Raw genomic sequence first — 57,671 nt, forward strand, 5'->3', positions numbered from 1 at the left:
GCGCCTGTTGTGACAGATGCCAGAAAAGCATCTCAGGCACTCAAAAAGGTAGTAAGTGAGATGGAACGCAGATATGATCTGTTTTCACACACAGGCACGAGAAACATTGAAGGATATAATGAATATGTAAGAAAGCATAATGAAAAAAATGAAGAAAAACAGCCACAGCTTCCGTTTATTGTCGTGATTGTAGATGAGCTGGCTGATTTAATGATGGTCGCTTCAAATGATGTTGAAGACTCTATTACACGGCTTGCACAAATGGCACGCGCTGCCGGAATCCATTTAATTATCGCAACTCAGAGACCTTCGGTTGACGTTATTACCGGAGTAATTAAAGCAAATATTCCATCAAGGATTGCTTTTGCCGTTTCTTCACAAATTGATTCCCGCACAATACTTGATACGGGTGGAGCTGAAAAACTGCTTGGACGCGGTGATATGCTGTTTATGCCTGTAGGTGCAAATAAGCCGGTCAGGGTACAGGGGGCGTTTCTTAGTGATGAAGAGGTCGAAACTGTTGTAAATGCAGTAATTGAACAGCAGAAAGCTCAGTATCAGGAAGAAATGATTCCGGATGAAGTGGATGAGTCTAAACCTGAAGAATCTGACGATGAGCTGTATTCCGACGCAGTCGATCTGGTAGCAGATATGCAGACTGCATCTGTTTCGATGCTTCAAAGAAGGTTTCGAATCGGCTATACACGTGCAGCAAGATTAATTGATGCAATGGAGCAGCAGGGAGTAGTCGGTCCATATGAGGGCAGCAAGCCAAGAACCGTTCTTATTTCTAAAGGCGTACAGGAAGAGTAACTTTTTTTAAGCTGGAATGCACTGCATTTCAGCTTTTTTTAAGAATATTATTCTTTCGAAAAAAAATCAGACATTTGATGTCTGACCTATATACAAAAATATCTCGAATAAGATATACTATTGTTACCGCTTTCAAAAATACTATAACGTTACAAAGAATTGATTTTATAACATTTTTTTCTATAAAAAAGGGTTTTTATGCAGATTATTTATAATTCCTGTAACAAATGTAATTGTTGTGTAACATAATCGAAAGAATTTTTGTGAAAACTACACAATTGTATTCCTTTTCAAAACGAAAAGTGTTATAGTATTTTCGATTAGTAGGAATGAAATACATCAGATGTCTGATGTCAAAAGAGTTGGTGGTGTCTTTATATGACTATTAAATCAGATAATCGGCATCTGTATCTTCAGGTGATTGACCGACTGAAGAAAGATATCGACAAAGGCGTTTACAAAGAAAAAGAACGCCTCCCTTCGGAGTTTGAATTATCCAGGCAATTAGGGATCAGCAGGGCTACACTCAGGGAAGCGCTCAGAATTCTGGAAGAAGAAAACAGAATAGTCAGGCGCCATGGTGTAGGTACATTTGTTAATGCAAAGCCTTTATTTTCATCTGGTATTGAACAACTGTACAGCGTGACAGATATGATACGTATGGCAGGGATGGAACCTGGAACTGTTTTCTTAAGTTCTACTATTCATCACCCTACAGATGAAGATATGAACCGATTTAAATGTTCGCCTGACGATGAAATGACAGTCATCGAAAGGGTCAGAACTGCAAACGGGGACCCGGTGGTTTATTGCATTGATAAAATTCCGGCAGATCTTATGCCGACTTCATTCACACATCAGGACAGGTCTATTTTTTCATTGCTTGAGGAAAATGGGGGGATGTACATATCTTATGCGATTACCCACATTGAGCCCGCAGGCTACCATGAAAAAGTATCTCCTATTCTCGGTTGTGAACCGGAAACTGCTTTGTTGGTTTTAAAGCAGCTGCACTTTGATGAAAATGATCAGCCGGTTTTATATTCTCTTAATTACTTTAAAGCTGACCGGTTCAGTTTTCATGTTGTACGTAAGCGTGTTTAATGCATTTATGCATTCCTACTAATACACGAAAAATTTTTAGGGGGTACCAAAATGAAAAAGCGTAAGTACGGAGTAGCACTATCTATGATTCTTGCAGCAGGTACAGTTCTTGCAGCTTGTGGAAGCGATGAAGAAGCGGATACAGGTTCAGACGAGGGTTCTACTGGCGGAGGCGAAGGCACAGAAGAAACAAGTGACTTCAAAGTAGCAATGGTAACAGACACTGGCGGCGTTGATGACAAATCATTTAACCAGTCTGCCTGGGAAGGTCTTCAGCAGTTCGGTGCTGATAATGGTCTTGAAGAAGGTACAGACGGTTACACTTACTTCCAGTCAAATAACGACGCTGACTATGTAACAAACATGAACACAGCTGTACGTAATGATTTCGACCTCGTATTTGGTATCGGTTTCCTGCTTAATCAAGCAATCACTGATGTAGCGAGTCAGAATCCTGACACAAACTTTGCACTTGTAGATGATGTATCTGAAGGTGACAATGTTGCTTCAATTACATTTAAAGAGCATGAAGGTTCATTCCTTGTCGGTGTTGCAGCCGGTATGGCAACTGAATCAGATCAGATCGGTTTTGTTGGCGGAGTTGAGTCTGACCTGATTAACAAATTCGCAGCAGGCTTCCAGGCTGGTGTTGAAGCAGTTAATCCAGATGCAGATGTACAGATTGAATTCGCTGGTGACTTTAATGACGCAGCAGGTGGTCAGCAGATCGCTGCTTCAATGTATGGTTCAGGCATTGATGTAATTTATCACGCAGCAGGTGGAACAGGTAACGGCGTATTCACTGAAGCGAAAAACCTTAAGCAACAGGATCCGGATCGTCAGGTTTGGGTAATCGGGGTTGACCGTGACCAGTGGGAAGAAGGTCAGGTTGGAGACGACAACGTAACACTGACTTCAATGGTTAAGCGTGTTGACGTAGCTGTTCAGGATATCTCAACTCGTGCAATGGAAGGCGACTTCCCGGGTGGAGAAGTAATTGAGTACGGAATTCAGGAAGAAGGTATCGCAATCGCTGAAAGCCAGGACAACCTTTCACAGGAAATCCTTGACGAGATTGCTAACTACAAGCAGCAAATCGTTGATGGTGAAATCGAAGTACCTTCAACACTTGAGTAATAACAAATGCATAGGGAATGGAGGGGCTGATTCAGTCCCGAAATTCCCTTTTTTTTTGCAAGAATGCTAACTGAATAAGGGAACAAAGTCCCTTCTTCATTTAGCATTTTTCAAGAGGGTCTGGAAAAAGAAGTCAGACCTCATTCAACCTACCACTGCACGATAAATAAAGGAGTGATAACGGATGGACTACGTAATAGAAATGCTCGACATCCGAAAAGAGTTTCCGGGGATAGTAGCAAATGATAATATTACGCTTCAATTGAAAAAAGGCGAAATACATGCCCTTTTAGGTGAAAATGGAGCAGGGAAATCAACATTGATGAATGTTCTGTTTGGCCTGTACCAGCCGGAAAAGGGAGAGATTAAAGTTCGTGGTGAAAAGGTGAAAATCACAAGCCCGAATGTAGCGAATGATCTCGGGATCGGGATGGTGCACCAGCACTTTATGCTTGTTGATACATTCACAGTTACTGAAAATATTGTCCTTGGGATGGAACCGAAAAAAGGAATAAATATTGATCTGAAAAGAGCTGAACGTGAGGTACAGGAGATCTCTGACCGATACGGTTTAAAAGTAGATCCTAAAGCCAGAATTGCAGATATTTCAGTCGGCATGCAACAGCGTGTAGAGATCCTTAAAACGTTGTATCGCGGAGCAGAAATCCTGATTTTTGATGAGCCGACAGCAGTACTGACACCACAGGAAATTAAAGAACTGATTCAAATTTTCAGAACTTTAATTGCTGAAGGAAAATCTATTATCCTTATTACCCATAAGCTGAAAGAAATCATAGAGGTATGTGATCGCGTAACGGTGATCAGAAAAGGTGTGGGAATTGATACGCTGGATGTAGAAGGAACAACACCTACACAGCTTGCGAGTCTGATGGTAGGAAGAGAAGTCACTTTTAAAACAGATAAAACGGATTCTAATCCAAAGCACAGCGTTCTAGAGATAACCAAGCTGAATGTAAAAGATTCACGTGGAGTTAACGCAGTTAAGGATCTTGATCTTAGCGTGCGTGCCGGTGAAATTGTAGGTATTGCCGGGGTAGATGGGAATGGTCAGTCGGAACTGATCGAAGCGATTACAGGTCTGAGAAAAGTGACTTCCGGAAAAATCGAGCTGAACGGGAAGGATTTATCTTCATATAAAACAAGAAAAATCACAGAAGCCGGCGTGGGTCATATCCCGCAGGACAGACACAAGCATGGTCTGGTGCTGGACTTTCCAATCGGCGATAATATGGTGCTTCAGACGTATTATCATAAGCCGTATTCTAAATACAGTCTGCTGAACAATAAAGAAATTAATAAGCAGGCTAAAAAACTGATTCAGGAATTTGATGTCCGTACGCCATCTGAACAGACTCCTGCACGTGCACTATCAGGCGGGAACCAGCAAAAAGCAATTATTGGTCGCGAAGTTGACAGGGATCCTGATCTTTTGATTGCAGCACAGCCGACACGCGGACTCGATGTAGGAGCAATTGAATTTATTCATAAGCGCCTGATTGAACAGCGCGATAACGGAAAGGCTGTTTTACTCGTATCATTTGAGCTTGAAGAAATTATTAATGTGAGCGACAGGATTGCCGTTATTTATGACGGGAATATTATTGAAATTGTTGACCCGAAAACGACAACTGAGCAGGAGCTCGGATTACTGATGGCGGGTTCAAAGAATAAGGCAGGTGAAACAGAGAATGTTTAATCAATTTAGCAGATGGCAAAAAATTCTGATCCCGGTTATCTCAGTTATCCTTGGTTTAATTGTAGGAGCAATTGTCATGCTGGTATCAGGTTATAATCCGATTGAAGGATATACAGCCCTGCTGAGTGGTTCACTTGGAGAAGGGTTTTATATTGGGGAAACAGTCAGACAGATTACACCTTATATTTTCGCGGGTCTTGCAGTAGCTTTTGCTTTCCGAACAGGACTCTTTAATATCGGGGTGGAAGGACAGCTTTTAGTTGGCTGGGTAGCATCTGTCTGGGTAGGTCTTGCATTTGATCTGCCAAAAGTGATTCACCTTCCTATGGCGATTCTTGCGGGTGCGGTAGCGGGTGCACTTTGGGCATTTATACCGGGTCTGTTAAAAGCGAAGCTTCGCGTTCACGAAGTTATTGTGACAATTATGATGAACTATATTGCACTTCATCTCTGTAACTACCTTGTTCGTTATGTCATTTCTGATGAGCAGAATACGACAGATCGCGTACCTGAATCTGCATCACTTAAGTCACCATTTTTTGAAACACTTACTGAATTTTCCACGATGCACTATGGAATATTCCTTGCGCTTGCAGCAGCTATTATTTATTTCGTTGTACTTGAAAAAACAACAACTGGTTTTGAACTGCGCTCAGTAGGTTTTAACCAGCATGCTTCTGAATATGCAGGAATGAATGTAAACCGCAATATTATCCTTTCGATGGTCATCTCGGGCGCTTTTGCAGGTCTTGGAGGCGCTATGGAAGGCCTTGGAACATTCGGTTATGGATTCATTCACGGTGCGTTCTCCGGAGTAGGATTTGACGGGATCGCAGTAGCACTGCTCGGTGGTAACGTAGCTTCGGGTATTATATTGGCAGCCGCACTGTTTGGTATTTTAAAACAGGGTGCATTAATTATGCCTCTGCAGTCAGGTGTTCCAACTGAACTTGTTGAGATCGTTATTGCCATTATTATTTTCTTTGTTGCATCAAGCTACATCATTGCGTATCTGTTGCAGCGTCTTAGAAAGGGGGCAAAATAAATGGATGTATTAACAGCGTTTGAGATATTAGTGAAATCCATGCTATTTGCATCAGCCCCGCTAATTTTCACAGCACTCGGCGGTGTATTTTCAGAGCGGTCTGGTGTGGTAAACATTGGACTTGAGGGTCTAATGGTCATTGGTGCCTTTGCAGCAGTTGTATTTAATATTACGTTTGCATCGGCTCTTGGAGGAGCAACGCCGTGGGTCGCGCTCCTGATTGCAATGATTATCGGCGGGTTATTTTCATTACTTCACGCAGTTGCGTCTGTCTCATTCCGTGCAGACCAGGTTGTCAGCGGGGTAGCGATTAACTTTCTGGCGCTTGGACTCGGAGTTTATTTAATAAAGGACTGGTATGGAGCAGGGCAGACACCAAAAATTCCTGTGCCGTTTTATTATGAGAGAATACCATTACTTTATGATATTCCAATAATCGGACCTATTCTTTTTAACAATTATCTTACATCATACCTTGCAATCTTTGTTGCAATCATTGCCTGGTTTGTTCTATTCAAAACGCCATTCGGGTTGCGCCTGCGTTCAGTAGGTGAGCACCCGATGGCTGCAGATACAATGGGGATCAACGTATTTAAAATGCGCTATATCGCAGTCGTGCTTTCAGGTGTATTTGGTGGTCTTGGCGGTGGTGTGTACGCACAGACAATTACCCAGGATTTCAGTGCAGGTACAATCACCGGGCAGGGATTCATTGCCCTTGCAGCTGTGATTTTTGGTAAATGGCATCCGCTTGGTGCCATGGGAGCAGCATTGTTCTTCGGACTTGCTCAGTCTCTGGCGATCATCGGATCAAGTTTTCCGTTACTTGCAGATGTGCCAAACTGGATCCTGCTGTCAGCACCATATATCCTTACAATCCTTGCACTTGCAGGATTTATCGGCCGTGCTGACGCGCCTAAAGCTAATGGCCAGCCTTACATTAAAGGAAGCCGATAAACACAATGAACCGTCTGATTATGATCAGACGGTTTTTTCTTGGAATGATAAATGCTTGTTGTAGTGGCATTAAGAAATGTATAGTGAATATAGAGTATATAAATACTAATAAAGCGATTTCACAACCGGGAGGAACATATATGCAATTAGACGAAACGAAAATCAGGCAGGATGGACTGAACATCAGAATCATTCAAACAAAAAAATTTAAAACAAACCAGTTTGTTTTAAAATTCAAGTCGCTATTATCAGAAGACAAGGTAACTGCGAGAGCACTATTGCCGTATGTGCTGCAAAGCAGTACAGAAAAGTGGCCGACGACTGCCTTGTTCAGAAGTCATCTTGACGATTTATACGGTGCCAGCGCATCAGTGGATGTGAATAAAAAAGGGGAGTATCATATCCTGACTTTTGCTGTTGATATTGCCAATGAAAAATATCTTCAGGATAATACGCCTTTAACAGAACAGGCACTGAACGTATTAAATGAAATGGTATTTCATCCCTTATTAGAGGATGGGGCGTTCAGTCAAAAAGTTGTGGAATCGGAAAAGAGAACACTTAATCAAAAATTAAAAGCAGTAAAAGATGATAAAATGCGCTATGCATCTCAGCGTCTTGTTGAGGAAATGTGCAGTGGAGAGGCATACGCTCTGCATCCAAACGGAATAGAATCTGAACTTGAAAACATCACACCTGAAAAACTGATGGAAGCTTATCAGCAGATGATCTCAAGTGATGAAGTAGACTTGTATATCGTAGGGGATATCGACAGCGGACAAATGGAGAAGCTCTGTAAAGAGAAGTTTTCCATTGCTTCTAGAGAAAATGTAAAAGCCATTCAAAAACATATCACAATTGAAGACTCAAAAAAAATAGTTGAAAAACAGCAGATCAAACAGGGGAAGCTGAATATCGGCTACAGGTCAAATACTTTTTATGGAGATCATGATTATCTTCCGATGGCAGTGATGAATGGGATCCTTGGCGGCTTCCCGCATTCGAAACTTTTTATGAATGTGCGGGAAAAAGAAAGCCTGGCATATTATGCAGCAAGCCGGCTTGAGAGTCATAAAGGCCTGATTGTCATTATGTCAGGTGTTGAACCGGCGAAAATTGAGCGAGCTGAAACAATTATTGAAGAACAGCTTGAAGCCATTAAAAATGGCGATATCAGTGATCAGGAATTAAGCCAGACTAAGGCAGTTATGACAAATCAGATGCTTGAAACACTTGACTCACCAAGAGGCATTATTGAAGTGCTGTATCAGGGAGAAACTGCAGGCATTCCTGTAAACATTCAGGGCTGGTTTGATGGCATTGAACGTGTAACCAAAGAAGACGTGACAGAAGCGGCTAATAAGCTGCTTAAAGATACAACATATATCCTTACGGCAAAGGAGGTGGCTGAAAGTGCATAAAAAAGTGTTCGCTCAGCTTGACGAAGAACTATATATTGAAAAAATGAGTAACGGGCTGCAGGTATGTATCCTGCCTAAAAAAGATTTTAATAAAACTTTCGCTACCTTTACAACAAAATACGGTTCCATTGATAATCAGTTTATCCCGCTCGGTGAAGAAGACTATATCCGCGTGCCGGACGGTGTTGCGCATTTTCTCGAACATAAAATGTTTGAAAAGGAAGAAGGGGATGTGTTTCAGAAGTTCAGTATAAACGGAGCTTCTGCTAATGCGTTCACTTCGTTTACAAGAACTGCATACCTGTTTTCAAGCACATCCAATTTCGAAAAAAACCTTGATGTGCTGATCGATTTTGTTCAGGCTCCTTACTTTACTGAAGAAACGGTTGAAAAAGAAAAAGGTATTATCGGTCAGGAAATTACGATGTATGATGACAATGCTGACTGGCGGTTATATTTTGGAGCGATTGAAAATATGTTCAAACATCACCCTGTGAAAGTGGATATTGCAGGAACTGTTGAATCCATTTCAGCGATTACAAAAGACCATCTTTACCAATGTTATAACACGTTTTACCATCCTTCTAATATGATGCTCTTTATTGTTGGTGCAGTGGACCCTGAGGAGGTCATGAACCACGTGAGAGATAATCAGTCTGCGAAGAGCTTTGAGCCAGAAGAAACAATTGATAGAAAGTTTGCTGATGAACCTGATGCTGTAAACAGGGAACACCATGAGTTGAAAATGGATGTGCAGGTATCAAAATGTATGGTTGGTATTAAGTCTGATGCAAAAGAGATCAGTGGAAAAGAATTGCTGAAAAAAGAACTGTCAGTGAATACAGCGCTTGATATCCTGTTTGGAAAAACCTCTGAACATTACACATCGCTTTACGATGAAGGATTAATCGACGATCATTTTTCATATGATTTTACACAGGAAAATAACTTCGGTTTTGCATTAGTAGGCAGTAACACACCTGATCCTGAAAAATTATCTGCACAAATAAAAGAAATATTATTAAATGAAGTCCAGTCACCTTCTATTACAGAAGATCAGCTGCAATCAGTTAAGAAAAAGAATATTGGCGGATTCTTAAGATCCCTTAATTCACCTGAATTTATCGCCAATCAATTCACGAGATATGCATTCAATGATATGGATCTGTTTGAAGCGGTACCTGTTTTAGAAACACTGACACTTGAAGATGTGCACGAAGCATTCTCTTCACTTGTGCAGGAAGACAGAATAACAAGCTTCTATATTCTGCCAAAAGAGAATGCCTAAAACTGTTCTGGTTCTTGGAAGCAGTGGGGGTATCGGCTTTGAATTAAGTAAGAAGCTTTTATTATCGGGTCATACTGTCATTGGACAATATTATCGCAACGCTGAAAACATGGAACGTTTAAAAGATTTTGCTGCAGAAGCTGATCAGCTGATTCCACTGAGATTAAACCTGAATAACCGGAAAGAAGTCGATGAGGCAATTACCCTTTCATTGCAGCCTGATGCAGTAGTACATGCAGGAGGGCTGCATTATGAGGGATTGTTTGAAGATACACCGGATGAAATGATAGAGATGCTTTGGAACGTACACCTTTATCAGCCGGCAAGAATCCTTAAAAAGGTGATTCCGAACATGCGCCATAAAAAAGGCGCTTCAATTGTTTTTGTCAGTTCGGTATGGGGTGAAACCGGGGCCTCATATGAAGTCATGTATTCTGCAATTAAAGGGGCGCAGATCGCTTTTGTTAAAGCGCTCGGTAAAGAGCTTGCACCAAACGGAATCAGGGTGAATGCGGTAACTCCCGGTGCCGTCAGAACTGATATGACTGTACATTATCCACAGGAAGTGATAAGTGAAATTGAGCAGGAGATTCCTGCCGGCAGGTTTGCCGAACCGGAAGAAATAGCAGATGCGATTCTATTCCTGATGAGTGACAGCGCTTCTTACATTCATTCTCACATCTTATCAGTCAACGGCGGCTGGTACAGTTGAGAGGCATATTTACTCCTGAAACAGTACATACTACTGATGAGCCCGGATGGTGCATCAGTAAAGGAGGAGTAAATATGTCAATTCTTGATAACTGGCAACAGTGGAAAGACTTCCTTGGGGAAAAAGTGATTACTGCTCAAAAGACCGGTATGGAAAAGGAAAAAATGTCAGAGGTAGCATTTCAGATCGGGGATTATTTAGCTAAAAACGTGGATCCCAAAAATGAGCAGGAAAGAGTGCTTGCTGATCTTTGGAAAGCTGCAGATGAAAATGAACAGCATGTTCTTGCTAATCTGATGATCCGTTTAGCCGGCGGTTCTGTCAGTCATTAACCTTTAAAATTGCCTTCCTGTCGACAAGGGAAGGCAATTTTCTGCTTATTTCGAAGCATTTTTTGTTTTTCCTTTTCTATTCCATGCAAATGCTTTATTATTAACGATATAGATAGGAAAGTTTTTATATTAAGGAGCTGGCACCATGGAGAAAAAGGAATGGTATCTCGAGTATGAAATTCAAAAAAACCGTCCCGGTCTGCTTGGTGATATTTCTTCCCTTTTAGGGATGCTTTCAATCAATATCGTCACGATTAATGGTGTCGATGAGGGTCGCAGAGGTATGCTGCTTCTTGCCCGGAGTGATGAACAGATTGTCAGACTTGAACTGATCCTCAGAACAATGGATACGATCCAGATGACTAAGTTAAGAGAACCGAAACTGCGTGACCGGATGGCAGTCCGTCACGGGAGATATATACAAAGAGATGCGGATGACAAAAAAACGTTCAGGTTTATCCGTGATGAACTCGGCCTGCTGGTTGATTTTATGGCGGAGTTATACAAACAGGATGGCCATAAATTAATTGGGATCCGCGGTCTGCCAAGAGTTGGAAAAACAGAATCCATTGTAGCAGCAAGTGTATGTGCAAATAAAAAATGGCTGTTTGTTTCCTCTACATTATTAAAACAGACTGTGCGTGATAAATTAATTGAAGATGAATACAATGAAAATAATTTGTTTATTATCGATGGGGTTGTATCGACCAGACGTGCATCAGAAAAACACTGGCAATTAGTCCGGGAAATTATGCGGATGCCATCAATAAAAGTAATTGAACACCCTGATATATTTGTTGAGAACAGTGAATATACAATTGAGGACTTCGATTACATTATAGAGCTGAGACATGATCCGGATGAAGAAATTACATATGAATTAATGCACAAGAATACGATGTTCAGCGGATCTGATTTTGGTGATTTTGGGGAATTTGAATTTTAAGTATTGGCAGGTGTAAACATTGACAGAACTAGGAAGCCGTCTCAAAGAAGCGAGAGAGTCAAAAGAGTACTCTTTAGAAGAGCTTCAAGGCTTAACAAAAATACAAAAAAGATATCTCCAGGGAATCGAAGAAGGAGATTATTCAATGATGCCTGGAGCATTTTATGTCAGGGCTTTTATTAAGCAGTATGCTGAAGCTGTCGGTCTTAATGCAGAAGAACTATTTGAGACCTATTCAAAAGACATTCCATCTAACCATGATGACAATGTTCCATCACAGCTTTCGAGAGTCAAAACGAGAGGTCCCAGCAAAAAATCTTCAGCTGCTTTCAGGTTTATACCAACAGCAGTCATGACGATCTTTGTAATCGGAATATTTGTGCTGGCATATTATCTTGTTCAGACATTTATGGCATCAGATGCACAGGAGCCTGCTGAAAACGAAGAAGTACAGCAGGAAGAACCGGTTACTCTCGATCAGCCTGAAGACACTACTGAAGACAGTACTGGCTATGAGGAAAACAGTCCTGAAAGTGATAGTGAAGACCCGGCAGAAGAATCTGATGAAGCTGAACAGCCTCCGGAAGAGCCTGAAACGCCTTCCCTGACAATTGAAAACACAGGTACAGAAGGTGAGACGACTAATTATCAGGTCACTGCTTCTGAAGAATTAACAGTGACAATTAATACGAATACAACCTGGTTAGGTATTACAGATCAGTCAGGCGCACAGCTTGTAGGAGAAGAAATTTCCGGTACGTACACATTTGATGCAGCTGAACTTGACTGGTTCAGAGTGAGAATCGGCAGTGTCCCGGGTACAACTGTGGAAATTAACGGTGAACAAGTTGAGTTCGGTTTAACTGATGTGACGCCTCAGAATATGATATTTCAGGTCCAAAACCCTTCATAATTAAAAAATAGTCATCCTGTGCGATGACTATTTTTTTGATCAGGGTTTGTTTACATAATGAATAAGGAAATGACTAAGTAACAAGAGATTACAGGATATAAGAGGAGAGGTTATATGAATACACCGAATAAAATTACAATATCGAGAATTTTTCTTATTCCGTTATTTATGATTATTATGCTGGTTGATTTTAATTGGGGAGATATTACCCTGCTTGGCGCTGACATGCCAGTTAACCACCTGATTGGAGCACTAATATTTATTTTTGCAGCATCTACTGACTGGGTTGACGGTTATTATGCGAGAAAGTATAACCAGGTGACAAACCTTGGGAAATTTCTTGATCCACTTGCAGATAAACTGCTCGTTTCTGCTGCACTCATTATTCTTGTTGAACTGCAAATGGCCCCATCATGGATTGTAATCCTGATTATCTCACGGGAGTTTGCCATTACAGGACTCAGACTTGTCCTTGCAGGCTCCGGAGAAGTGCATGCTGCTGCCATGCTTGGTAAAATTAAAATGTGGATGCAGATTGTTGCGATTTCTGCTTTGCTGCTTCACAACATATTCTTTACGATGTTTAATATCCCGTTTGACATTATCACGCTCTATATCGCAGCGATCTTTACAGTCTGGTCAGGCGTGGATTACTTTGTTAAAAACTGGGGAGCTTTCCGCGACTCCAAATAAGGAGATGGTTTGATGAATGCAGAAATTATTGCAGTAGGGTCAGAGCTGCTTTTAGGGCAGATTGCTAATACGAATGCTCAGTATATCTCTGCAAGATTTGCAGAGTCAGGTATCAATGTTTATTATCATACGGTTATTGGTGACAACAAAGACCGGCTTTTAAAAACACTTGAAACTGCAGAAAGCCGCTCTGATTTAATTGTGATTACAGGTGGACTCGGTCCCACAAAAGACGATCTGACAAAAGAAACTGCAGCCGCTCATATTGGCTGCAGTCTTTCATATGACGAAAAATCTCTTGAAGCAATAGAACAGTATTATATACAGGTTGGTAAGCCGATGACTGATAACAATAAAAAACAGGCACTTGTATTAGAAGGCAGTCATGTTCTGTTTAACTTTTATGGCATGGCTCCCGGAATGGTTACCAAAAAACAGGGGATCACTTATGTTCTTCTACCGGGTCCTCCGAGAGAAATGAAGCCGATGGTTGCGAATCAGCTGCTTCCATACTTAAATACCAGTAACAGCAACCGTTTAATTTATTCGAAAGTAATGAGGTTTTTCGGAATAGGTGAAGCAGAGCTCGAGTCGCGTATTGAAGATATTCTGGATCAACAGACTAATCCAACGGTAGCGCCTTTAGCTGAAGATGGGGAAGTAACACTCAGAATCACTTCTTCAAGTGCTGATGAAGAAACCGGGCAAAAACTAGTAAATGACATGATTCATAAGCTTGAACAAAGAGTAGGGGAATTCTGCTACGGTTACGACGGTCATAACCTGCTGTATAAAACCTCTGAATTGCTTGACGAAAAAAGTCTGACGATCGCTTCAGCAGAGAGCCTGACAGCAGGCTTATTTTCATCTGAACTCGCAGCAATTCCAGGCGCCAGTCGTTATCTCCTGGGAAGCCTGACAGTCTATAATAATGATATGAAAGAACAAGTTCTTGGGGTGTCCGGATCGCTTCTTGCTCAGTATGGTGCAGTCAGCAGAGCGTGTGCTGAGAGTATGGCAATCAAAGCTCAGGAACGGTTCTCAAGTGATATAGGTATCAGTTTTACCGGTGTCGCCGGCCCTGGTGATAATAATGGTATTGCTGAAGGGACCGTCTGGATCGGTGTCTCATATAAAGAGTCAGTATCCTCCTTTATGGTTACACTGAAAGGTGATCGTAATTTCAAAAGAATCAGAGCTGTGAAACACGGTATGTATGCACTTATTCAGCTTCTGGAGAAAGACGCAGGACCGTTTGTAAGTGAAAATAAATAAGTTTCACGCAGCGGACATGCATGTGTATGCTGTTATAAAAAAATGCGAATAAATGTTCGCTTTTTGCTTGTTATCTGTTCGCAAAAGGAGTATAGTAGAGTTAGGTTATGAGACGTCATCAAAGGCGTCTATATTAAAGGAGGAATTAATGTGAGTGATCGTCAGGCAGCGCTTGATATGGCGCTTAAGCAAATAGAAAAACAGTTCGGAAAAGGTTCTATTATGAAGCTTGGAGAACAGACTGACAGAAGAGTTAACACTGTATCAAGTGGTTCTGTATCTTTAGATGCAGCGCTTGGTGTTGGCGGTTATCCACGTGGCCGTGTCATTGAGATTTACGGTCCTGAAAGTTCAGGGAAAACAACAGTAGCACTGCACGCAATTGCTGAAGTTCAGGCAAATGGCGGCCAGGCTGCTTTTATTGACGCAGAACATGCGCTTGACCCGGTTTATGCACAAAAGCTGGGTGTAAATATAGATGAGCTTCTGTTATCCCAGCCGGATACCGGAGAACAGGCACTTGAGATCGCTGAAGCACTAGTACGAAGCGGAGCAGTCGAAATCGTTATTGTCGATTCAGTGGCTGCACTTGTTCCTAAAGCAGAAATTGAAGGTGAAATGGGTGACTCACATGTTGGGCTTCAGGCGAGACTGATGTCTCAGGCACTCAGAAAACTTTCAGGTGCAATCAGCAAATCGAATACGATTGCAATCTTTATTAACCAGATCCGTGAAAAAGTCGGCGTGATGTTCGGCAGTCCTGAAACAACACCTGGTGGACGTGCGCTCAAATTCTATTCATCTGTACGTCTTGATGTACGCCGTGCTGAAACACTGAAGCAGGGTAATGATATGGTGGGTAACAAAACGCGTATTAAAGTTGTTAAAAATAAAGTTGCACCGCCATTTCGTATTGCAGAAGTTGATATTATGTATGGGGAAGGGATTTCAAAAGAAGGAGAAATCATTGACCTTGGTGCTGAAGCGGATATCGTTCAAAAGAGCGGTTCATGGTATTCGTATGAAGGAGAACGTCTTGGACAGGGAAGAGAAAATGCGAAGCAGTTCCTGAAGGAAAATACAGAACTGCGTCAGCAGATCCTTCTTAAAATCCGTGAGCATCACGGTATGGATCAGGCTCATAAAGTACCTGAGAATGAAGCGGATGAAGCTGTGGCTGATGAATTCAATCTGCTTGATGAAGAGTAAATAGTATGAAAAAAGAGGCAGGAAATCGATTCCTGTCTCTTTTCTTATGAAATCTTATGAGGTAGATTATTCTAGGTTACTTGACAATGAAAATTTGCAGACTTAAAATTAAGATTGTATATTTTTCAATTTTTCTAATTGATTAGTAAATGTCATGAAGTCTTCTGAAGACATTCAGAAGATCCTGAAAAGACAAAGTGTGAAAAGAAAATAGCAAGAGGAGGTGAATACGATGGGAGTACTCGAAATCACCTTCATTTTAGCTGGCATTATCGTAGGTGTGTTTGTTGGTTATTTGATTCACAAATTCATGATGGATGCTAAAGTCGGCGGTGCGAAAGGTACTGTTGAACAAATCCTGTCTAACGGGAAACGCGAAGCAGAAGCACTGAAGAAAGAAGCACTGCTTGAAGCGAAAGATGAAAATCATAAGCTTCGTTCAGAAATTGAAGCAGAACTTCGTGAACGCAGAAATGAGTTGCAAAAGCAGGAAAACCGCCTGATGCAGCGGGAAGAAAATCTGGATCGTAAAGATGACTCGCTAAATAAGCGGGAATCTATGCAGGAACGCAAAGATCAGTCTTTGCATGAAAGACAACAACATATTGAAGAGATGGAAAGCAAAGTGGAGGAGATGGTTCAAAAGCAAGAGCTCGAACTTGAACGTGTATCCGGTCTGACGCGCGAAGAAGCGAAGGCCATTATTCTGGATCAGGTTGAGAAAGAACTGTCACAGGACATTGCAATTATGGTGAAGGAACAGGAAAACCGTGCAAAAGAAGAGTCAGAAAAGAAAGCAAGAGAACTACTTTCACTGGCAATTCAGAGATGTGCGGCAGACCATGTAGCCGAAACCACTGTTTCCGTCGTAAATCTGCCGAATGATGAAATGAAAGGACGCATCATCGGAAGAGAAGGACGAAACATTAGAACGCTCGAAACACTGACAGGAATCGATCTGATTATTGATGATACGCCGGAAGCGGTCATCTTATCAGGATTTGATCCGATCAGAAGAGAAACAGCAAGGATTGCTCTTGAAAAACTTGTTCAGGACGGACGTATTCATCCTGCAAGAATTGAGGAAATGGTTGATAAGGCCAGACGTGAAGTGGATGAGCATATTCGTGAGATTGGTGAACAGACGACATTTGATATCGGTGTTCACGGCCTTCATCCGGATCTGATTAAGATTCTTGGAAGGTTGAAATATCGTACGAGTTACGGTCAGAACGTTCTGAAGCATTCAACCGAGGTTGCATATCTTTCGGGTCTGCTCGCAGCAGAGCTGGGTGAAGACGTAGCACTGGCAAGAAGAGCAGGACTGCTCCATGATATCGGTAAAGCAATCGATCATGAAGTAGAAGGAAGCCACGTTGAAATTGGCGTAGAGCTTGCTACGAAATATAAAGAACATCCTGTTGTCATTAACAGTATTGCTTCACATCACGGCGACTATGAAGCAACATCAGTTATTGCAGTGCTTGTTGCTGCTGCAGATGCTCTATCAGCAGCGCGCCCGGGTGCCAGAAGTGAAACACTTGAGAACTATATCAGACGCCTTGAGCGCCTTGAGGAGATCTCAGAAGGATATGATGGTGTAGAGAAGTCATTTGCGATTCAGGCAGGTAGAGAAATCCGCATCATGGTGCGACCTGAACAGATCGATGACTTAACGGCTCATCGCCTTGCAAGAGATATCCGCAAGCAGATTGAAGAAGAACTTAATTATCCAGGTCACATCAAAGTAACTGTGATCAGGGAAACAAGAGCAGTAGAATACGCAAAATAATAAGTAGCACTGTACCTTTTGGGTACAGTGCTATTTTTTTGAGCGCGTTTATAAATTCCGGTGAAGTTGAAACGCATCTTTAATCGTGCTAAAGTTTAGCTGAATAAAGTAAAAGAAGAAAGAGGCATAACATGAAAATACTTTTTATTGGAGATGTAGTAGGTTCACCCGGAAGAGAAATGGTAGAAGAGTATCTTCCCCAGCTAAAGGAAAGGCATCATCCTGATGTGACGATTGTAAATGGCGAAAATGCTGCTTCAGGCAGAGGCATTACGCAAAAAATTTATGAACAGCTTCTTAGTGCAGGAGCGGATATGATTACATTGGGAAATCATACGTGGGATAATAAGGACCTTTTTAATTTTATAGATAAAGCAGACCAGCTTGTAAGACCTCTAAATTATCCTAAAGGCACGCCCGGCAAAGGAATCCGGACCTTTCAGGCAGGAAGTGCAGAAATTGCTGTTGTGAATGCATTGGGCAGAACATTTATGAACCCGGTGGATGACCCGTTCCCTGTTGTGAGGCAGGCAGTTACAGAAGCGAAAAAACAGACTCCTTTTGTGTTTGTAGATTTTCATGCTGAAGCTACGAGTGAGAAGCAGGCGATGGGGTGGTATCTCGATGGTAAAGCATCTGCAGTCGTTGGAACACATACACATGTGCAGACCGCTGATAACCGTATTCTTCCGGAGGGGACGGCATACTTATCGGATGTAGGAATGACAGGACCATATGATGCAATTCTGGGTATGGAGAGAGAGGCTGTATTAAAAAGATTTGTTACAGGTCTTCCATCACGCTTTGAGGTGCCAAAGACAGGACGCGCGATCTTAAGCGGCTGTCTGATTAGTCTGAACCGAAAAACAGGTCAGGCAGAATCAATTGAACGGATATTAATCAATGAGGACCATCCATTTTAATTGAGTTTCCCGCAATCCGGCATAACTTCCGCTAATACGGAATATAGTGAATGGACACTAGCATACGTTAGCGGTTGAGGAAGGGAGAACTGCAGTTGAATGTATTAAAAGTATCGTCCAAATCGAATCCAAATTCAGTGGCAGGGGCATTAGCAGGAGTGTTAAGAGAAAAAGGATTCGTCGAAGTGCAGGCAATTGGGGCCGGAGCGCTGAATCAGGCAGTAAAAGCAGTAGCGATCTCGCGGGGCTTTGTAGCTCCGTCCGGCATTGATCTGATCTGTATACCTGCTTTTACGGATATTCAGATCGAAGGTGAAGAAAGAACAGCCATTAAATTAATTATTGAACCGCGTTAGATGTAAAGAAGCTGTGGCAGCACTGCCGCAGCTTCTTTTATATACAGTATATATATTATGTAAACTAATGTTCGTTCTTAGGACTGAATTTATCTTCAAGCCTGATTAAAAGGTGTCTCTGTTCATTAAACATGATAGAATGGTCAATGATGAATTTATACATAATGCGTAAGTTTAAGGAGAGATAAAATATGAAGCAGCAGCTTTCCTGGAAAGTAGGCGGACAGCAGGGGGAAGGTATCGAGAGTACCGGAGAAATTTTCTCGATGGCTATGAACCGTCTTGGTTACTTTCTATACGGATACCGTCACTTTTCTTCAAGAATCAAAGGCGGTCATACAAATAATAAAATCAGAGTTAGTACAAAACGTGTAAGAGCGGTAGAAGACCGTCTTGATATATTAGTAGCTTTTGATCAGGAAACAATCGATGTTAATTATCATGAGATGGGAACAGGCGGAATGATTATTGCTGATGCAAAATTTAAGCCTGTTAATCCTGAAGATAGTCAGGCTGAGCTGATTATCGTTCCATTTACTGAAATTGCGTCCGGTCTTGGTACTTCACTGATGAAAAACATGGTTGCAATCGGATCAACATGCGCGATTATGGATCTTCCGGTAGCAGTATTCACAGGCGTATTGCAGGAGACATTCAAAAGAAAAGGGGAAGTCGTCGTTCAGAAAAACATGGAGGCGATTGAAGCGGGCTATGAGACGGCTTCTGAACTGCTTGGTGATAAGAGAGGCTCTCACAAGCTCGATGAAGCTGACGGCATCCAGCGAATGTATATGATCGGCAACGATGCAATTGCACTTGGTGCGATAGCAGCAGGCGCAAGGTTTATGGCAGCATATCCGATTACACCGGCTTCAGAAATTATGGAGTATCTGATTAAAAAACTCCCTGCACTAGGCGGAGCAGTAATTCAGACCGAAGATGAAATCGCTGCTGCAACAATGGCAATCGGTTCTAATTATGCAGGAGTCAGAGCGTTAACGGCTTCAGCAGGTCCCGGTCTTTCACTGATGATGGAGTCAATTGGTCTGTCAGGTATGACAGAGCAGCCGCTAGTGATTATTGATACACAGCGTGGCGGCCCATCTACTGGCCTGCCTACAAAGCAGGAACAATCTGACCTCATGCAGATGATCTATGGCTCACATGGTGATATTCCGAAAATTGTACTTGCCCCAAGTACTGCTGAAGAGGCATTCTATGACACGATTGACGCATTCAATCTTGCAGAAACGTATCAGTGTCCTGTTATTGTGTTATCTGATCTGCAGCTTTCATTAGGAAAACAGTCTGTAGATCCGCTGAATTACGCTAAAGTTCAAATCGGCCGCGGTAAACTCGTTTCAGATGAAAGTGAACTTGATGAACTTGAACCAAAACAATATTTCAAGCGCTATGAGTTGACTGAAGATGGTGTCTCAAAGCGTGTCCTGCCAGGGATGAAAAACGGTATTCATCACGTTACAGGTGTAGAGCACGATGAGACAGGTAAACCGTCTGAATCCTCTTTAAACCGTCAGATGCAAATGGACAAACGGATGAGAAAACTTGAGCATGTGGAACTTCATAAAGCGGTGGATATTGATAACGCACATCACGGTGAAGCAGATGTGCTGTTAATCGGTTTCAATTCTACGAGAGGTGCTCTAGAAGAGGCACAGCAAAGACTTGAAGCAGACGGTCTCAAGGTTAATCATGCTCATATCAGGCTGATGCACCCGTTCCCGGCTGATAAGTTACTGCCTTTAATGGAGAATGCGAAAAAAGTCGTGGTAGCTGAACATAACGCCACAGGACAGCTTGCATCACTGATTAAAATGAATGTTGGAATGGCTGCAAAAATTCACAGCTTAAAAAAATATGACGGCACACCATTTCTGCCATCTGAGATTGAGCTGTTAACGAAGGAGCTGATATAAATGGTTACATTTAAAGATTTCAGAAATAATGTAAAACCAAATTGGTGCCCGGGCTGCGGCGATTTCTCAGTGCAGGCAGCGATACAGCGCGCTTCAGCGAATGTAGGGCTGACACCTGAAAATCTTGCAGTCATATCCGGAATCGGTTGCTCGGGGCGTATCTCAGGATATATTAACTCTTATGGTTTCCACAGTATCCACGGCCGCGCGCTGCCGCTGGCGCAGGGAGTGAAAATGGGTAACAGAGATCTGACAGTTATTGCTTCAGGCGGTGATGGTGATGGTTTTGCTATTGGATTAGGCCATACAATTCACGCAATCAGAAGAAACATTGATATGACTTACATTGTGATGGATAATCAGATTTACGGGTTAACTAAAGGACAGACCTCCCCAAGGTCTTCTGCAGGCTTTAAAACAAAGTCAACCCCTAAAGGCGCAATTGAGCCATCCATAAACCCGATGGAAATGGCATTGACATCCGGTGCAACTTTTGTAGCCCAGGGTTTTTCATCTGATCTGAAAGAGCTGACAAGTCTGATCGAACAGGGGCTCAACCATAAAGGGTTCTCACTGATCAACGTATTCAGCCCTTGTGTTACTTATAATAAGGTAAATACGTATGACTGGTTTAAAGAGAATCTGGTGAAACTTTCAAGTGTTGAAGGTTATGATCACAGTAATAAGGAATCAGCTATGCAGATGCTAATGCAACATGATGGCCTTGTAACCGGCCTGATCTATCAGGATGCTGAACAGCCGTCTTATCAGGAGCTGATTGACGGGTATGATGAAAAACCGTTAAGTAAGCAGAATCTGAATTTAGAAGAGGATTATTTCAATCATCTGGTGAAGGAATTTATGTAAACTTTTAAGCGCACGCACATGCAGCGTGCGCTTTTTATCACGTTAATTCACTTAATTGAGTCAATTTGGCGACAACAGTAAGGAGAATGTTGTCAGCCGGTGACTTACCATTTATACTTAGATAACATGGGTTTTTTACATGAATATTAAGGTCCTGATACCCACATCGGGTTTTAAAAGTATTCAGGGTCATTCAGATAGAAAGGGGACATTTCAGATGAATGAAGAGCAGCGACTTGCCAGTCAAGAGGCTACTCAGACATCTCATGGACAGAAAAAGGAAAAAGACTACAGTCAATACTTCCAGACTGTCTACAGCCCGCCATCATTAAAAGATGCCAAAAGACGCGGTAAAGAAGATGTGAACTATCATGAAGATTTTAAAATAGATGAAAAACTTCAGGGGATGGGTAATGGCAGGAAATTCTATATACGCACATACGGCTGTCAGATGAATGAGCATGATACTGAGGTTATGGCAGGAATCTTCCTCCAGCTTGGTTATGAAGCAACAGATACAACAGAAGATGCAGACGTCATTTTACTGAATACGTGCGCGATTCGTGAAAACGCTGAAAATAAAGTATTTGGTGAAATAGGTCATCTGAAACCGCTGAAACTTGAAAAGCCTGATTTACTGATCGGTGTTTGCGGATGTATGTCCCAGGAAGAATCAGTTGTTAATAAAATACTTAAAACCCACCCGCATATTGATATGATTTTCGGTACTCATAATATTCACAGACTCCCTAACATTCTGAATGAAGCATATATGAGTAAAGAAATGGTCATTGAAGTATGGTCCAAGGAAGGAGACGTCATTGAAAACCTTCCTAAAGTAAGAAAAGGTACCATCAAGGGATGGGTTAATATCATGTACGGTTGTGATAAGTTCTGTACCTATTGTATTGTTCCATATACGAGAGGAAAAGAGCGCAGCAGGCGACCTGAAGATATTATTCAGGAAGTCAGACACCTCGCTGCACAGGGATACCAGGAGATTACACTGCTTGGCCAGAACGTAAATGCGTATGGAAAAGATTTAAAGGATATGGATTACGGGCTTGGTCAGCTGATGGATGAACTCCGTAAAATTGATATTCCAAGAATCAGATTTACAACAAGTCACCCAAGAGACTTTGACGATTATCTGATTGAAGTACTTGCAAAAGGCGGGAATCTGGTTGAGCATATCCATTTACCGGTGCAGCACGGGTCTTCAGAAGTTCTGAAATTAATGGCAAGAAAATATACACGGGAACAATTCCTGACGCTTGTAGCTAAAATCAGGAACGCGATTCCCGGTGCTGTATTAACGACTGACATTATTGTCGGCTTCCCGAATGAAACAGAAGCGCAATTTGAAGAAACATTATCACTTTATAAAGAAGTGGGTTTTGAAACGGCCTTTACTTATATTTATTCACCGCGTGAAGGTACACCTGCAGCGCGCATGAAAGATAATGTACCAATGGAAGTTAAAAAAGAGCGTTTGCAGCGATTGAATAATTTAGTAAATGAAATGTCTTTAAAAGCGATGAAAAATCTTGAAGGACAAACAATGGAAGTACTTGTAGAAGGGGAAAGCAGAAAAAACCCTGAAGTACTTTCCGGCTACACAAGAACGAGTAAACTTGTCAACTTCAAGGGTCCAAAGCGTATTGTCGGAAACAGAGTCATGGTGAAAATAACAGATGCTAAAACCTGGAGCCTAAACGGTGAATTGGTCACAGCAGAAGAACCAGCAGGGGTGAATGTATAATGGAAAAGAAATATACAAAAAAAGAAATTATCGCAAAAGCGAAAGATCTTGCACAAATGATTACAGAGACTGAAGAAGTGGATTTCTTTAAGCGTGCGGAAGCTCAGATTCAGGAAAACCAGAAAATCAGAGAGAAAATTGCAAGCTTAAGAAGTCTTCAGAAACAGGCAGTCAACTTTCAGCACTATGGTAAGCATGAAGCACTTAAGATGATCGAAGCAAAGATTGAAAAAGTTGAAAAAGAAATTGATGAGATTCCAATTGTTCAGGAATTTAAACAGTCACAGACTGAAGTGAATGATCTTCTGCAGATGGTCGCTAACACGGTATCTAATACTGTAACCGATGAGATTATCCGACAGACTGGTGGAGATGTACTAAAAGGTGAAACAGGTGCCCAGGTTCAAAATGGTGCAGGCGGCAGCTGTTCATAATAGTAAATAGCGGCAGGGACATCAATTCTCTGCTGCTTTTTTTGATTATTTGTTCAGAAAATTGACAATGATCATAATATTTGATAAAAATGAGATATGGCTTAAAGAAAGCCATTATTTTAACTGTAAAAATGTAAGCGATTACAAAAAAGGAGGGCAGCGGTTTTTCATTAGTGAAGAAAGCTGAAAAAACAGGGGGAATAATCATGACATATGCAAATCCGAATACTGATGGTTCATTAGTAAACTTTAAAGATAAATATGAGAATTACATAGGAGGGGAGTGGGTTGCTCCGGTTAAGGGGCAGTATTTTGAAAATCCATCTCCTGTAGACGGGAAAGTTTTCTGTCAGGTGGCAAGGTCAACTGAAGAAGATATTGAAAAAGCGCTGGATGCTGCACATTCTGCTAAAGATGCATGGGGTAAAACTTCAGTTACTGAAAGATCAGTCATCTTAAATAAAATTGCTGATCGTATGGAAGAAAACCTTGAGATGCTTGCAGTAGCTGAAACGTGGGAAAATGGTAAAGCCGTTCGGGAAACGCTTAATGCCGATCTACCTCTCGCGATTGATCACTTCAGATATTTTGCAGGTGTCATTCGTGCGCAGGAGGGTACGCTTGGTGAGATTGATCATGATACTGTGGCATATCACTTTCATGAGCCGCTTGGGGTAGTAGGTCAGATTATTCCATGGAACTTCCCGCTTCTAATGGCAGTATGGAAACTTGCTCCAGCACTTGCTGCAGGTAACTGTGTAGTGTTAAAACCAGCTGAACAAACGCCATCATCTATTCTGGTATTGATGGAACTTGTAGGAGATCTTCTTCCTAAGGGTGTTGTAAATATCGTAAATGGATTTGGGCTTGAAGCAGGTAAACCGCTGGCTTCAAGTAAACGTATTGCAAAGATTGCATTTACAGGTGAAACGACTACCGGCAGAATGATTATGGAATATGCTTCACAGAACCTGATTCCTGTAACGCTTGAACTTGGCGGTAAATCACCAAACATTTTCTTTAAGGATATTATGGATCAGGATGATGAATTCGTTGACAAGGCAGTTGAAGGATTACTCATGTTTGCTTTGAACCAGGGTGAAGTTTGTACATGTCCTTCGAGGGCGCTGGTTCATGAAGATATTTATGATGCATTTATGGAAAGAGTAGTAAAGAGAGTTAAAGAAATTAATACCGGTAACCCACTCGACCCTAATACAATGATGGGCGCACAGGCTTCAACAGAACAGATGGAAAAAATTCAGTCATATCTTCAAATCGGTAAAGATGAAGGGGCTGAACTGGTCACTGGAGGAGATATTAATAAAAAAGAAGGAGAATTTGCTGAAGGGTATTATATTCAGCCGACAATCTTCAAAGGGACAAATGATATGAGAATCTTCCAGGAAGAAATTTTTGGACCTGTTCTATCTGTAACAACATTTAAAGACGATGAAGAAGCGATGAGAATTGCGAATGATACGCTTTACGGTCTGGGTGCAGGCATCTGGACGCGTAATGTAAATACAGCCTACAGATTCGGCAGAGGCATCCAGGCAGGACGTGTGTGGACAAACTGTTACCACCAATATCCTGCGCACGCTGCATTTGGCGGTTATAAAATGTCAGGTATCGGCCGTGAAAATCATAAAATGATGCTTGATCATTATCAGCAGACAAAAAATATGCTTGTCAGCTACAGCCCGAAAAAACTAGGATTCTTTTAAAATTGGTAGCCGGGATCACTCAAAAGTGGTCCCGGCTTTTATAATGATATTTAATTTAACAACCCTTAAGCGGCTTACGATAGTTTAAAGAAACACCAGCAGGGTAATAATGGGTAAATCGAATATTAGGAGGATTCATATGGAACATCACTTACAGGCATATTTTAAAACAGAAAGCGATGCGGAATCAGCTCTGGCATCCCTGCAAAGGTGTCCAATCAGAGATCCAAGAATTGATGCTATACCTGATACAGATCGCAACCCATTCCTTTTACCAGCTCTAAGCTTCAGCTCAAGCTCAGCACCTCAAACTGGAGTAATAACTGATCGTGACGTAATTAGCGAAGCGGACTCCTCTGAGACTTTTCATTACTTAATCGAGTTTTATGTAAATGAAAGTGACAGAGAAGAAGTGTTATCAGTTTTAAGCAAAACAGAAGCTCACTTAGACAAAGAAGCATATGAAAAAATTATAAATAATTAAGTAAAGCTCCAATAACAACGTTGTTATTGGAGCTTTACTGTGTAATTGAGCATGAATCCGGGAGACAGGTTTACATAATTATTTTCCTGTTGATTTAGAAAGTTGTACACTTCATTTGCTGTTCTCTCAGCCAGTTTATGAATATGCAAACCGAAAAGTGAAACAGGGGAGGTGGAATTCATCAGCTCATCATACCCCACAATAGACAAATCTTCAGGTACTTTAAGTCCGAGTGCGTTTGTAACTAGAAGATTTAGTTCAGCAATTTTTCCTGACGTGCATACAACCGCATCCGGCATCATATGATCGAGTATAGATCTCATAGATGAGAAGAACTCATCTGTGTTGTAGCTGATGCGCTGATGATGTATAGAAAGCGTCTGATTGCCGGATTTTGATGCGACGTTTTTTAATTCACGGTATAGCCAGTCTGAATCAGAATACTCACTTACAACCAGTACAGTCTGATGTCCGGTTTTGAATAAGAGGTTAGCTGCTTTTGCAGCTGCTTCTTTTTTTAATGAGTGATGGTTTGACTCCCCATTATATTTGAAAGCATGGATATTACATTCAATTCCACTGAAATGCATTTCATGTTGATCGATAGTAATGACCGCTGCTGCTTTTAACCGGGTGAACAACTCTTTAGCATCATCAAAACCTGATGCTGAAATACACGGAAGAAATCCTCTGTTTTTCAGCTGACGACTGATTTCCTGACTATATTCAGCATATTCCGGTCTGCTGATATCCGGACAATAGATCCCTACTGAATTAGATTTACCGGTAGCAAGAATCTTAGCAGCCGTATTAACTTCGTAGCCCATTTCCCTGGCGATGCTAATGATCATCTGTTTTGTTGGTTCTTTGACAAGCGGACTATCATTCAAAGCTTTAGAAACAGTTGAGAAACTGACGTTAGCCGCTTTTGCAATATCTTTTATAGTGACTGTCACTATAACACCACCCCTAAAATAATAACGTTATTATTAATTTCATTATACAAGTAAAAGGGGTGAACAACAATCAGCATAAAATTAAAGTATAAATAACAACGTTGTTATTTATATGAATCCGGGTGATTGACACATGTTTTTAGGTGTGTGCATAAGATAAGTGAGAAACGAAAGGAGGCCGCTTTTGTGACTGAATATCGTGAAATTATTACGAAGTCTGTAGTGGCAAAGGGAAGAAAGTATGTGAAAGCAAAGCATATCGTACAGCCGCCTCATAAGCCTTCGAGTATTCTTGGGTGCTGGATTATCAACCATAAATATGCGGCTAAAAAATCCGGGGATAAAGTAGAGGTGAAAGGGTCATATGAGTTAAACGTCTGGTATTCACATCATCACAATACGAAAACTTCAGTCATTATTGAAAGTGTGACCTATCAGGATGATATCAGTCTCAGGTATCGCGATAAGGACATAAGAGATGACCATGAAGTAATTGCGAGAGTACTTCAGCAGCCTAATTGTCTTGAAGCTGAGATTGATGAGCACGGGCAGCATATTATCGTCCATGCTGAACGTGAGATTGCAGCTGAATGTGTGGGAGAGACAAAAGTATGCGTTGCTTTCAGCAGAGATCAGCTCGATGATGATTGGGATGACTATGAAATCGATGAAGGGCTCGAACATATTAATACGAAAGTTTACGGTAATGAATAGGACACTGTCTCCGGGCAGTGTTTTTTTAATTTTCCAGCTGGTTTTCTCTGACTGTAATTGAAGTGAAAAGAATGGATTTGTGCTATACTTTCTCCTATAAAAAGTTATGAACGGAGAGAACAGTTTTGACGAAGTATACACCTATGATGCAACAGTATTTAAGAATTAAAGCAGAGGTGCCTGATGCTTTTTTGTTCTTCAGGCTTGGTGATTTTTATGAAATGTTCTTCGAGGATGCCTTAAAAGCATCTAAAGAGCTTGAAATTACTCTGACAGCAAGAGGCGGGGGACCGGAGGAAAAAATTCCGATGTGCGGTGTGCCTTACCATTCAGCCGCTGCATACATAGAAAAGCTTGTTGAAAGGGGTTATAAAGTTGCTTTATGTGAGCAGACTGAAGATCCCAAACAGGCTAAGGGCGTTGTGAAACGGGAAATTGTTCAAATGATTACACCCGGCACAGCGGTCAATGCAATAGAGGAAAAAGAGAATCATTTTCTCGGAGCAGCGGTTGAATGTCCGGACGGGCGTTACAGTATTGCTTATCTTGACTTGTCTACAGGAGAGTCTAAAGCGGCAGTAGTAGCGGGTGAAGACCTGTTGATTCAGGAGATGGCATTGATCAAGGCGAAAGAATTAATTTTCCCTTCGACAGTCAGCGATTCATTCATCAAAACGTTCAAAGATCGTGGACATACAGCAATTTCTAAAGTGAGTGCAGAGGCTCTGAACTTTGACGAATCCCTTCTTGAGAATCTGCAGGGTCAGGATATAAAAGAAGGGATCAGTCTGCTTCTTCATTACACGACAGATACACAAAAAAGGTCATTAGATCACCTGCAGCTGACGGAACCGTATGAAGTCAGTTCTTACCTTCAAATTGATCCAAATTCCAAGCGTAATCTCGAGTTGACTGAGAACAGCAGAAGCGGTGCAAAAAAAGGGTCTCTGGTCTGGCTGCTTGATGAAACTGTAACAGCAATGGGCAGCAGGCAGCTGAAATCATGGGTTGAGCGGCCTCTTATTAACCGGAGTGAAATTTATGAAAGACTGTCGCTGGTTGAAAGTCTGAAACATCATTTCTTTGAAAGAGAATCACTCAGGGAACAGCTGCAACATGTGTATGATCTTGAGAGACTTGCCGGCAGGGTTTCATTCGGCTCAGTCAGTCCAAGAGATCTTCTGCAGCTGAAAAGATCGCTTCAACAGGTGCCATTTATAAAAGATAAGCTGCGGGAAATACCAGACGCGGGATTAAATAAGCGGGGAGAAGCAATGGATGCCTGCGTTGATATTGCAGATCTGCTGCATGCGTCCATTGATGAGCAGGCACCGATTACAATTAAAGACGGAAATTTTATTAAAGACGGTTATTCTGCTGAACTTGATGAATATAAAGATGCAAGTAGAAACGGGAAAAAGTGGATTGCTGAACTGGAGCAGAAAGAAAAAGCGCTGACAGGCATCAAATCGCTTAAAATCGGTTATAACAGGATATTTGGCTATTATATCGAAGTGACAAAAGCGAACCTTACTGCTTTAGATGATGATCGCTATGAGAGACGGCAGACACTCGCGAACGCGGAACGCTTTATAACACCTGAGCTGAAAGAAAAAGAGACGCTTATTTTACAGGCGGAGGAAAAGTCAGTTGAACTTGAGCATCGTATTTTTCAAACAGTCAGGGATCTGGTGAAAAAAGAAATTCCGCGTATCCAGAAGCTTGCAAAAGATATTAGTGAAATTGATGTGCTGCAGGCGTTTGCTTATGTGAGTGAAAAGAGACATTATACAAAACCTGTATTTTCAGACCATCAATTACTCAATATTCATGAAGGAAGGCATCCGGTTATTGAAAAAGTAATGGATATCAATGAATATGTGCCTAATTCATGTGTGATGGATGAATCGCGTTCCATGCTGCTGATTACGGGGCCGAATATGTCCGGGAAAAGCACCTATATGCGTCAGGTGGCACTGATTGCCGTGATGGCGCAGATCGGCTGTTTCGTACCGGCTGATCGTGCGGAGCTTCCTGTTTTTGATAGAATCTTTACGAGAATAGGGGCTGCGGATGATCTTGTAAGCGGACAAAGTACGTTTATGGTCGAAATGCTTGAAGCGAAACATGCGCTTGATCATGCAACCAAAAACAGTCTGATCTTATTTGATGAGATTGGACGGGGAACCTCGACTTACGACGGGATGTCACTTGCGCAGGCAATTATTGAATATGTACATGATTCAATTGGAGCTAAAACGCTTTTCTCCACGCATTATCATGAGCTGGTTGAACTGTCATCAAAGCTTGATAAATTAAAAAATGTTCATGTTGCAGCTGCTGAACAGGATGGAAAAGTGATTTTTCTTCATAAAGTGAAAGAAGGACCCGCTGATAAAAGTTACGGTATTCATGTAGCTGAACTGGCTGAACTTCCACATACATTGATTCAGCGTGCGAATGAACTGCTATCAGAATTCGAAGCTGAAAAGCACCATGCAGATGAAGGGCAGCTAACACTGTTTGAACTGCCCGAAAAGTCCAATCAGGATGACAGAAAAATACTGAAAGACATTCAGAAAATTAATGTACTTGAAATGACACCTATGGAAGCAATGAATGAACTTTATAAGCTTCAGAAAAAAGCGGGAAAACTGTTAGCAAAATCATAAAAGGAGGGGCAGACCATGGGAAATATTCAGCAGCTTGATGAATTTCTGGCCAATAAAATTGCTGCCGGAGAAGTGGTGGAGCGTCCTGCTTCAGTTGTAAAAGAGCTCATGGAAAACGCCATTGATGCCCATTCAACCATCATTGATATTGACCTTACAGAAGCAGGCCTCTCTAAAATCAGAATGAAAGATAATGGAGATGGAATATTAGAAGAAGATCTTCTTAAAGCTTTTTCAAGGCATGCCACGAGTAAAATTAAAAACGAACATGACCTTTTCAGAATTAAAACGCTTGGCTTTAGAGGTGAGGCGCTTCCGAGTATCGCCTCAGTTGCTAAAGTGGAAATCACTTCTTCAACAGGCGATCGTGGCACAAAAGCAGTCATACACGGCGGTAAGTGTATCAGTCAGGAAGCATCCGCTGCCAGAAAAGGTACGGATATTAAAGTAGAGGAATTATTCTACAATACACCTGCACGCCTGAAATATATGAAAACCATTAATACTGAGCTCGGCAATATTACTGATATTGTTAACCGGCTAGCGCTTTCTCACCCTGAGATTTCGATCAGGCTTATTCATAACGGCAAGACGCTTCTTCACACAAATGGCCAGGGTGACGTGAGGCAAGTGTTATCTGCCATCTATGGGTTACAGACTGTAAAGAAGATGATTCCTTTTGAAGGGGAGTCACTCGACTTTAAGATATCGGGATGGGCGGCATATCCTGAAGTGACACGTGCTTCAAAGAGTTATATCTCTCTTCTCGTGAACGGCAGGTATATAAAAAATTACGGGCTAACGCAGGCTGTGCTTGAGGGGTACAGAACGCTTCTTCCGATCGGAAGGTTTCCTGTCATTCTGTTGTCAGTGGAAATGGACCCTCTTTTAGTGGATGTGAACGTTCATCCATCAAAACAGGAAGTAAGGTTCAGTAAAGAAAAAGAGTTACAGCATGTTATTGCTGAAACGCTGAAACGCTCATTCCGTAATGAAACGTTAATTCCAAGCGGGGTTAGTGAAAAGAAAGAACCGAAAAGAGTTTCTGAACAGACTTCTTTTGACTGGGCGGCACCGGTTACAAAACCTTCAGCCAGTCATAAAGAGCCTGAAACGGTTAGAGAAGCCAGCGCTGAAATGACTGATGTGAAAGCACCGGAGGAACAGCTCTTTGACGAGCGGGAAGCAGCAGCCCCTGACCCGTCTGAGATTAAAGAAGTTGAAAAAGCAATTGAACCTGAAAGAAAAAGAATACCGGATATGTCTGTCATTGGACAGGCTCATGGCACTTATATTATCTGTCAAAGTGATGATGGACTCTATATGATAGACCAGCATGCGGCACAGGAAAGAATCAAGTATGAATATTTCAGGGAAAAGCTTGCTGAAGATCATCATGAGATGCAGGATCTGCTGGTGCCTATTACGTTTGACTTCCCGCCGGATCAATTCCTCAAGATTAAAGAAGATATTCATCTGCTTTATCAATCGGGAATTGAAGCGGAAGAATTCGGGGGTAACAGTTTAATTGTAAGGTCGCATCCGGTTTGGTTTCCGAAGGGTGAAGAAAGCGGAATTATTGAAGACATGATTGAGCAGATTCTGACTGACAAAAAGATAGACCGGTATAAATTAAGAGAAGAAGCTGCGATTTTAATGAGTTGTAAAAAGTTTATTAAAGCAAATCACTATTTAACTCAAAAAGATATGGAATCACTGATCAGTCAGCTTTCTGAATGTAATGACCCTTTCACTTGCCCACACGGCAGACCGGTTGTGATTCATTTTTCATCCTATGAGATGGAAAAAATGTTTAAACGGGTGATGTGAATCAAAATTGTAAAGGATGTGCCCCATGGAAATAAGTGATCAGAAAATACTTCCGGCGATCCATTCGATGAAGGATTTTGACAAAATGCTGAAATATTCATTCGAATATGGTGTTTTTCTGGACCTTCACGTCGGTATGCTGAAGAGCGTTTTTGCGTATGCCAATCAGCATGATAAAAAAATGTTTCTGCATATGGATTTAATTCAGGGTTTATCCAATGATGAATATGCAGCTGAATATATTTGTCAGACAGTGAAGCCCTATGGAATTATTTCCACCAGAAAAAATGTCATAAAAAGAGCGCGGGAACTTAATGTTAAAGCGATTCAGCGGACTTTCGTCATTGATTCTAATGCGTTTAAAAGAAGTGTTGAGCAGATCAGACACTCTGATCCGGATTACATTGAACTGCTTCCTGGTGTGATTCCTAAAATGATTGAGAGACTGAAAGAAGAGACGGGTAAACCGATTATTGCCGGAGGATTAATTGATCATCACGATGAAGTATTTTCAGCCTTGGATGCCGGTGCGAGTGCGATTACCACCTCATCAAAAGAGTTATGGTCATATTTTGGGAAATAGTTTGACAGCGTTTTCAATATCTGATAATATCGTTTACAAGTTAATAAGACGTGAAGAGACTAAGAGACTCACAGATCCTGCATTTACTAATAAGGGGGGATTCTGTGAGTCTTTTTTTCTTTTCCGGAAGGAGGATCAGATATGAATGAATATATCGCAGAGTTGATCGGGACAGCAATTCTGATCTTGTTTGGTGGTGGTGTAGTAGCGAACGTGAACCTGAAAAAATCTCTTGCAGAAGGCGCTGGCTGGGTAGCGATTGCTTTTGGATGGGGGCTTGGTGTTGCGATGGGTGTTTACGCAGTTGGGCAGTTTAGTGGTGCCCATTTGAACCCTGCAGTTACACTTGGACTTGCATTTAATGGAGATTTTGAATGGGTGAAAGTACCGGTGTACATAGTGGCTCAAGTGGCTGGTGCTTTCATAGGTGGGGTACTGGTATGGCTTCATTTCTTACCGCACTGGAAAGAAACTGAGGATGAAGGTACAAAGCTTGGTGTATTTTCAACAGGTCCTGCTATACCTCACAATTTTTCGAATTTGTTAAGTGAGATTATCGGTACATTTATCTTAGTAGCAGGAATTCTTTTTATTGGCGCGAATGATTTTACTGAAGGGCTGAACCCGTTTATCGTAGGTATGCTGATTGTGGCAATCGGTCTTTCATTAGGTGGAACAACAGGTTATGCAATTAACCCGGCACGTGATTTAGGCCCGAGAATCGCACATTTTGTTTTACCGATCAGCGGGAAGGGTAATTCTAACTGGGGGTATAGCTGGATTCCAATTCTCGGACCGGTACTTGGCGGCTCATTTGGCGGTCTGTTTTACCGGTATGTATTCTCAGGGGATTTTCACATCATGTTCTGGGTAATGGCAGCAATCATTGTGGTTTGTCTGCTTGGGGCGTACTTAGTTGATCAAAAACAAACAAAATTAATTCAATAATACTCAGGAGGTAATAAGTATGGAAAAGTTTATTCTTTCACTTGATCAGGGGACAACAAGTTCAAGAGCGATTCTTTTTAATCAGAAAGGTGAAATTGTCAAAATTGCTCAAAAGGAATTTGAGCAGATTTTTCCAAAGCCTGGCTGGGTAGAACATAATGCAAATGAAATATGGGGTTCGATTCTTTCTGTAATCGCTTCCGTATTATCTGAATCAGAAGTGAAACCTGATCAGATTGAAGGGATCGGCATTACAAATCAGCGCGAAACTGCGGTTGTCTGGGATAAAAATACAGGTATGCCGGTCTATAATGCAATTGTATGGCAATCGCGTCAGACAGCAGATATTTGTAATGAGCTGAAAGAACAGGGCTTAAATGATACATTCAGAGACAAAACCGGCCTATTAATAGATGCTTATTTCTCAGGCACTAAAGTAAAATGGATTTTAGATCACGTTGATGGTGCGAGAGAGAAAGCTGAAAATGGTGATCTGCTATTCGGAACAATTGATACGTGGCTGATCTGGAAATTAACAGGCGGTAAAGCGCACGTGACTGATTATTCCAATGCTTCAAGAACACTGATGTATAACATCTATGATCTGAAGTGGGATAAAGAGTTACTTGAACACCTGACAGTTCCTGAGTCAATGCTACCTGAAGTAAAGCCTTCTTCTGAAGTTTATGGTACAACAGCCCCGCACCATTTCTTTGGAAAGGAAATCCCGATTGCCGGTGCGGCAGGCGACCAGCAGGCTGCTTTGTTTGGTCAGGCTTGTTATAAGTCCGGAATGGCAAAAAACACATATGGAACAGGTTGTTTTATGCTGATGAATACAGGGGAAAAGTCAGTTAAATCAGACAGCGGCCTGCTGACAACACTAGCATGGGGAATTGATGGTAAAGTGGAATATGCACTTGAAGGCAGTATCTTTGTAGCTGGGAGTGCGATTCAATGGCTACGGGATGGAATGCGCATGTTAAAAACAGCTGCAGCGAGTGAAGATTATGCAAAGCGGGTAGAGTCTACTGACGGCGTATACGTCGTTCCTGCGTTTGTCGGTCTTGGTACACCTTATTGGGACAGTGATGTCAGAGGTGCGGTATTTGGTTTGACGCGGGGTACTTCAAAAGAGCATTTTGTCCGTGCCGTGCTTGAAAGTCTTGCTTATCAGACGAAAGATGTCCTTGATGCGATGGAAAAAGATTCAGGTATTGAATTGAAAAAGCTTCGAGTAGATGGCGGTGCTGTTCAAAATGACTTCCTGATGCAATTCCAGAGCGATCTCTTACATGCGGATGTAGAACGCCCGGTTATCAGCGAAACAACTGCACTTGGCGCAGCTTATCTTGCAGGTCTTGCTGTCGGTTTCTGGGAAAGTAAAGATGAAATTGCTGAAATGTGGAAGACAGATAAAGAATTTGAACCTGATATGGACCAGGAGCGCAGTGCTGAACTGTATGAAGGATGGCAAAAAGCAGTGAAAGCAGCTCAGGCTTTTAAGTAATCCTGTTTTATGATAATATGATAGTAAGTTAATAAACGGGGTAGAGAGCAGAGAGGCCTGGATTCATTATGGAGTTATTCATATGGATTCGGCCTCTCTCTTTTTACTTTTACAATTTTTCACAGCTGGTTGGATTGTCATAGCGTTTAAGCAGTTTATATGAAGGAGGAAATAGTCGATGAATTTTTCAAGTGTTAACAGAGCAGAGAAATTAAAAAAAATGTCTGAAGAAGTTTATGACCTCGTTATTATCGGTGGAGGTATCACAGGTGCAGGTATCGCTCTTGATGCAGTTACCCGCGGTATGAGTGTAGCAGTAATTGAAATGCAGGATTTCGCCGGCGGTACATCAAGCCGATCAACTAAGCTTGTGCATGGCGGTTTGCGTTACTTAAAACAGTTTGAAGTGAAACTCGTTGCAGAAGTAGGGAAAGAAAGAGAGATCGTGTATGAAAACGCTCCTCATGTGACATCTCCCGAATGGATGATGCTGCCGATCCATAAAGGCGGTACATTCGGAAAGTTTTCGACTTCAGTCGGACTGCGCGTCTATGACTATTTAGCGGGAGTTAAAAAGCAGGAGCGAAGAAAAATGCTCAATGCCCGGGAAGCGACTGAAAAAGAGCCTCTGGTTAAACAGGAAGGGCTTAAGGGAGCGGGTTACTACGTTGAGTACCGTACAGATGACGCACGACTTACAATGGAAATTATTAAAAAAGCAGTAGAAAATGGAGCAGACTTTATCAATTATGTTAAAGCAGAGCGTTTCACTTATGATAAGAAAAAAGTATCAGGTGTAGAAGTGAAAGATCAGCTGGATGGTTCCACGCAGACCATTCTAGGCAGAAAAGTGATTAATGCTGCAGGGCCGTGGGTTGATAAAGTTCGAAATAAAGATTATTCAACTAATGACAAAGAGCTACAGCTGACAAAAGGGGTGCATCTGGTTCTTGATCAGTCGGTATTCCCGCTGAATCAGGCACTTTACTTCGATACGCCTGATGGCAGAATGATGTTTGCAATCCCGAGAGATGGAAAAGCGTATATCGGAACGACTGATACGTTTTATGGCACAGATAAAGATACGGCAAATCCTAAAATGACCTATGAAGACCAGCAATATATTATTGACGCAATTAATTATATGTTCCCAGGAGTCAATGTGACAGAGGAGCATGTTGAATCAAGCTGGGCCGGTGTACGTCCGCTGATTTTTGAAAAAGGTAAGGATCCTTCAGAAATCTCACGTAAAGATGAAGTGTGGGAGCACGACAGCGGCTTGATCACCATTGCGGGAGGTAAGCTGACAGGTTACCGCAAAATGGCAGAACACGTAGTGGACCTTGCAGCAGAGCGGTTAAAAAAAGAAGCGAAAAAATCATTCTCTAAAGGAAAAACCAAAAACATGCCGCTATCAGGAGCTGGTTTTGGCGGATCTAAAGGCTATCGTCAATTTATAGACCGGAAAGCTAAAGAGGCGCTGCAATATGGTTTAACAGAGCTGGAAGGCAAAAAGATTGCTGAGTTCTATGGTACGAATGCAGATAAGCTGTACACGCTTGCGCATGCTGCAAAAGGCATGAACCTGACTGCTCCGATGACACCTGTTTTGTATGCTGAAGTTGTCTATGCAATCCAGGAAGAGATGACGGTAAAACCTGTCGATTTCTTTATCCGCAGAACTGGCAGACTGTTTTTTGATATTAACGCTGTTCACCTGCAGAAGGAAGTTGTGTTAAGATTAATGCAAAACCTGTTGGGCTGGAGCGAATCTGCATATCAGACTTATAAAGAAGAACTTGAAAAAGAGCTTCAGGATGCAGTAGAACCAGTAAAATAATGTTGAACCGGGGTGCTTGAATGAAAGAATCATTTTACACCAAAACATCAGATGGTCAGAATCTATACACAGTCGTGTGGCGTTCTGACCAGTCACACATAAATGGATCAATACAGCTCTGTCATGGAATGGCAGAGCATATTGGCCGTTATGAAGACTTTGCACAGTTTTTAAATCAAGCTGGATATCACGTGTTCGGGCATGATTGCCGGGGGCATGGTAAGACAGCTGAACAATCAGGTATGTATGGTGATTACGGAGAACATGTCGATTTTAATCGCCTGGCACTTGATGTGATTGAAGTAAGAGAACGGTTCGGGAGTGAACTGGTTTTCTTATTTGGACACAGTATGGGTTCTTTTATCTCCCGCAGAGTCATGCAACTGTACTCGAATCTCTACGACGGTGTCGTGCTGTCAGGTACAAACGGCCCTCTGGGAGTAATCGGAGTACCTGCTACATTGCTTGCAGGTGTTTTAAGCCGCTATAAACCTGTTGAAAAAGCTACATTATTGAATAAATTATCATTTGGCGGCTATAATCGCTCTTTTCCTGAATCTAACACTCCTTTTGACTGGCTGTCTTCTGATGAATTGGCAGTCAGGAAGTATATGGACGATCCTGAGTGCGGATTTGTTTCCACCAACCGCTTTTATAAAACGTTATTTAATGGGATCCAGATGATTTATAAAACTGAGGATAACCAAAACATCAGAAAAGATCTTCCTTTGTTATTTATAAGTGGCGCAAATGACCCGGTAGGTGATTTTGGTAAAGGTGTATTTAAATCTGCCGGTATGTATACTGAAACTGGATTGAATTCTGTAAGAGTACTGCTTTATGAGAATGGCCGTCATGAAATGATCAATGAAACAATATCTGACCGGGTTATGAGTGACGTTTTAACATGGGTTAATACACAAAGAAGCAAGGAGAAACAATGAAGAACAAAGTAATTGTCATTGCAGGGCCTACAGCTGTAGGGAAAACAGAGTTAAGTATTGAGTTATCCAAAGCTGTAAACGGTGAAGTAATTAATGGCGATGCAATGCAGGTATATAAAGGTCTCAATATAGGAACAGCAAAAATCACTCAGAAAGAAATGGATGGTGTGCCCCATCATCTGTTTGATATTAAAGAACCTGATCAGTCTTTTTCTGCAGCTGAATACCAGGTAGCTGTCAGAGAGAAGATCAGAGAAGTGCACGACCGTGGTGCGGTTCCGGTTCTGACAGGTGGCACAGGATTATATATTCAGTCAGTTTTATACGATTATCAGTTTTCTGATAAAGGAAAAGATGATGAGATCAGGGCAGAACTTGAAAAAGAGCACGAAGCAGGTGTGGATCTGCACAAACAACTCTCAGAACTCGATTCCCAAGCAGCAGCTGAGATTCATCCTAATAACGTCAGAAGAGTAATAAGAGCGCTGGAGATAATCAAAAGTACCGGTAAAAGTCCTTCAGAATTAAAAGAACAGCAGCAGCCTGAGCCTCTCTTTCATCACGAGCTGATTGGTCTTGATATGGATAGAGACGTCTTGTATGAAAGGATTAACCTGAGGGTTGATCTGATGATACAGTCAGGTCTTGAAGCAGAAGTAAGGGCTCTCTATGATGCCGGTATCAGAGAGGTAACTTCTGTACAGGCGATTGGTTATAAAGAGTTCTATGATTACTTTGAAGGTAAAGTGAGTTATGAGCAGACAATTGATAAGATTAAACAGAATTCAAGAAGGTACGCGAAGAGGCAATTAACGTGGTTTCGTAACAAAATGCGCTTTACGTGGTTTGACATGACTGAAAACAGAGAAAAGAAGATTAAAGAAATAATTGATTATTTTGCAGGAAATTAGTAATTTGAGGCGAACATATAGAGACAGTCAATTTTAGGAGGCGCTCAGATGAAACAAGCTGTTAATATTCAGGATCAGGTTTTAAATCAATTACGAAAAGAAAATACATTTGTAACTGTATTTTTATTAAATGGTTTTCAGATTCGGGGTCAGATTAAAGCGTTTGATAATTTTACTGTCATGCTTGAATCTGAAGGAAAGCAGCAACTGGTTTATAAACACGCAATCTCAACATTTGTTCCTTCTAAAAATGTTGCCATTCAAACTGAAGCAGAATAAAAAGGGCGCCCTGGGGCGTCCTTTTTTATTTGTGGTTCATTTATCATTGAAGTTCAACCTGTTCATATAATGAATCACTGAGTCATTCAGAAGAGGGTGAATTATGAACGGGCAGGTTAAATTTATCATTAGCCAGAAACATTCATCACAGCAGCCTGAAAGTCAGGAAGGCGCACTCATTGAGCGGGCTTTTAAATCTTTTACAGGGCTCGATCAGGTGAAAAATGCTCTGAAATCAATAGCTGCCTGGTCTGTTATCAATCAAAAACGTGCAGAATTTGGTTTGAAGACTCATATCCAGACGCACCATATGCTGTTTTATGGAAATCCCGGTACAGGAAAAACAACAGCAGCAAGGGTAATGGCTAAATGCCTGAAAGACCTGAAAATTATTGAAAAAGGTCATCTGGTGGAAGCTGAGCGTGCTGACCTTGTAGGGGAATACATTGGACATACAGCTCTAAAAACAAGGGAACTGATCAGAAAAGCGCAAGGCGGTGTCTTGTTTATTGATGAAGCGTATTCTCTTTCAAGAGGGGGAGAAAAGGACTTCGGAAGAGAAGCGATTGATACGCTGGTCAAACATATGGAGGATCAAAATGAACAGTTCATTTGTGTGCTGGCAGGTTACAAAAAGGAGATGACAGGTTTTCTTAAGATGAATACCGGTCTGAAAAGCAGGTTTTCTCATATTCTTTATTTTCCTGATTACCGGCTTAATGAACTTAACAGGATTGCAAACAGTATGTTCAGTGAAAGAGATTATCAAATGTCAAAGATTGCAAATGAACGGCTGGTGCAGCTGATCAGGGAACAAGACAGCAGTGGTGGTAATGCGAGATTCGTCAGGAATTTGACAGAGTGTATTATCAGAGCGCAGGCAGTCAGGCTTTTAAAGTATGAGTCGCTTACTAAGAAAGACTGTATGCTAATTACTGAAGAAGATGTGATAGAAGGAATGGCTGAATATAAAAAGAATAAGCAGGAGATCTAATGATGTCCTGCTTAAGAAGATGGTGCTGCATGGATAGATTTGAATGGCAGACGCCATTTGTATAGATATGAAAGGATTCTTAGAGCAGTCGTTACGACGAATAGTATATAAAGCTGCCATGGCTCTGAAGTGATACCGAGCCCGACAGCAAAACCTGCAAGTATTGCCCATGCTGCATATATCTCAGCCCGCAAAACGAGAGGCTTTCTTCCTGCTAGAAGATCGCGTATGATGCCGCCTCCACTACCGGTTAAGACAGCCGCAACAATGACTGCGCTGAGAGGATGATTCATCTCAACAGCATACAGTGCACCCTGAATCGCAAAAGCTGCGAGACCCATTGCATCAAAAATATTACCCCATCGTTTCCAATGCTTCAGCAGGTTATGAGGGAATAGGAAAACAGCTGTAATCGATAAAAGGGCTACCTGGAAAAACATCCCCTGTTCCCAAAGTGCAGCTACAGGAACTCCGATCAGCAGATTTCTGATTGCACCGCCTCCAAATGCAGTGACGATCCCCAGGATATAAACCCCTAAAATATCATACTCCTCTTCCATAGCGATAATTGCCCCTGATATGGCGAAAGCAATTGTACCAATCATGCTGAGTACTTCCCATGTCACAGATGATCATCCTCCCTTCCCCTTGAACTGAACCAAAGTTGATTGTATCATGAATCGAACGCATTTCAATCTGCAGCATTCAAAACTTTTAACATAATTATAGAAAGCGGGTGTTTGATTGGATAAGCAAGTGGAAAAAGCGATTTTAGTCGGTGTTAATACTGATAGGGAAGAATATGATTTTAATGAATCAATGAATGAATTACACGCATTAACTGAAACGGCTGGTGCTGTTTCTATATTAAATGTGACGCAGAATATGGACAAGGTTCACCCGGCCACTTATATAGGAAAAGGAAAACTTGAAGAACTCACGGCAGCTGCTGAAGAACTTCAGCCTGATCTGATTATATTTAACAGTGAACTTTCACCGAGTCAAAACAGAAATCTGTCTGAAGTGTTGGAAGCCAGGGTGATTGACAGAACACAGCTGATACTGGATATTTTTGCCCAGCGTGCAAGATCCAAAGAAGGTAAACTGCAGGTAGAGCTTGCTCAGCTGGAATATATGCTTCCGAGGCTTGCGGGTCAGGGTACTGAGCTGTCAAGGCTTGGTGGTGGGATAGGAACAAGGGGACCCGGTGAAACAAAACTGGAAACCGACAGGCGTCATATAAGAAGAGAAATCAGGGAAATCAAGAAAAGACTTGAACAGGTTGTCCGGCACCGTGCGATCTATCGTGACCGGAGAAAGCAGAATCAGGCATTTCAAGTGGCATTAATCGGCTATACGAATGCAGGAAAATCAACGCTGTTTAACCTGCTGACTAATGCGGATTCCTATGAAGAGGACCAGCTCTTTGCCACGCTCGATCCGTTATCAAGAAAATGCGTACTGCCAAGTGGATTTGAAGTGATTATGACTGATACTGTAGGATTTATCAAAGATCTGCCTACTTCATTAATTGCTTCTTTCAGATCCACACTTGAAGAAGTGAATGAAGCGGATTTACTGCTTCATATCGTAGATGCTTCACATCAAAATCATGCTGAACATGAATCGACAGTAAAAAAGCTGTTAACTGATCTTCACATGGAGCAGATTCCGAGAATGACGGTCTATAATAAAGAGGATTTACTGACAGAATCATTTGTAGCTGATACGAGTGATCCATTTGTGTTAATGAGCGCAGCAAAAAAAGAACAGCATAAAGTATTAAAAAAGGTAGAACATGAAGTAAAACAGATATTAAAACCCTATCATATGACGATTGCTTCAGATGATGGTAAGATCCTGGCTCAATTGAAAAAAGAAAGTATGCTGGTCAGACTCGATTTTCTTGAAGATAAGGAATGTTATATTGCTGAGGGTTTTATAGCTGAGAATCATCCACTTGCAGGGAAAAAATAAAGGGAGATTTTAATGAACTTAAACGCTTATTATTCAGAAGAACTGATTGAATTAACACAAAAAGCTGAAGAGAAAATCGTGATCAGGCACAAAGAAATTGAACGTATAGCTGAATATAATCAATTGAAAGTGCTGCAGGCATTTAAAAACAACAAAATCAGCGACAGTCATTTTAATCCGACAACAGGTTATGGCTATGACGATCAAGGAAGAGATGCTCTTGAAGCGGTTTATGCAGACACATTTAAAGCAGACGCTGCGCTTGTCAGGCCTCAGATTATCTCAGGAACACATGCAATTAATATAGCGCTATTTGGTGTATTAAGGCCTGGAGATGAACTGCATTATATTACCGGTAAACCTTATGACACACTCGAAGAAATTATCGGTCTCAGAGGAAGCGGTAACGGTTCACTGAAAGACTTTGGTATTTCATATCAGCAGACTGATCTGACTGATGGTGCAATCGATCTTGAAGCAGTGATGAATAACATGACATCAAAAACGAAAGTTGTAGGTATTCAGCGTTCTAAAGGGTATGCTGTCAGGCCTTCAATTACGATTGAAGAAATCCGTCATGCGGTGAAGGAAATTAAAGACAGCTTTCCGGATGTCATTATCTTTGTGGATAATTGCTACGGGGAGTTTGTGGAAAAAGAGGAGCCGGTTGAAGCAGGAGCAGATCTGATTGCAGGTTCTCTGATTAAAAATCCTGGTGGCGGCCTTGCTAAGACAGGAGGTTATATTTCAGGGAGAAGAGATCTAATTGAAAAATGTGCTTATCGAATGACCTCGCCAGGTATCGGAGCGGAAGCGGGTGCCAGCCTGAATGCATTACAGGAAATGTATCAGGGGTTTTTTCTGGCGCCTCATGTAGTCAGTCAATCACTAAAAGGAGCCGTATTTACTGCTGCGCTTCTAGAGGATGCCGGTTTAAAAACTACACCTTCATGGAATGCGCATAGAACGGACTTAATCCAGGCGGTGGAATTTGCTGACAGAGACAAAATGATCGCTTTTTGTCAGGGTGTACAGGAATTCTCGCCGGTCAACGCACATTTTACACCATATCCTGATTATATGCCCGGGTATGAAGATGATGTTATTATGGCTGCCGGAACATTTATTCAGGGTGCTAGCATTGAACTGTCAGCAGATGGTCCTCTCAGACCGCCATACGCCGCTTATATTCAGGGCGGTTTAACTTATGAGCATATAAAAATCGCAATTTCTGCAGCACTTCATAAAATGCTACAGGAATAAACATACAACTTTCGCAGCAGAACTATCATATAGTTCTGCTTTTTTTTGAATAAAAAATAAAATTTTTTTAAATATATGCATAAATCATTAAAAATCAGGGAAGTAAAAAATAGTGATCAAATTATTATGTAAGAAAACCTCACACGTAGTTGACAGATAATTTAACGTGTTGTATAGTTAAGTTGTCGACGAGCAAGAAAGGGGTTGTATGATGGGCAGTGATATTAGACGCAGCATGCCACTATTTCCTATTGGAACTGTCATGCAGCTGGCCGATTTAACCGCCCGTCAGATTCGCTATTATGAAGAACATGGTTTAGTATCACCAGCCAGAACAGAAGGCAACCGACGTCTCTTTTCATTAAATGATATTGACAAACTGCTTGAGATTAAAGATTTACTGGAGCAGGGAGTGAATATGGCTGGTATTAAGCGGATCCTGGGGGATGGCACAAAAGACGAAGCAGAAAAACGTGCGAAAAAGCCTGACTTATCAGAAAGTGACCTAAAAAAACTGTTGAAACAGGAAATGATGGGCAATGGTAAGTACAGCAAAAACAATTTACGAGCGGGGGATCTATCCAGATTTTTCCGCTAAAAAATTACATAAAACAGGAGGAGTTATTAATGAGTAAGTATTCAAGAGAAGATGTTATGAAATTGGCTAAAGAGCAAAACGTAAACTTTATCAGACTGCAGTTTACTGATATTCTTGGTACCATTAAAAATGTTGAAATTCCTGTAAGCCAGCTTGAAAAGGCTTTAGACAATAAGATGATGTTTGATGGTTCTTCTATCGAAGGATTTGTGCGTATTGAGGAATCAGATATGTATCTGTTCCCTGATCTTGATACATGGGTTGTATTCCCATGGACTGCTGGCGATGGTAAAGTTGCCCGTTTGATTTGTGATATCTACAGTCCTGATGGTACACCGTTTGATGGTGACCCGAGAAACAATCTGAAGCGAGTTCTTAAAGAAATGGAAGAACTAGGATTCACGGACTTTAACCTCGGACCTGAGCCGGAATTCTTCCTGTTCAAGCTTGATGTGAACGGTGAACCGACACTCGAACTAAATGATAAAGGCGGATACTTCGACCTTGCACCAACAGATCTTGGTGAGAACTGCCGACGTGATATCGTAATCGAACTTGAAAAAATGGGCTTTGAAATTGAAGCATCACACCATGAAGTTGCACCAGGCCAGCACGAAATTGATTTTAAATACGCTGATGCTGTATCAGCATGTGATGACATTCAGACATTTAAACTGGTTGTTAAAACGATCGCCAGAAAGCACGGTCTTCACGCGACATTCATGCCGAAACCGCTATTTGGTGTAAATGGATCAGGCATGCACTTTAATATGTCTCTATTTAAAGAGGGGAAAAACTCTTTCTTTGACGAGAACGGTGAAAATCAGTTAAGTGAAACAATGAAGCAGTTTATGGCGGGTGTCTTAAAGCACGCGTCAGGTTTCACAGCTGTCACTAACCCAACAGTTAACTCATATAAGCGTCTTGTGCCAGGTTATGAGGCACCGTGTTATATCGCATGGTCAGCTCAAAACCGTAGTCCACTCGTTCGTATTCCGGCGTCACGTGGAATGAGTACTCGTGTAGAGGTTCGTTCAGTAGATCCATCTGCTAACCCTTACCTTGCGATGGCTGTTATGTTAAAAGCAGGTCTTGATGGAATTAAGAACGGTTTAACGCCGCCTGAATCTATCGACAGAAATATCTATGTAATGGATAAAGAAGAGCGTGAAGAAGCAGGAATCAAAGATCTTCCTGGTACACTTTATGCGGCACTTGAAGAGCTTAAAAAAGACCAGGTTATTATTGATGGACTTGGAGACCATATTTTTGAGCACTTCGTAGAAGCGAAGGAAATTGAGTGGGATATGTTCCGCACGCAGGTTCACCCATGGGAGAGAGAACAGTATTTAGAAATGTATTAATATCCAGACCCTTAGAGCATTATTGTTCTAGGGGTTTTTTATGTGTGTAGAGTTCATGGTTTAACGGTGAAAGAATATTAGCCGATTTTCATAAATCGATTTATAAATTAAAAATTTTTTCACCTCTTTTTTCGCTCGGTTTATACACTTTGGGGTATATAAATGTTAAAGGGGGCTAATCGTGGGAGATGCTTATAAAGGCTTCAAATCCAAAGAAGGATATGAAAGCTATCAGGCTGCATATAAAGAAGTTACCAAGTTATGGGAAATTCCTTATAGAAACGAAACTATACACACTTCATTTGGTGATGTTTCAGTTATCGTATGTGGTACTAAGAAAAAAGAGCCGTTGGTGTTACTACATGCTTTTGGCTTCAGCTCGTTAGAATGGTACGGTTGCGTTGAACGGTTAGCTGAAGACTTTCAGTTATACTTTATAGATGTCTTAGGTGAATTTAATCAAAGCAATACAAAAGAGCACTTAAATGAGCGGGAAGGTTACGCAAAATGGATAACTGAAGTATTTGATCATTTTGGAATTGCGCGTGTTTCAATAGTCGGCCATTCAAATGGTGGATGGCATGCGATTAATTATGCCTGCTTGAAACCGGAGAGAGTTAAATCACTTATTATTCTTTCGCCTGCAGCATCTATTAAAAGGATGAACCTGTCATTTTACTTCAGATTATTTTTTACAAATCTAATACCATCGCGCTCAATTGTAATTGATCATTTCTGCAGCTGGCTGACGAGCAGAAAACGGACTGAACATCAAAAACTGTTCGAGCTTTATTATAGAGGACAAAAATTTGTGCAGTGGGAGTATGTGATGACACCGCCTAAACTCTTTAAAGATGAGGAACTTAAAACACTTACAATGCCAGTATTTATCGCGGTAGGTAAGAATGAGGTCATTTATGATCCATACCGAATGTTAGAGCGGGCGAGTGACAAGATCCAATCTGCTAAAACGCATATGTTTGAAGATGGCGGGCACATGCTGCCTATTGAAATACCTGATCAAGTTTCCGACTATATTGTGGCTGTAATGAAAAATAATCTTCAGAATTAAAAACGGAACATATTGACTCAGTCAATATGTTCCGTTTTTTAGTGTACCTGTCTATAGACACCTACAACTTTACCCAATATAGAAACATTATTCAGGATAATAGGAGACATCGAAGAATTTTCAGGTTGCAGCCTGACATAATCTTTTTCTTTAAAAAAGCGCTTAACTGTTGCTTCGTCTTCATCTGTCATCGCAACTACAATATCACCGTTATTTGCTGTATTTTGCTGTTTAACAATAACGAGATCTCCGTCTAAAATTCCTGCTTCAATCATAGAATCTCCCATGATCTCCAGCATAAACACTGCGTCATCAGATGAAGCAAGTCTTTCAGGAAGGGGGAAGTATTCTTCCACATTCTCAATAGCTGTTATCGGAGAACCGGCAGTTACTTTACCTACGAGTGGAACATTTACCACGCGCTGGGTTGGAATTTTATCTTCTTCAAGAGAAATTACTTCAATGGCTCTCGGCTTAGTAGGATCTCTTCTGATCAGTCCTTTGCTTTCCAGTCGGGCAAGGTGACCATGCACTGTTGAACTAGAAGCGAGTCCAACTGCCAGACCAATTTCACGCACAGACGGGGGATATCCTTTATCCTGAACTTCACGCTTAATAAAATTCAGTATATCAAGCTGGCGTTTTGATAACTTCTTCATCCTGCAGCACCTCATTTCATATTAAAACTTTTCTAAATTGTAGCATAGAGACTTCAAAAATACAAACATAAGTTCGAGTTTTTGTTGTTGACCAAAACAAATGTTCGTATTATACTCAAAGTAATAAAAGCGAACACACATTCTATGGAGGCGATTTTAATGACTGCATTGTGGAGAAAATATTCTTTTGTTATTCTATTTGTGGTAACTGCGCTTTGCTTTAGCCTGTTCTTAGTATTTACCAACACCGCTGACAGCCAAGTTGAATATGCGGAGGTTACGGTAAGTGAAGGAGATACATTATGGTCATACGCAGAGAAATATGCTGAACATACAGCAATGACACCTGAAAATTTTATCGAGTGGGTAAGTGAAAATAATGACCTTTCATCTCACATAATTGTTACGGGTGATACGCTCAGGTTACCGGTTAAAAAAGATGCTTTCCGTTATAGTGATGACACGATTCATTTGGCGTCTGATAACGAGTAGGGAGTGAACGTGTTGAAAGTCATTATTTACTGCAGGGTAAGTACTGAAAAAGAGTCTCAGGAATCATCTTTACTAAGACAGGAAGATGAATTAAGAGCGCTTGCTGATAAAATGAATTATGAAATTGTGTCAGTCATCAGCAAAAAAGAGAGCGGATTCGAGCTTGATCGGGAAGGAGTTTTCGAGCTGCTTGAAAGTGTTCGGGAATCTGGTGCTGGCGGAATTTTAATACAGGATGAAACCAGAATTGGCAGGGGAAATGCGAAAATAGCTCTGCTGCATACTTTGCAAAAAGAAGGCATTAAAATATTTTCAATTGCACACGACGGCGAGCTGCAATTGTCTGAATCAGATTCTATGATCCTTCAGATTGTGAGTATGGTAGAAGAGCATCAGAGAAAGCTGCATAACCTGAAAATTAAAAGAGGGATGAAAAGGGCTATTGAACAGGGATTCAAGCCTCAGAAAAACCTTAAAAACCGCGGGAATAAAGATGGCAGGGATAAAATTGAAATACCAATAGATGAAATTGTACGGCTGCGCAGAAACGGATTAACATTTAATGAAATATCTTCTGTTCTCAGAGGGCTTGGTCATCCCGTTTCTAAAGCCACCGTTCACAGAAGATACGTGGAATACATGGAATCTGTTTCTGAATAATCTTAATGCTTGTCAAACCTCTATCTTTCTTTTAACATACATAGAAGCATACCTGAAAGAGAGGGTGAATGAAATGTTATCTGAAGACAAGATCAAAAGAATTAATGAACTATCAGCTAAATCAAAAGATGACTCACTTACAAGTGAGGAAGCTAAAGAGCAGCAGGAACTCAGACAGGAGTATCTCCAGGCATTCCGGGGTTCAATGAAGCAGACGATCGAAAATGTCACAGTCATTGATCCGGAAGGAAAAGACGTGACCCCGGATAAGTTGAAAGATGCTAAAAAAAGGAATAAAATGAACTGATATAGCTTTAATTAAATAAATTAATCGGTAGTTTTGTTTTTTAGGGGAGATGTTTGTACATCTCCTCTTATTTTTTGTACAATAAGACGTATCACGTGTGAATAGAAAGGATGTATTTGATGTTTAACAAGACAGATGATTTAGCAATTAACACGATTAGAACGCTATCAATTGATGCAATTGATAAAGCGAATTCAGGACACCCGGGTCTTCCGATGGGAGCTGCACCGTTCGCTTATACGTTATGGACTCAATTTATGAATCATAACCCGAAAAATCCTGACTGGTTCGATCGTGACCGATTCGTACTTTCAGCAGGGCATGGCTCGATGCTGCTATACAGTCTGCTTCACCTATCAGGATATGACCTGAGCCTGGATGAGATTAAAAACTTCAGACAATGGGGATCTAAGACACCAGGTCACCCTGAATATAAACATACTAAAGGTGTGGAGGCAACTACCGGGCCGCTTGGACAGGGAATTGGAATGGCTGTTGGAATGGCCATGGCTGAAAAGCACTTAAGTGCTAAATACAACCGCAAAGGTCATGAAGTAATTGACCACTTTACTTATACGCTTTGTGGAGACGGCGACCTGATGGAAGGTGTATCTTCTGAAGCTGCTTCACTTGCAGGACACTTACAGCTTGATAAATTAATTGTGCTGTATGATTCAAATGATATTTCGTTAGATGGCGATTTGGATCGCTCATTTTCAGAGAGTGTAAAAAAGAGATTTGAATCTTATAACTGGCAATACATCCGCGTTGATGATGGTAATGATGTAGCAGAAGTTGCTGATGCGATTAAGGCAGCAAAAGCTGATTCAAGCCGTCCTACAATGATTGAGATTAAAACTGTGATCGGTTTTGGTTCTCCAAATAGAGCAGGTACTTCAAAAGCTCACGGTGCCCCACTCGGTAATGATGAGACGATTCTCGCTAAAGAAGCTTATCAGTGGGAAGCAGAAGAATCGTTTTATGTACCTGACGAAGTTTATGAGCGCTTTGAGCAGCTTGTAGGTAAAAATGGTTCTGAAAAAGAAAATGAGTGGAATGAAAAGTTTGAAAGCTACAAAAAAGCTTACCCTGAACTGGCTCAGGAGCTTTTAGATGCGATTGAAGGAAAGCTTGCTGAGGGATGGGATCAGGACATCCCGGTATATGAAGAAGGTAAAGCACTCGCAAGCCGTGCTTCTTCAGGGGAAGTACTAAATGCAATTTCTAAAACAGTTCCAACTTTATTCGGAGGATCTGCAGACCTTGCGGGTTCAAATAATACGATGATGAAAGATGAAGCTGATTTTACAGCTGAAACACCTGATGGACGTAATATCTGGTTTGGTGTCCGTGAATTTGCGATGGGAACTGCACTTAATGGTATGGCTTTACACGGGGGATTACGTGTATATGGAGGTACATTCTTTGTATTCAGCGATTACGTACGTCCTGCTATCAGACTGTCAGCACTAATGGGTGTTCCAGTCACTTATGTGTTTACACACGATAGCATTGCTGTCGGAGAAGATGGCCCTACACATGAACCTGTTGAGCAGCTTCCTTCATTAAGAGCAATGCCTGGACTATCCGTAGTGCGTCCTGCTGATGGAAATGAAGTCTCAGCAGCATGGAAGCTTTCAATGGAAGCAACTGATCATCCTACTACGCTGGTATTGACGCGTCAGGGTCTTCCAACACTTCCTGGAACAGCTGATACAGCTTATGAAGGAGTTAAAAAAGGTGCTTATATAGTATCTCCTTCTGAAAAAGATGAAGCTGATGTGCTTCTGATAGCCAGTGGTTCAGAAGTAAGTCTGGCATACGAAGCGCAACAGATTCTGCGTGAGAAAGATATTGATGCTGCAGTAGTTTCAATGCCATCATGGGACCGTTTTGAGAAGCAGTCTACTGAGTACAAACAGTCTGTACTGCCTGCTAACGTTAAAAAGCGATTTGCGATTGAAATGGCATCTCCGCTTGGCTGGGAACGCTACACAGGTATTGATGGTGATGTACTTGGTATTGATACTTTCGGTGCCTCAGCGCCAGGTGGTACAGTACTGGAAAAGTACGGATTTACACCGGAAAATGTTGTGAAACGCGTTGAAGCTTTGATTAAAGGTTAATAACATGATCAAACTGGCGGGAATGAAATCCCGCCAGTTTTTATGCATTAAAACGAAGTAGTTTATACAATCAAAAAGATTCAAATGTAAAACAGTGTTTTTATGTAATAAATCATTGTATAATGTTCTTTGTTCTTGTACACTTTTATATGAAAGTAACAAATAGGAGGCAATACGAAATGGAATTATGGCTTGCAATTGTATTAATTGTTGTTGCTTTGCTGGCCGGAGTCGCACTTGGATTTTTCATCGCACGTAAATATATGATGACTTATCTTAAAAAGAACCCGCCAATCAATGAGCAAATGCTTCGCATGATGATGATGCAGATGGGAATGAAACCGTCGCAGAAGAAAATCAATCAGATGATGAGCGCTATGAATAAGCAACAGGGTAAATAATAAATTGACAGCACTTCTTTAAATAGAAGTGCTTTTATTATGTGTTTTATGATAAAGAGTTATTTTAAAATCAAATTTTCATATAATAAAAAAGACTTCCTGTAATAGAAGTCTTTTTTATTTAGCAGGCAATTCAAAAGCAGCCGATTTGTAAGCATGTGTTTTTTCAAATTCGTTCAGCAGGTCATCCAGTTCCTGAGAATAACGTACAGCAGTAGGAGAGGACAACCCTTCTTTTGCAGCGGTATGAATCAACACCTGCCGCTTATTTTCAATGGCTTCAAGTAGCTTCTTTTGTTGATCCCCCATTCAAAGTCTACCCTTTCATCAGGATCCTTTAGGGACCCTATACATTATTTGTCATTCTATATACTTAGGGTCTAGTATACAGAAAAATTAGGAGATTGAAAAGAAATTAATCCCTTATTCCAATCTTTTTACAAGTTGATTTGTGTCAGATTTATAACATTTCTTCAAATCTTACATGAAGAATGACTGTATGACAATGTGAATCAACAGCCAATTTGTTAAAATAATATTATTGAAAAGCGATCGGGGTGTTTGAATGGCAGATTTAAATATACTTTGGGCATTTGGAGCAGGGTTTCTAAGCTTTATTTCTCCCTGCGTTCTACCGCTTTATCCAGCCTTTTTGTCATATATAACCGGAATGTCGGTTGAGAACCTTTCAAAGGGAAATGGAATGAAGCAAAAAGCCAGTCTTCTTCATACTTTATTTTTCTTGCTGGGATTCTTGCTCGTATTTATAGGATTGGCATTTACTTCAACTTGGGTAGCAGATGTATTTATACAGTATGAAAATACAATTCGTCAGGTGGGGGCAATTTTAATTGTCATTTTCGGATTAATAATAGTAGGATTGTTTTCGCCTGAATTTCTGATGAAGGAAAGAAGGGTGAATTTTAAAAATCGTCCGGCGGGATATGCTGGTTCGTTATTGATCGGTCTTGCATTTGCAGCAGGGTGGACGCCGTGTTCAGGGCCTATTTTAGGAGCGATTTTCACTCTATCAGCAACTAATCCAGGATCAGGTTTTGCTTATATGTTTGCTTATTTTCTTGGTTTTGCAGTGCCATTTTTTGTTTTATCATTTTTCCTAGGTAAATTAACCTGGATAAAAAAGAAAAGCATGATTATTATGAAAGTCGGCGGTTCAATTATGATCGGAATGGGTATCGTTTTATTTTTCGATGGTCTAAATTGGATTATCAACATTTTACTACCTATCTTCGGCAATTTTAAAGGATTTTAGCAATTTAATAAAACTGCTATTAAAAGATCGGCGAGATATATCGCCGTTTTTTTTATGTTTTTCAGGTTATTTCTTGAAGGACTTTTAGTTTAGTTGTATAGTTAATATTAACTACATTAAAAGGGTGATACACATGACAAAAGTTCTTGTTGTCGATGATGCGAAATTTATGAGAATGACATTAAAGAATGTGCTGGAAAATTCCACTTTTGAAGTGGTGGGAGAAGCGGAGAATGGTGAAGAAGCTGTAGAAAAGTATAAATCCTTAAATCCAGACCTTGTCACGATGGATATCACCATGCCTGTTTTAGATGGAATCTCGGCTGCTAAAGAGATTCTAAAAGAAGATCCGCGTGCCACAATTATTATGTGTTCAGCAATGGGACAGCAGAAAATGGTGATTGAAGCCATTGAAGCAGGTGCAAAGGACTTTATTGTAAAGCCGTTTGACAGTAACCGCGTAGTGGAATCTCTAAGCAGAGTCATTAACAAATAGATATGCTAAAGCTCCTTTTACAAAACAGGTAATCTCCATTATACTTAATGGAGGTTTATATGTTTTGATTTAAGGATGGGTGTATATGCTTGTTTATCTATCAACAATAGCTGCAATTTTTATGGGGGCTGCTGTATTTATTATCAGGTTAAAAGCTGCTAAAAAACCTGTCACAGCAAAAAAAATATTCCTGCCGCCGATCTTTATGAGTACGGGTGCATTGATGTTTATATTTCCTTATTTCCGGGTGACTCCCCTTGAAGCATTAGAAGCACTGGTTGTCGGTGCTGTATTTTCAATTGTATTAATAAAAACTTCAAAGTTTGAACAAAGGGAAGACGGCATTTACTTAAAAGCATCGAAAGCTTTTCCGTTCATCTTAATCGGTCTTTTAGCGGTCAGAGTGATTATGAAGCTGGTTTTGAGCACGACCATTGATGTTGGGACATTAAGTGGGATGTTTTGGATACTGGCTTTTGGCATGATCGTTCCGTGGAGAAGTGCAATGTTGCTTCACTTCAAAAAAATGGAGAAAAACGACTCATCACGATCTGCTCAGTTAGTTTAAAGTATAAAAAAACATCACTCTCATTGAGTGATGTTTTTTTATACTGCAAATAAATCTTCATATTGGGTAATATCAATATTTAATTCGTCCAGTTTTTTACGTAAAAATTTATGATCCCGCTTCGGAGTAGCAACAATATAGCCCCTGATAATTAAATCCAGTGTGATTTGACTGGCATTTTCATCAATTGCCAGTTTCCCGATATGACCTGCAATTTTCTGCTTGGCTACATCACGGAAAAGCTCAGGAACAGGGGTGACGAGTTCATTTAACAACTCTTTTTCACCAGGCCCCCAAAGGTGAATTGTTCTGTCTATATAATGTTCTTCCCAATCAAGATCAGACTTTCCATCTTCTTTAGGCATTCTCTTCAGAAACTTTCTGAACATGAAAAATCCGCCGATTGCAAACAAAGAGACAAGTACGACGACCCAAAAAAGAATAAACCATAAAAACCAGCCTTCAAGCACATCAGTCACTCCGTTCAGTTAATCTACAAACATTATAAAGGAGTTTACTGAAGGCTTCAAGAACTGGCTTCAATTATGGTTAATTGTAAATACAGTGTATTTATATGTGACAGGAAGGAATCAGTAATCATTTTATCTGACGATAGCCAAGAGAGAGTAACTGGTGAAGGTTTTCACGGCGGACTTCATAAATATTTTCGTTGTCAGCTGTTACGCGGATATAATCTTCTGATTCAAGCTCATGATGTTCAACGTATTCTGTTTCAATTTTTCTCATAGCAGGTCCTCCTTTCGGTTGTATATACAATGATATCTGAAAATTCAAATTAATAAATCAGTCAAAAGTATGAATTTTTATTCATTCTGTAAATAATGGAAAAGATTTGGACTTATAACAAACGCCTGTTCTGTTATAATAGGGAGATCAATAATTGACGGGGGAATTTAAATGAAGTTTTTACATACAGCTGACTGGCATTTAGGTAAGCTTGTCCATGGTGTGTATATGACAGAGGATCAGGCATGTATACTTGATCAGTTTATAGAAATTGCAGCGCAGGAAAAGCCTGACGCTATTATCATCGCAGGAGACCTTTACGATCGTTCTGTACCGCCTGCTGATGCTGTCAATCTGTTGAACAAAACGTTATATACATTGAATGTGGAAATGGAAATACCGGTCATCGCTATATCAGGGAATCATGACAGCGCTGATAGAATTGCATTCGGCTCCGAGTGGTATAAACACTCTGACCTTCATGTGACGGGGAAATGGCGGCCGGATCAGCTGCCTGTTGAAATAAAGGGTGTGAGATTTCATTCAGTTCCTTATGCAGAGCCGGGTGTTATAAGAGGATTATTAAAAAATGACTCTATTTTGTCACATCATGATGCGATGAAAGAGACAATCAATGTGATTTGCGGGGACAGGGAATTTGGAAAATATCCTGAAGTGCTGATTGGCCACTCGTTTGTCAGTGGTGGTACGACCAGTGACTCTGAAAGAACTTTATCTGTTGGGGGAGCCGGCACTGTAAGTAAGGAATTATTTGAGCCGTTTACATATACCGCTCTGGGACATCTCCACAGTCCCTATGCGATCAATGATGAGAAAGTTCATTATGCAGGTTCTCTTCTCAAGTATTCCTTTTCAGAAGCCGGCCATAAGAAAATGGTCAAATGTGTTTCTATCGAAAACGGTGAAACAACAGTTAAAGAGATCCCTTTAACGCCTGAAAGAGACCTGGTGATTCTTAAGGGCTCTTTAGAGGAGATGCTCAAGGCGGATTTTTATCATCACAAAAATGATTATATTAAAGCTGTGCTGACTGATGAAGGGTCACTGATTGATCCGATTAACAAGCTGAGATCTGTTTATCCTAATGTACTTCACCTTGAAAGAGAAAGAGCAGTCCGGGATAGTAAACGCGAACAGCCGATCAGGAAAAAACATGATCATTTATCGGATACTGAGCTGTTTAAGCGGTTCTTTGAGTATGTGACAGAGGCTGACTGGACAGATGAGATGGAAGATGAATTAATCCGCACGATGGATTTATCTATTAAAGGAAGTGATCAGACGTGAGACCGCTAAAACTCGTTATGCATGCATTCGGTCCTTATGCAGGTATAGAGACAATTGACTTCAGTGAACTGGGATCAAAAACAATGTTTGTGATTTCCGGTAAAACCGGTGCGGGTAAGACAACAATTTTTGATGCAATCGCTTTTGCACTTTACGGGAAGACAAGTGGAGAGGAACGCTCTGCACAGGATTTGCGCAGTGATTTTGCTGAAGAGAGCCTTCAGACAAGTGTTGATTTTACATTTTTATTAAAAGGTAGAACGTATCGAATACTCAGATCCCCAATTCAGCAAAAGAAGAAATCAAGGGGGGAGGGATATACAACCATCAATGCAAAAGCTGAATTTTATGAAAGAATTGATGGAGAAGAACAATTAATCGCTTCAAATATCAGTGAGACAGAAGATCAGGTCAATAGATTAATGCAGCTCGACTTCCATCAGTTTAAACAGATTCTGATGATTCCTCAAGGGGAATTCAGAACCTTATTAACTTCAGACAGTACAGACAAGGAAAGGATTCTCCAGAAGTTGTTTCATACTGAATCATACCGTTATTTTCAGGAGTATCTAAAAACAAAGTCTAAGGAATTGCGAAGCGATGTTGAAAGATTTTCACATGAAAGGGGCCGACTCTATGAATCTATTGATCCTCTTGACCATGAAGAACTTGAAGAAGCGTTAAATCAGGAAAATATACATGCTCAAAAAATTCATTCGCTAGCAAAAAACTTAGTAGCAACTCAGAATGAAAAATTAAACAACCTCAAAAATAAAATAACTAAACAAAGAGAAGAATATAAAAATGTACTGATAAAAATTGAAAATGCGCTTTACATAGAGCGGACATTTAAAGAATATAACCAGGCAGTTAGTGATTTAAAAGAACTGGATAATCATAAGGAAGAGATCGCAAAATGTAAATCTGACATTTCTATTGCCAAAGATGCAGAGGTCATATGGCCATACTTCCAGGAAATCAGTTATAAAAAAGAAGAACTGGCACGGAGGATTCAATTCAAGGATAAAACAGATAAAGAGCTTTCAGAGATGAATAAAAAACGTGATCAGTATGAGCAAAGTCTTCAGGTTTTATTAAAACAAAAACCTGAAATTGAAGCCAAAGAGAAAAAAGTGTCCGAGCTGGAGAGTTTTAAAGCTAAAGCAGAATCTTATCAGCTGAAGTCAAAGGAGTTAACAAACCTTGCTAGTGACGGGGTCAGGGAAAAAGAAAAACTGGATAAACTGAAAAATGAGCTGAGTGAAAACGAAGATAAAATTGAAAAACTTTTGAAAGAGCAGCAGAATTGGCTGGAAGCACAGCGGACATTCTCTGAGAATAAAGTTAAACTGCATCATGTAAAAACAATAATTAATTTGTTTAAGAAACTGAACCAATACAAGACGACAGAACAGCAGCTGAAAGCAGACTTGATTCAAAAAGAAAAAAATTATTCGGAAGCTGTCGAGAATCAAAAAAAAGAGCAGTTAGCGCTTGATCAGGCGTTACACGAACAGTCTGCAAATTTTGCAATCGAACTTTCAAAGCAATTAACACATGATGAACCCTGCCCTGTATGCGGTTCTAAACATCATCCCGCACCTGCAGTGACAGGTGGCGACTTAAAAGCTGATCCGGTTGTGCATCATAAAAATCTTCAATCTTTGCATTCTGAATTGATCAGGCTTGAAAGCGCATGTGATTATTTGAAACAAAAAATGGAAGGAATCAGAACGGATATAGACGGAGTTTCTCAGGATATCCAGGCCTCAGAAGCTTTTCATGATCAGAAAAGTCTGGAGGATTATCAATCATCTGAAAACCAGCTTGAAAATCAACAGCTTTTATTATCAAAAAAACTGAACGCAGGTGAACCTTCTGCCGGAAGAGAAGCGTTTGAACAGGAAAGGTCTGTTATTAAGAAGCACATCGAAAGTGCTGAAGTGATCGTACAAAAAAAGAGGGATGATTATATCAGCTGCAGGAGCCAGGTCACACAATTAAAAAGTGAGATACCAGAAAAGTATTTCAATGTGTCTGTGTTGCAAGAAGAGATCGCATTATTACAGGAGAGCATTCGTCAGTACAGCAATCAAATGAGTGAAGCAGAAAAGAAGTACTATGACGCTGAAAATGAATCCAGTGCTTTAACAGAGCGATTAAAAAGTGCAGCAAATGAGGTTACTGGTGCTCAGGTTGCATTAGATCATGCAAAGCAGCAGTTCAATACAGCTCTTGAAAATTCCGGGTTCAGTCAGCCGGAAGATTTAAAAGCCGCGAGACTCGAACCTCAAAAGTTAGCGGGCCTTGAAAATAGGGTGTCTCAATATGAAAA

General features: G+C 40.9%; 56 protein-coding genes (2 of these 56 only partly in view). 50 read left to right on the forward strand and 6 right to left on the reverse strand.

What is annotated here, in order from left to right:
- The 24 genes from KP77_RS09480 to KP77_RS09595 form a co-directional block, all read left to right on the forward strand.
- Positions 1-813: the final stretch of a DNA translocase FtsK gene (locus KP77_RS09480; RefSeq protein WP_052474052.1), read on the forward strand. 1,536 nt of this gene lie to the left of the window's left edge; the window shows 813 of its 2,349 coding nt (coding positions 1,537-2,349); the start codon falls outside the window, past its left edge; it ends in the stop codon at positions 811-813.
- 378 nt (positions 814-1,191) lie between these two features.
- Entirely contained in the window at positions 1,192-1,917 is a 726-nt protein-coding gene (locus KP77_RS09485; RefSeq protein ID WP_041122449.1) for a GntR family transcriptional regulator, read from the forward strand.
- A gap of 51 nt (positions 1,918-1,968) precedes the next feature.
- The gene (locus tag KP77_RS09490; protein ID WP_041122450.1) at positions 1,969-3,054 is read left to right on the forward strand and encodes a BMP family lipoprotein; all 1,086 of its coding nucleotides are present in this window, start codon (positions 1,969-1,971) and stop codon (positions 3,052-3,054) included.
- 184 nt (positions 3,055-3,238) lie between these two features.
- Positions 3,239-4,771: an ABC transporter ATP-binding protein gene (locus KP77_RS09495; RefSeq protein ID WP_041122451.1), complete on the forward strand. Its 1,533-nt coding sequence runs from the start codon at positions 3,239-3,241 to the stop codon at positions 4,769-4,771.
- Complete coding sequence (locus tag KP77_RS09500) at positions 4,764-5,816, forward strand: ABC transporter permease (protein WP_041122452.1); 1,053 nt, start codon at positions 4,764-4,766, stop codon at positions 5,814-5,816. Before KP77_RS09495 ends, KP77_RS09500 begins: the two co-directional genes overlap by 8 nt.
- A complete protein-coding gene (locus KP77_RS09505; protein WP_041122453.1) occupies positions 5,817-6,773 on the forward strand; it encodes an ABC transporter permease in 957 nt (318 codons plus the stop codon). It begins immediately after the preceding gene.
- 140 nt (positions 6,774-6,913) lie between these two features.
- Positions 6,914-8,194 carry an EF-P 5-aminopentanol modification-associated protein YfmF gene (gene yfmF, locus KP77_RS09510; protein ID WP_041122454.1) on the forward strand — a complete coding sequence of 427 codons (1,281 nt, stop codon included), beginning with the start codon at positions 6,914-6,916 and terminating at the stop codon, positions 8,192-8,194.
- A complete protein-coding gene (gene yfmH / locus KP77_RS09515; RefSeq protein WP_041122455.1) occupies positions 8,187-9,482 on the forward strand; it encodes an EF-P 5-aminopentanol modification-associated protein YfmH in 1,296 nt (431 codons plus the stop codon). Before yfmF ends, yfmH begins: the two co-directional genes overlap by 8 nt.
- Positions 9,475-10,194, forward strand: a complete 720-nt coding sequence (gene ymfI, locus KP77_RS09520) for an elongation factor P 5-aminopentanone reductase (RefSeq protein WP_041122456.1) — start codon at positions 9,475-9,477, stop codon at positions 10,192-10,194. The genes yfmH and ymfI overlap by 8 nt, the downstream gene beginning before the upstream one ends.
- Before the next feature lie 74 nt (positions 10,195-10,268).
- Positions 10,269-10,526: a DUF3243 domain-containing protein gene (locus KP77_RS09525; protein ID WP_041122457.1), complete on the forward strand. Its 258-nt coding sequence runs from the start codon at positions 10,269-10,271 to the stop codon at positions 10,524-10,526.
- A gap of 145 nt (positions 10,527-10,671) precedes the next feature.
- Positions 10,672-11,472, forward strand: coding sequence for a DUF3388 domain-containing protein (locus KP77_RS09530; protein ID WP_041122458.1), 801 nt, complete (start codon positions 10,672-10,674; stop codon positions 11,470-11,472).
- A 19-nt stretch (positions 11,473-11,491) separates the two neighbouring features.
- Positions 11,492-12,385: a helix-turn-helix domain-containing protein gene (locus KP77_RS09535; protein ID WP_041122459.1), complete on the forward strand. Its 894-nt coding sequence runs from the start codon at positions 11,492-11,494 to the stop codon at positions 12,383-12,385.
- 114 nt (positions 12,386-12,499) lie between these two features.
- On the forward strand, positions 12,500-13,078 hold the full coding sequence (gene pgsA / locus KP77_RS09540) for a CDP-diacylglycerol--glycerol-3-phosphate 3-phosphatidyltransferase (protein ID WP_041122460.1): 579 nt from the start codon (positions 12,500-12,502) through the stop codon (positions 13,076-13,078).
- A gap of 12 nt (positions 13,079-13,090) precedes the next feature.
- A complete protein-coding gene (locus KP77_RS09545) occupies positions 13,091-14,353 on the forward strand; it encodes a competence/damage-inducible protein A (protein WP_041122461.1) in 1,263 nt (420 codons plus the stop codon).
- Between the two features lie 150 nt (positions 14,354-14,503).
- The gene (gene recA / locus KP77_RS09550) at positions 14,504-15,562 is read left to right on the forward strand and encodes a recombinase RecA (protein WP_041122462.1); all 1,059 of its coding nucleotides are present in this window, start codon (positions 14,504-14,506) and stop codon (positions 15,560-15,562) included.
- 232 nt (positions 15,563-15,794) lie between these two features.
- Positions 15,795-17,354, forward strand: coding sequence for a ribonuclease Y (gene rny / locus KP77_RS09555; RefSeq protein ID WP_041122463.1), 1,560 nt, complete (start codon positions 15,795-15,797; stop codon positions 17,352-17,354).
- 131 nt (positions 17,355-17,485) lie between these two features.
- Positions 17,486-18,277: a TIGR00282 family metallophosphoesterase gene (locus tag KP77_RS09560; protein ID WP_041122464.1), complete on the forward strand. Its 792-nt coding sequence runs from the start codon at positions 17,486-17,488 to the stop codon at positions 18,275-18,277.
- A gap of 95 nt (positions 18,278-18,372) precedes the next feature.
- Positions 18,373-18,633: a stage V sporulation protein S gene (locus KP77_RS09565; RefSeq protein ID WP_041122465.1), complete on the forward strand. Its 261-nt coding sequence runs from the start codon at positions 18,373-18,375 to the stop codon at positions 18,631-18,633.
- Between the two features lie 191 nt (positions 18,634-18,824).
- A complete protein-coding gene (locus tag KP77_RS09570) occupies positions 18,825-20,570 on the forward strand; it encodes a 2-oxoacid:acceptor oxidoreductase subunit alpha (RefSeq protein WP_041122466.1) in 1,746 nt (581 codons plus the stop codon).
- Positions 20,571-21,437: a 2-oxoacid:ferredoxin oxidoreductase subunit beta gene (locus KP77_RS09575; protein WP_041122467.1), complete on the forward strand. Its 867-nt coding sequence runs from the start codon at positions 20,571-20,573 to the stop codon at positions 21,435-21,437.
- A 217-nt stretch (positions 21,438-21,654) separates the two neighbouring features.
- Positions 21,655-23,199 (forward strand): tRNA (N6-isopentenyl adenosine(37)-C2)-methylthiotransferase MiaB, encoded by a 1,545-nt coding sequence (gene miaB / locus KP77_RS09580; protein ID WP_041122468.1) that lies wholly within the window; start codon positions 21,655-21,657, stop codon positions 23,197-23,199.
- On the forward strand, positions 23,199-23,633 hold the full coding sequence (locus tag KP77_RS09585; protein WP_041122469.1) for a RicAFT regulatory complex protein RicA family protein: 435 nt from the start codon (positions 23,199-23,201) through the stop codon (positions 23,631-23,633). Before miaB ends, KP77_RS09585 begins: the two co-directional genes overlap by 1 nt.
- Before the next feature lie 206 nt (positions 23,634-23,839).
- Complete coding sequence (gene adh / locus KP77_RS09590; protein ID WP_041122470.1) at positions 23,840-25,360, forward strand: aldehyde dehydrogenase; 1,521 nt, start codon at positions 23,840-23,842, stop codon at positions 25,358-25,360.
- Positions 25,361-25,499: 139 nt separating this feature from the next.
- Positions 25,500-25,844, forward strand: a complete 345-nt coding sequence (locus KP77_RS09595) for a hypothetical protein (protein WP_041122471.1) — start codon at positions 25,500-25,502, stop codon at positions 25,842-25,844.
- Between the two features lie 23 nt (positions 25,845-25,867).
- Here the strand turns inward: KP77_RS09595 and KP77_RS17555 are convergent, their stop codons facing one another.
- Positions 25,868-26,800, reverse strand: coding sequence for a LacI family DNA-binding transcriptional regulator (locus tag KP77_RS17555; RefSeq protein WP_052474053.1), 933 nt, complete (start codon positions 26,798-26,800; stop codon positions 25,868-25,870).
- Between the two features lie 186 nt (positions 26,801-26,986).
- Between KP77_RS17555 and cotE the strand changes: the two genes are divergently transcribed.
- From cotE to KP77_RS09655, 11 genes are all read left to right on the forward strand, one after another.
- On the forward strand, positions 26,987-27,514 hold the full coding sequence (cotE, locus tag KP77_RS09605) for an outer spore coat protein CotE (protein ID WP_041122472.1): 528 nt from the start codon (positions 26,987-26,989) through the stop codon (positions 27,512-27,514).
- A 125-nt stretch (positions 27,515-27,639) separates the two neighbouring features.
- Positions 27,640-30,186 carry a DNA mismatch repair protein MutS gene (gene mutS / locus KP77_RS09610; protein ID WP_041122473.1) on the forward strand — a complete coding sequence of 849 codons (2,547 nt, stop codon included), beginning with the start codon at positions 27,640-27,642 and terminating at the stop codon, positions 30,184-30,186.
- A gap of 15 nt (positions 30,187-30,201) precedes the next feature.
- Positions 30,202-32,016: a DNA mismatch repair endonuclease MutL gene (mutL, locus tag KP77_RS09615; RefSeq protein ID WP_041122474.1), complete on the forward strand. Its 1,815-nt coding sequence runs from the start codon at positions 30,202-30,204 to the stop codon at positions 32,014-32,016.
- A 31-nt stretch (positions 32,017-32,047) separates the two neighbouring features.
- On the forward strand, positions 32,048-32,599 hold the full coding sequence (locus tag KP77_RS09620) for a glycerol-3-phosphate responsive antiterminator (RefSeq protein WP_041122551.1): 552 nt from the start codon (positions 32,048-32,050) through the stop codon (positions 32,597-32,599).
- Positions 32,600-32,740: 141 nt separating this feature from the next.
- Entirely contained in the window at positions 32,741-33,547 is an 807-nt protein-coding gene (locus tag KP77_RS09625) for an MIP/aquaporin family protein (RefSeq protein WP_041122475.1), read from the forward strand.
- Positions 33,548-33,566: 19 nt separating this feature from the next.
- A complete protein-coding gene (gene glpK, locus KP77_RS09630; protein ID WP_041122476.1) occupies positions 33,567-35,057 on the forward strand; it encodes a glycerol kinase GlpK in 1,491 nt (496 codons plus the stop codon).
- Between the two features lie 178 nt (positions 35,058-35,235).
- Positions 35,236-36,897, forward strand: coding sequence for a glycerol-3-phosphate dehydrogenase/oxidase (locus KP77_RS09635; protein ID WP_041122477.1), 1,662 nt, complete (start codon positions 35,236-35,238; stop codon positions 36,895-36,897).
- 20 nt (positions 36,898-36,917) lie between these two features.
- Positions 36,918-37,841 (forward strand): alpha/beta fold hydrolase, encoded by a 924-nt coding sequence (locus KP77_RS09640; protein WP_041122478.1) that lies wholly within the window; start codon positions 36,918-36,920, stop codon positions 37,839-37,841.
- Positions 37,838-38,752, forward strand: coding sequence for a tRNA (adenosine(37)-N6)-dimethylallyltransferase MiaA (gene miaA, locus KP77_RS09645; protein ID WP_041122479.1), 915 nt, complete (start codon positions 37,838-37,840; stop codon positions 38,750-38,752). Before KP77_RS09640 ends, miaA begins: the two co-directional genes overlap by 4 nt.
- Positions 38,753-38,800: 48 nt before the next feature.
- Positions 38,801-39,031 (forward strand): RNA chaperone Hfq, encoded by a 231-nt coding sequence (hfq, locus tag KP77_RS09650; protein WP_041122480.1) that lies wholly within the window; start codon positions 38,801-38,803, stop codon positions 39,029-39,031.
- A gap of 103 nt (positions 39,032-39,134) precedes the next feature.
- Positions 39,135-40,025, forward strand: a complete 891-nt coding sequence (locus tag KP77_RS09655) for an AAA family ATPase (protein ID WP_052474054.1) — start codon at positions 39,135-39,137, stop codon at positions 40,023-40,025.
- Positions 40,026-40,036: 11 nt separating this feature from the next.
- Here KP77_RS09655 and KP77_RS09660 read toward each other — a convergent pair whose 3' ends face one another.
- Complete coding sequence (locus KP77_RS09660) at positions 40,037-40,651, reverse strand: trimeric intracellular cation channel family protein (RefSeq protein WP_041122481.1); 615 nt, start codon at positions 40,649-40,651, stop codon at positions 40,037-40,039.
- Between the two features lie 118 nt (positions 40,652-40,769).
- On the opposite strand from KP77_RS09660, the gene hflX reads away from it, so the two are divergent.
- The 5 genes from hflX to KP77_RS09685 all read left to right on the forward strand — a co-directional run bounded on the left by hflX (position 40,770) and on the right by KP77_RS09685 (position 46,299).
- Positions 40,770-42,002 carry a GTPase HflX gene (gene hflX, locus KP77_RS09665; protein ID WP_041122482.1) on the forward strand — a complete coding sequence of 411 codons (1,233 nt, stop codon included), beginning with the start codon at positions 40,770-40,772 and terminating at the stop codon, positions 42,000-42,002.
- Between the two features lie 12 nt (positions 42,003-42,014).
- Positions 42,015-43,265 carry a methionine gamma-lyase family protein gene (locus tag KP77_RS09670; protein WP_041122483.1) on the forward strand — a complete coding sequence of 417 codons (1,251 nt, stop codon included), beginning with the start codon at positions 42,015-42,017 and terminating at the stop codon, positions 43,263-43,265.
- Between the two features lie 211 nt (positions 43,266-43,476).
- Complete coding sequence (locus KP77_RS09675; protein WP_041122484.1) at positions 43,477-43,863, forward strand: MerR family transcriptional regulator; 387 nt, start codon at positions 43,477-43,479, stop codon at positions 43,861-43,863.
- A gap of 29 nt (positions 43,864-43,892) precedes the next feature.
- Complete coding sequence (glnA, locus tag KP77_RS09680; RefSeq protein WP_041122485.1) at positions 43,893-45,227, forward strand: type I glutamate--ammonia ligase; 1,335 nt, start codon at positions 43,893-43,895, stop codon at positions 45,225-45,227.
- Between the two features lie 181 nt (positions 45,228-45,408).
- The gene (locus KP77_RS09685; RefSeq protein ID WP_041122486.1) at positions 45,409-46,299 is read left to right on the forward strand and encodes an alpha/beta fold hydrolase; all 891 of its coding nucleotides are present in this window, start codon (positions 45,409-45,411) and stop codon (positions 46,297-46,299) included.
- Positions 46,300-46,337: 38 nt separating this feature from the next.
- Here the strand turns inward: KP77_RS09685 and lexA are convergent, their stop codons facing one another.
- Positions 46,338-46,958 (reverse strand): transcriptional repressor LexA, encoded by a 621-nt coding sequence (lexA, locus tag KP77_RS09690; protein WP_041122487.1) that lies wholly within the window; start codon positions 46,956-46,958, stop codon positions 46,338-46,340.
- A gap of 159 nt (positions 46,959-47,117) precedes the next feature.
- On the opposite strand from lexA, the gene yneA reads away from it, so the two are divergent.
- The 5 genes from yneA to KP77_RS09715 all read left to right on the forward strand — a co-directional run bounded on the left by yneA (position 47,118) and on the right by KP77_RS09715 (position 50,944).
- Entirely contained in the window at positions 47,118-47,450 is a 333-nt protein-coding gene (gene yneA / locus KP77_RS09695) for a cell division suppressor protein YneA (protein WP_041122488.1), read from the forward strand.
- 12 nt (positions 47,451-47,462) lie between these two features.
- A complete protein-coding gene (locus KP77_RS09700; protein WP_041122489.1) occupies positions 47,463-48,110 on the forward strand; it encodes a YneB family resolvase-like protein in 648 nt (215 codons plus the stop codon).
- 73 nt (positions 48,111-48,183) lie between these two features.
- Positions 48,184-48,417 (forward strand): DUF896 domain-containing protein, encoded by a 234-nt coding sequence (locus KP77_RS09705; protein ID WP_041122490.1) that lies wholly within the window; start codon positions 48,184-48,186, stop codon positions 48,415-48,417.
- 119 nt (positions 48,418-48,536) lie between these two features.
- The gene (gene tkt, locus KP77_RS09710) at positions 48,537-50,543 is read left to right on the forward strand and encodes a transketolase (RefSeq protein ID WP_041122491.1); all 2,007 of its coding nucleotides are present in this window, start codon (positions 48,537-48,539) and stop codon (positions 50,541-50,543) included.
- 179 nt (positions 50,544-50,722) lie between these two features.
- A complete protein-coding gene (locus KP77_RS09715; protein WP_039809078.1) occupies positions 50,723-50,944 on the forward strand; it encodes a YneF family protein in 222 nt (73 codons plus the stop codon).
- Positions 50,945-51,061: 117 nt separating this feature from the next.
- On the opposite strand, the gene KP77_RS09720 is transcribed toward KP77_RS09715, so the two are convergent.
- The gene (locus tag KP77_RS09720; RefSeq protein WP_041122492.1) at positions 51,062-51,253 is read right to left on the reverse strand and encodes an aspartyl-phosphate phosphatase Spo0E family protein; all 192 of its coding nucleotides are present in this window, start codon (positions 51,251-51,253) and stop codon (positions 51,062-51,064) included.
- A 256-nt stretch (positions 51,254-51,509) separates the two neighbouring features.
- On the opposite strand from KP77_RS09720, the gene KP77_RS09725 reads away from it, so the two are divergent.
- From KP77_RS09725 to KP77_RS09735, 3 genes are all read left to right on the forward strand, one after another.
- Positions 51,510-52,217: a cytochrome c biogenesis protein CcdA gene (locus KP77_RS09725; protein WP_041122493.1), complete on the forward strand. Its 708-nt coding sequence runs from the start codon at positions 51,510-51,512 to the stop codon at positions 52,215-52,217.
- Between the two features lie 133 nt (positions 52,218-52,350).
- On the forward strand, positions 52,351-52,713 hold the full coding sequence (locus KP77_RS09730; RefSeq protein ID WP_041122494.1) for a response regulator: 363 nt from the start codon (positions 52,351-52,353) through the stop codon (positions 52,711-52,713).
- A gap of 85 nt (positions 52,714-52,798) precedes the next feature.
- A complete protein-coding gene (locus KP77_RS09735; protein WP_041122495.1) occupies positions 52,799-53,281 on the forward strand; it encodes a CcdC family protein in 483 nt (160 codons plus the stop codon).
- 38 nt (positions 53,282-53,319) lie between these two features.
- Here the strand turns inward: KP77_RS09735 and KP77_RS09740 are convergent, their stop codons facing one another.
- A complete protein-coding gene (locus KP77_RS09740) occupies positions 53,320-53,751 on the reverse strand; it encodes a DUF2621 domain-containing protein (protein ID WP_041122496.1) in 432 nt (143 codons plus the stop codon).
- Between the two features lie 127 nt (positions 53,752-53,878).
- The gene (locus KP77_RS18135; protein WP_160289515.1) at positions 53,879-54,028 is read right to left on the reverse strand and encodes a hypothetical protein; all 150 of its coding nucleotides are present in this window, start codon (positions 54,026-54,028) and stop codon (positions 53,879-53,881) included.
- Between the two features lie 171 nt (positions 54,029-54,199).
- On the opposite strand from KP77_RS18135, the gene KP77_RS09745 reads away from it, so the two are divergent.
- Together KP77_RS09745 and KP77_RS09750 are read left to right on the forward strand one after the other, a co-directional pair.
- Positions 54,200-55,336 carry an exonuclease SbcCD subunit D gene (locus KP77_RS09745; RefSeq protein WP_041122497.1) on the forward strand — a complete coding sequence of 379 codons (1,137 nt, stop codon included), beginning with the start codon at positions 54,200-54,202 and terminating at the stop codon, positions 55,334-55,336.
- Positions 55,333-57,671: the 5' portion of an AAA family ATPase gene (locus KP77_RS09750; RefSeq protein ID WP_041122498.1), read on the forward strand. Its footprint extends 769 nt past the window's final position; the window shows 2,339 of its 3,108 coding nt (coding positions 1-2,339); its start codon is at positions 55,333-55,335; its stop codon lies beyond the right edge, outside the window. The genes KP77_RS09745 and KP77_RS09750 overlap by 4 nt, the downstream gene beginning before the upstream one ends.

The sequence above is a fragment of the Jeotgalibacillus alimentarius genome (assembly GCF_000829445.1).
GTDB lineage: Bacteria > Bacillota > Bacilli > Bacillales > Jeotgalibacillaceae > Jeotgalibacillus > Jeotgalibacillus alimentarius.

Coding starts and splice junctions, on each gene's coding strand:
- KP77_RS09625 (WP_041122475.1), top strand. CDS start 32,741: ATGAATGAATATATCGCAGAGTTGATCGGGACAGCAATTCTGATCTTG.
- KP77_RS09730 (WP_041122494.1), top strand. CDS start 52,351: ATGACAAAAGTTCTTGTTGTCGATGATGCGAAATTTATGAGAATGACA.
- KP77_RS09490 (WP_041122450.1), top strand. CDS start 1,969: ATGAAAAAGCGTAAGTACGGAGTAGCACTATCTATGATTCTTGCAGCA.
- yneA (WP_041122488.1), top strand. CDS start 47,118: ATGACTGCATTGTGGAGAAAATATTCTTTTGTTATTCTATTTGTGGTA.
- KP77_RS09720 (WP_041122492.1), bottom strand. CDS start 51,253: ATGGGGGATCAACAAAAGAAGCTACTTGAAGCCATTGAAAATAAGCGG.
- KP77_RS09595 (WP_041122471.1), top strand. CDS start 25,500: ATGGAACATCACTTACAGGCATATTTTAAAACAGAAAGCGATGCGGAA.
- KP77_RS09485 (WP_041122449.1), top strand. CDS start 1,192: ATGACTATTAAATCAGATAATCGGCATCTGTATCTTCAGGTGATTGAC.
- miaA (WP_041122479.1), top strand. CDS start 37,838: ATGAAGAACAAAGTAATTGTCATTGCAGGGCCTACAGCTGTAGGGAAA.
- KP77_RS18135 (WP_160289515.1), bottom strand. CDS start 54,028: ATGAGAAAAATTGAAACAGAATACGTTGAACATCATGAGCTTGAATCA.
- KP77_RS09560 (WP_041122464.1), top strand. CDS start 17,486: ATGAAAATACTTTTTATTGGAGATGTAGTAGGTTCACCCGGAAGAGAA.
- glpK (WP_041122476.1), top strand. CDS start 33,567: ATGGAAAAGTTTATTCTTTCACTTGATCAGGGGACAACAAGTTCAAGA.
- KP77_RS09640 (WP_041122478.1), top strand. CDS start 36,918: ATGAAAGAATCATTTTACACCAAAACATCAGATGGTCAGAATCTATAC.
- pgsA (WP_041122460.1), top strand. CDS start 12,500: ATGAATACACCGAATAAAATTACAATATCGAGAATTTTTCTTATTCCG.
- KP77_RS09570 (WP_041122466.1), top strand. CDS start 18,825: ATGAAGCAGCAGCTTTCCTGGAAAGTAGGCGGACAGCAGGGGGAAGGT.
- yfmF (WP_041122454.1), top strand. CDS start 6,914: ATGCAATTAGACGAAACGAAAATCAGGCAGGATGGACTGAACATCAGA.
- mutL (WP_041122474.1), top strand. CDS start 30,202: ATGGGAAATATTCAGCAGCTTGATGAATTTCTGGCCAATAAAATTGCT.
- KP77_RS09635 (WP_041122477.1), top strand. CDS start 35,236: ATGAATTTTTCAAGTGTTAACAGAGCAGAGAAATTAAAAAAAATGTCT.
- rny (WP_041122463.1), top strand. CDS start 15,795: ATGGGAGTACTCGAAATCACCTTCATTTTAGCTGGCATTATCGTAGGT.
- KP77_RS09705 (WP_041122490.1), top strand. CDS start 48,184: ATGTTATCTGAAGACAAGATCAAAAGAATTAATGAACTATCAGCTAAA.
- KP77_RS09735 (WP_041122495.1), top strand. CDS start 52,799: ATGCTTGTTTATCTATCAACAATAGCTGCAATTTTTATGGGGGCTGCT.
- lexA (WP_041122487.1), bottom strand. CDS start 46,958: ATGAAGAAGTTATCAAAACGCCAGCTTGATATACTGAATTTTATTAAG.
- glnA (WP_041122485.1), top strand. CDS start 43,893: ATGAGTAAGTATTCAAGAGAAGATGTTATGAAATTGGCTAAAGAGCAA.
- KP77_RS09655 (WP_052474054.1), top strand. CDS start 39,135: ATGAACGGGCAGGTTAAATTTATCATTAGCCAGAAACATTCATCACAG.
- KP77_RS09545 (WP_041122461.1), top strand. CDS start 13,091: ATGAATGCAGAAATTATTGCAGTAGGGTCAGAGCTGCTTTTAGGGCAG.
- hfq (WP_041122480.1), top strand. CDS start 38,801: ATGAAACAAGCTGTTAATATTCAGGATCAGGTTTTAAATCAATTACGA.
- KP77_RS09715 (WP_039809078.1), top strand. CDS start 50,723: ATGGAATTATGGCTTGCAATTGTATTAATTGTTGTTGCTTTGCTGGCC.
- KP77_RS09495 (WP_041122451.1), top strand. CDS start 3,239: ATGGACTACGTAATAGAAATGCTCGACATCCGAAAAGAGTTTCCGGGG.
- KP77_RS09575 (WP_041122467.1), top strand. CDS start 20,571: ATGGTTACATTTAAAGATTTCAGAAATAATGTAAAACCAAATTGGTGC.
- KP77_RS09675 (WP_041122484.1), top strand. CDS start 43,477: ATGGGCAGTGATATTAGACGCAGCATGCCACTATTTCCTATTGGAACT.
- KP77_RS09670 (WP_041122483.1), top strand. CDS start 42,015: ATGAACTTAAACGCTTATTATTCAGAAGAACTGATTGAATTAACACAA.
- KP77_RS09530 (WP_041122458.1), top strand. CDS start 10,672: ATGGAGAAAAAGGAATGGTATCTCGAGTATGAAATTCAAAAAAACCGT.
- adh (WP_041122470.1), top strand. CDS start 23,840: ATGACATATGCAAATCCGAATACTGATGGTTCATTAGTAAACTTTAAA.
- KP77_RS09725 (WP_041122493.1), top strand. CDS start 51,510: ATGGCAGATTTAAATATACTTTGGGCATTTGGAGCAGGGTTTCTAAGC.
- KP77_RS09500 (WP_041122452.1), top strand. CDS start 4,764: ATGTTTAATCAATTTAGCAGATGGCAAAAAATTCTGATCCCGGTTATC.
- KP77_RS09745 (WP_041122497.1), top strand. CDS start 54,200: ATGAAGTTTTTACATACAGCTGACTGGCATTTAGGTAAGCTTGTCCAT.
- miaB (WP_041122468.1), top strand. CDS start 21,655: ATGAATGAAGAGCAGCGACTTGCCAGTCAAGAGGCTACTCAGACATCT.
- KP77_RS09585 (WP_041122469.1), top strand. CDS start 23,199: ATGGAAAAGAAATATACAAAAAAAGAAATTATCGCAAAAGCGAAAGAT.
- tkt (WP_041122491.1), top strand. CDS start 48,537: ATGTTTAACAAGACAGATGATTTAGCAATTAACACGATTAGAACGCTA.
- KP77_RS09525 (WP_041122457.1), top strand. CDS start 10,269: ATGTCAATTCTTGATAACTGGCAACAGTGGAAAGACTTCCTTGGGGAA.
- KP77_RS09505 (WP_041122453.1), top strand. CDS start 5,817: ATGGATGTATTAACAGCGTTTGAGATATTAGTGAAATCCATGCTATTT.
- ymfI (WP_041122456.1), top strand. CDS start 9,475: ATGCCTAAAACTGTTCTGGTTCTTGGAAGCAGTGGGGGTATCGGCTTT.